Here is a 57671-nt window from a genome sequence, read left to right as displayed (position 1 = left end):
CGGACGCCGTCAGGTTCAACGTCGCGCCGGCCTGCACCACGAGGTGCTCCTGCAGCAGATACCAGCCGTCGGGTTGGCGGAGGAACGTCTGCGGCGCGAGCCCCAGCAGGTCCTTGACCGTGTACGGCTTCTTCCGCTGGGTGAGCACGAGCGTGTACGCCGAGCCGGTGGCGAGGCGGTACGGCGTGTTGAGCGCGGTCTTGCTCCAGCGCGCCAACGAGTCGACCGTACGGATCTCGGTCAGCCGGCGGTCCTCGTCCGCGACCAGAGCTGCCTCGCTCTCCGGGTCGCCGTTGTACGGCTTGGCCTTGATGACGCGCTCGTGGCTCGTCGACGTACCGCCCGACGTGATCGGGTCCTCGGACTCGCTGGAGTCCGGCGGCGGGGTCGAGGTCGCCTTGCTGGTCGGGGACTTCGTCGGCTTCGGCGACTTCTTCGCCTTGGGCGACGAGGAGGACTCCGGCGTCTTGTCCGTACGGATGGTCGCCGACGCTGCCTGGTTGACCAGCAGCCCGGCCAACAGCACGACGACGATCAGAGTGAAGGCACGCGAGACGCGGCGGCGGGTGGTCACGAGACGGGCTCCGTCTGCAGGTCCTTGGTCCGGCTGCGCCGGTGCAGCGACGCCGCGTTCTGCGACTCGCCACCGATGGTGTTCTCGGACCGCGTCAGCCAACCCTGCTTGTTCATCGTGACGAACGCGTACAGCTTGATCGGCAGCGCGATGAGGATGACCGTCATCGTCACGACCGGGAGCAGCAGGATCTCGAACGGGTGCTTGCGCAGGTGCGAGATGCCGCGGATGCCGCGCGCGATCATCAGCCAGGCGATCGCCAGCACGATGCTCTGCCAGGCCATCTCCAGCCGGCTGAACACCAGGTAGCCGATCGTGATGCCCATCGTCACCGGCGTGAGCAGGATCTGCAGCACGGTCACCTTCGTGACGAACGGGACGCGCCACAGCCAGCCCTTCCACAGGGCGGTGAGGTAGCAGCGGTAGGAGTTCCGGCTCCATCGCACACGCTGCTTGACGAACGCGGCGAACTTGCCCGGGAACATCGACAGCGCGCGGGCGTTCGACTGGTGCACGGTCTTGTAGCCGGAGGCCAGCACGAGCCAGGTCAGCCGTCCGTCGTCACCGGAGACACAGCGCCGGCCGAGGAAGAACTCGTTCTCCAGGTTGTCGAGCACGGGGAGCACGACGCTGCGCCGGTAGGCGCCCGTTCGCCCGGACACGCAGGCGACCGCGCCGGCCCGTCCCATCGCGGGGACGTAGTCGTAGTACCGCAGGTTCACCAACCAGTCGGCAATGCGTCGCCAAATGCTGGTGGATCGTTCGTACACATTCTGCTGAGTACTGACCGCACCGACCGACGGATCGGCGAACGGGTGTTGCACCGCCTTTAGCAGACCCGGCTGCCACATGGTGTCGGAATCGGTAAGAACGAGGACTTCTCCCATTGCTTCGCGAATTCCGACGCCGAGCGCCGAGCGCTTGCCGGCGTGCTTGTACATGATCACCTTGAGGGTCGGGTCCTGCAGCGCGGCCAGCTGCTCCCAGCACTCCTCGTCGGCGACGTCCAGCACGACGATGATCTCGGTCGGCTTCTGCGCGCGCCAGGTCTGCAGGCAGCGCAGCAGGATGTCCGGATCCTCGTGGTACGACGGGACGACGACCGAGGTGGTCGTCTCGAAGTTGTTCACCGTCGGATGCGCGAACCTCGACAGCGTGAACCTGTACAACCAGAGTGCCCAGACGACCACCCCCGCGACCGCGAGCGGGACAAGTGCCCGCCAGTGCGACAGATCCTCGCCGGAGAAGGAGATCGACGTGATCCACTCCACGATGTCGCTGAAGCCGAAGCCGTTGCTCGGCTGACTCATGAGCACGGTCATCGCGACCACGCCCTCTGGTGAGCGCGCTTGGGCATGCTCGCGCCCACGTTGGTCAAACTCACGGGATCCCCACCCCTACCGGCGTCGTGTGTGCGAGCGACCTCTCCCCGGGGCGCTCGCAGGCGAACGTGCCTGACTCGCGAGAGAATATCGTCGAGGCGTACCCCGAGTTCATGGATATCGACGGATTAACCAATGCTTAATCTGCGCGTAATCCGTGAAGCTGGACATTCTTCCGTGTGACACTTGGTCAGTGAACGTCGAGTCTCGCCCCTTGTGGCATTGTGTAGCCGCAATTGCCGCCACAGTGACATTGGCCGCTTGTAGCAGCTCGTCGGGTGAAGATTTGGGCGGGCCCTCAACGACAGCGACAGAGTCTGGCAGGTCAGTAGGCACGGCGAGCCCGACACTCCCATCGATGTCACCAAGCGGTTCGCCGTCCACAACGGGCACAGCCTCTCCTGCACCGAGTCCGACAGTGAACACCGCGTGCGCGAAAGGTCCGGGACGTACCATTCGCGACCTGCCCGACATCGTGGTGGCGGCGGTCACTGTTCCGTCCGTGACCGGGCCCGATGGCGCGACGCTGGTGCCCGGGTTCACGATCCCGTCGCAGGTGGTGGATGCCGGGTGCGTCGTTTCGTACGACGCTCCGGGCGGCTGCCTCGGCGCGGTGCGGATCAGTGCGGCATCGATCCCACCGGTGACGATCCCGGAAAGCGTGCTGCCGGCTTCGGGCTCGCAACCCGCGAAGACGTTCGCGGCGGTGTCCGTTGCCGGCGCGTCGGCGCCGGAGGCTTACACGCCGCAGGCGTGCCAGGTGGAGGACGACGGCGAGCTTCCCGCGGTGACCCGGAAGGGCGCGGTACGGAAGGGGATCGCCCGCAACGGCGCGGCTCGACCGGGCGGCAGCCAGTCGAGCGTGCGGGTGGAGACCGTACGGATCCCGCCGGTGCGGTTGCCGGACGTCGACGTCGATCCCGGCCGGCTGGAGTCGCGGAAGCTTGAAGGGCGGTCGGACGTCGACGTGCTCACTGGGGAGGGCACGGTGTCGTACGTCGCGCCGGGCAACGTGCTGTTCGACACGGACAAGTCGGAGATCCGGCGCGACGCGGAGGCGGCACTGCGGGACATCGCCGCGCAGATCAGGGCGAAGTCGCCGAACGCGCGGCTGCGGGTCGAGGGGCACACCGACGACCGCGGCGACGAGACGTACGGGCTCCGGCTGTCCGAACGGCGGGCTCGTTCGGTCGCCGACTGGCTGGTGAAGTCGGCGGGTTTCCCAGCGGATCGGATCACGACGAAGGGCTTCGGCGAGGCGGCGCCGGCGGTCCCGAACACCTCGGCGGCGAACCGGCAGAAGAACCGGCGCGTGGTGATCACCGTTCTGGGATCGTGACCACACTCCGTCACTGGTCGCGCACGGTGAGCGTTGAATCATTACAGGAGTGCCACGAGTTCTGGAAATTACTTACCATCCGCGCGCTGGATGATGCACCATGTGTGACATGGGACACAACCCCTGGGAGCTCCGAGACCCGGCCGCCACGCTGGACGGCATGGCGCGCCGGCATGAGCTCCGCCCTGGCCTCGTGGTCGTCGGCCTGGTCGAACACCCGGACACGATCCAGCAGCTGCTCGACACCACGATCGTTTACGAACAGTCGCCGGCACCGGGCGATGTCCGTGACTGCGCGAAGCTGATCCGGACCGCCGCCCGCCGCCTGTACGGGCCGCGCCTCACCGCGGGCCTGCCGCGGCACTCGTTCGTCACCGTCGTCATCCGCCAGGGCGCCCCGTCGCTCTGCGTCGACGACCGCCGCTGGCTCGCCGGCTGGCGCCTGTCCGACCACCGCCTCGACGTGTGGACGGGCGAGCTGATCCTGCTCACCGAACACGGCTGGTGCAGCTCGTCGACCCACCACGCCACCGGCGCCATGCCTTCCCTGGCCGTCGCCGCCTGACCCCACCCCCGCGCGCGCCGACTTGTTGGACAGTTCTCGGGATAGAAGCCGACGACTGTCCAACAACTCCAGCGGTGGCTAGCCGCGGCCGACGCCTTCGTGGAGGATGTCGAACTCGTTGCCCTCCGGGTCGGCGAACACCACCCAGCCCCTGCTGTCGCCGTCGATCCGCCGGCGGTCGGCGACGATGGTGGCGCCGAGGGCGAGGAGGCGCTCGACTTCCTCGTCGCGGGTCTTGCCCCGGTCGGGGCGCATGCACAGGTGCACGCGGTTCTTGACGGTCTTCCCCTCGGGCACGGTCTCGAAGTACAGCGTCACGCCGTTCTCCAGCTTGACCGTCGCGACCGGGTCACCCGGGTTGTCGTCGGAGGCCAGCGGTCGTCCCGTCACCGCGCTCCAGAACGAGGCGATCGCGTACGGATCGGCGCTGTCGAACGCGACGTTGTAGATGCTCGAGGTCATGCCGCCAGAAGCTACACGAGGACGCGCGGTCCCAGCGGGTCGTCGCTCGGCACCGTACCCAGCCGGTGGTGGGCGTCGGCCAGCGAACGGTCCGGCAACCACAGCACGAACGTGCTCCCCACTCCCACCGCCGAGTGCACGGCGACCGTACCGCCGTGGCTCTCGACGATCTGCCGCACGATCGCCAGCCCCAGGCCAGCCCGCCGCTCACCGGTGAGGCCGCTGCCGCCCGAGGGGCGACGGTCGGAACGGAAGAACCGGTCGAACACCAGCTCCTGGTCCTCCTCGGAGATCCCAGGACCCTCGTCCCGCAAGGCGATCCAGGCCCAGCCGGCCTTGCTGCCGACCGCGAGGACCAGCTGGGTCTCCCCCGGCGCCATCCGCACCGCGTTCGAGAGCAGGTTGTCGACCGCACGGCGTAACGCCTGCGGATCCCCGGCCGCCGTCGGTCCGGGCGACAGCCGCCGCACGAGTCGCAGGTCGCGCGACGCCGCGATCAGCGTGTACTCCTCCGCGGCCTCGTTCGCGATCTGCGCCAGGTCCATGTCGACGTCCACGAACGCGGGCGACGAACGCCGAGCGGAGGCGAGCAGATCCTCGACCAGGTTGGTCATCCGTGCGATCGCGCGACTCACGATCGACGACGCCTGCTGCCGCGCCTCGGGGGTCGCGTCGTCGTGCGCGAGGACCGCGTCGACGTTCGCCTGGATGATCGCGAGCGGATTCCGCAACTCGTGCGAGGCATCGTCGACCAGCTGCCGTTGGGAGGAGAACGCGCCCTCGAGCCGACCGAGCATGTCGTCGACGGTGTCGGACAGCCGGCGCAGTTCGTCCCACGGCCCTTGCAGGTTGATCCGCCGCGACAGGTCCGTCGCGGTGATCTCCTGCGCGGTCGCGGTGATGGTGCGGATGGGACGCAGCACCCGACCCGACAGCCACCAGCCGGTCACCAGGCTCGCGACGAGCAGTCCGCCGATCGCCGCGATCGAGTACGTGCCGAGCTTCTCCAGCGTCTGGTAGTTGACGAACGCTTCGACGTTCTCGATGTCAGCGGCCTGGAACGATTGGCCTTCGCCTTCCTTGACGTGCCATTGGCCGTCCTTCTTGTACGCCTTGCTCACCGTGAACGGTTCGAGCGGCTGCGGCGACGCGGTCGTGTTCGCGCGTACGGCGAGGTACACGCCACCAACCACCAACACGGCAAGGCCGAACAGCACCGCCGAGTACGTCACCGTAAGCCGGAAGCGGATGGTCTGCATCCACGGCGGCAACCAACGCAGTCTCATGTCTCCACCCGTAGCCGGTATCCACGGCCGATCACGGTCTCCAGCAAGGGGTCCTCGCCGTCGATCGTGAGCTTGCGGCGCAGCGTCCCCACTGTGACGCGCACGCTTTGAGTGAACGGATCGGCGTTCTCGTCCCACACGTGTTCCAGCAGCTCCTCCGCCGAGACCACGTGCCCGGGTCGCGACATCAGGTAACGCAGAACGCCGAACTCCTTCAGCGTCAGCGACAGCTCCCGCCCGTCCCGCGCCGCCGCGTGCCGCGCGCTGTCGAGGAGCAGCCCGCCCACCTCGAGCACCGCGGAGCCGGCGGTGACGTCGCGCCGCAGCAGCGCGCGGATGCGCGCGAGCAGCTCGACGAGCGCGAACGGCTTCGTCAGGTAGTCGTCCGCGCCCTCGTCCAGGCCGCGGACCCGATCGGCCAACGAGGCTCGAGCGGTCAGCATCAGCACGCGGAGGTCCCGTCCCGACGCGGCCTCGATCTCGCCGCGCCGTAACCTCCGGCAGATCTCCAGGCCAGTCATGTCCGGCAGCGTGATGTCGAGGATCAGCAGGTCGTACGCCGTGGTCGCCACCTTCTCGATCGCGTCGGCACCCGTGCCGGCCGCGTCCACGGCATAGCCAGCCCTGGCCAGACCAGTGCGCAGCGCACTGACCAAACCCTCTTCGTCTTCCACTACGAGCAGTCGCACATGCCTAAGGTAACGGCGCCGCGTCGGATCCCTGGCCTGGGCTTTCGTCGAACTTTCGATCTGGTTTCCGACCGTTTTCGCGCCTTCTTGATGTGGTGAGTGAGCTCCACCTCCCCCTCGGAAGGAATTCGACGATGGCACAACTCACCCGACGGACCCGCATCCTCCTCGCGGTCGGGCTGGCCGGCGCCGCTGGCGCCGTGGCCCTCGGCGGCGTGGCGTACGCGGTCAGCGGGACGGGCGACGGCTCCGGCGAGTCGGCGTACGTCCAGATCGAAGGCTCGACCGCCGGCGACACCGCTCCCGAGACCACGCCCGACACCACCCCGGACAACGGCACCGAGGGCACCCAGCCGCGCGATGACCGGGACTGCCCGGAGAAGGACGGCCAGGGCGGTAGCGGCCAGGGCGAAGAGACGCCGGCGCAGCCGGAGTCCCCGAACAGCTCCAACGCTGCGGGCCGGGCGTGACCGTCAATGACACGCGGCTCAGCTCCGCACCGGCTCCGGCCGGTGTGGAGCGGCCGCACCACCTCAGTCCCGACAAGCCCATCCCGGAGACAGCCTTGCTGGAACGCGCGCTGTTCGAGGTGAAGCGCGTCGTGGTCGGGCAGGACCATCTCGTCGAGCGCATGCTCGTCGGGCTGCTCGCCCGCGGCCACTGCCTGCTCGAGGGTGTTCCCGGCGTGGCGAAGACCCTGGCCGTACGGACGCTCGCCGAGGTCATCGGCGGGAAGTTCGCGCGGCTGCAGTTCACGCCGGACCTCGTGCCGGGCGACATCATGGGTACGCGGATCTGGCGGCCGTCGGCCGAGACGTTCGACATCGAGCTCGGCCCCGTGTTCGCCCACCTCGTACTCGCCGACGAGATCAACCGCGCGCCGGCGAAGGTGCAGTCGGCGCTGCTCGAGGCGATGGCGGAGCACCAGGTCAGCATCGGCGGCGTCACGAACCAGCTGCCCACGCCGTTCCTCGTGCTCGCCACGCAGAACCCGGTCGAGTCTGAGGGCGTGTACTCCCTGCCCGAGGCGCAGCGGGACCGGTTCCTGTTGAAGATCACGGTCGGCTACCCGACGCCGTTGGAGGAGCTCACGATCCTGCAGCGGATGAGTGTCCGGCCGCCGCACGCGCATGCGGTGCTGTCGCCGGAACTGGTGGCCGACCTGCAGAACGCGACCGACGAGGTCTTCGTGCACAACGCGGTCGCGGAGTACGTCGTGCGGCTCGTGCATGCGACGCGGGAGCCCGCGCTGTACGGGATCGGCGACCTCGCCGAGCTCGTGGAGTTCGGCGCTTCGCCTCGGGCCACCCTCGGTCTGGTTGCCGCGGGGCGGGCTTTGGCCTTGCTGCGTGGGCGAGACTACGTACTCCCGATCGACGTGGCGGACGTCGCGGTGGACGTGATGGCGCACCGGTTGGTGCTCACGTTCGACGCGCTGGCCGACGGCGTCGACCCGCGGTCGGTGGTCGAGCGGGTGCTCGCGTCGGTGGCCCAGCCGCGGATCGTTCCCTCGGACGAGCGGGACGGGTCGGCGGCATGAAGCACGAGCCGGCAAGCATCGTCGACAGGTCGAGGGCGCTCCGGTCACTCGAGCTGGCGGTTCGACGGCGGCTCGAGGGCTTCATGCACGGCGACTACACCGGGCTGCGTTCGGGGCCGGGTTCGGAGCCGAACGAGGCGCGGCCGTACCAACCCGGGCAGGACGACGTACGGCGGATGGACTGGAACGTGACGGCGCGCTCGTTGGAGCCGCACGTCCGGTCGCCGCTGTCCGAGCGGGAGCTCGAGACGTGGGCGCTCGTCGACGGGTCCGCGAGCATGGACTTCGGCACGGCGCTGGCGGAGAAGCGCGACCTCGCGGTCGCGATCGTCGCGGCGGTCGGCCTGCTCGCGGACCGGCCGGGCAACCGGCTCGGTGTGCGGGTCGCGTACGGGTCCGAGCTCGTCCGCATCCCCGCACGCACAGGCGGTGCGGCGATGCGGAACACGTTGCGTACGCTGCTCGCGCTGCCGCGCATCCCGCCAGCAGGACAGCCGGCGACCAACCTGGCGGCGGCGATCGGGCGGCTGCATCGCGACCATCCGCGGCCGGGCCTGCGGGTCATCGCCTCGGACTTCCTGGAGGCTCCGGGCGATGACCCGGAGGCGCCGTCGTGGGCGACTCCCCTGCGCCGGTTGGCCGCGCGGCACGAGGTGATCGCGGTCGAGGTCGTCGATCCGCGCGAGCTCGACCTGCCCGAGGTCGGCCTGTTGACGCTCGTCGACCCCGAGACCGGGCGGCGCCGCGAGGTGCAGACCAGCCGGCGCAAGGTCCGTTCGCTGTACGCGGCCGCGGCTCGCGCCCATCGGGAGCGCACAAAGGCGGCGTTCCGTTCTGCCGGTGCCGCCCATCTGTTGCTTCGTACCGATCGCGACTGGGTGCGCGACGTCGCCTCATTCGCCGCCGCTCGGCGGCGATCCGCCGCGCGACGGCCACCCGGAGGAAGGACCAACGTCCGATGACGTTTCAGCAACCCCTGTGGCTCTGGCTGCTGTTGGTCGCGGCCGCGCTCGCGGTCGCGTACGTGTTCGCGCAGCGACGCCGTTCTCGTTATGCGGTGCGGTTCGCGACTCTGCCGATGCTCGAACGGGTCGCCCCGACGCGGCCCGGCTGGCGGCGACACCTGCCGGCGTTCGCGTTCCTCGCGGCGCTTGTCGTTCTGACGTTGGCGATCGCTCGTCCGGTCGCCGAGGTGCGGGTGCCGCGGGAACGGGCGACGGTGATCGTGGCGTTCGACGTGTCGAACTCGATGATGGCGACGGATGTCTCGCCGAGCAGGCTGGAGGTCGCGAAGCAAGCCGCGGTTGACTTCGTGCAGAACATGCCGGAGAAGTTCAACGTCGGGCTGGTGTCGTTCGCCCGTACGGCGACGATTGTGACCCGGCCGACGACAGACCACGCGGCGACCGCGTCCGCGTTGCAGACGCTCTCGATCACGGAGAGCACGGCGATCGGCGAGGCTGTTTTCTCCAGCCTGGAAAGCATTTCGAGCCTCGACGCGCAGTCGGCCGAGGATCCGCCGCCCGCACGGATCATCCTGCTCTCCGACGGCGCGAACACCAGTGGCCGGCCCATCGAGGAGGCGGCTGCCGCGGCTCGGACGGCGAACGTGCCGGTGTCGACGATCGCGTTCGGCACGCCGGACGGCTCGATCGAGCTGGAAGGCCGTTCGTTGCCGGTGCCGGCCGACGAGGCTTCGCTGGAAGGTCTTGCCGCGGACACGGGCGGATCGTTCTACCAGGCAGCAAGTGGTGACGAGCTCTCCAGCGTGTACGCCGACCTCGAGTCGTCGATCGGTTGGACGACCGAGCCGCGCGAGATCACGTCGATCGTGGCCGGGGTGGCGTTGGCCGCCGCCGTACTTGCCGGGCTGTTCTCGCTGCTGTGGTTCGCCCGGCTGCCGTGAAATCCCATGGAGGAGATATGAGCCAGCACCTCGGAACACCGGTTCGCGGTCCGGACTTCCTCGCGCCGCCGCGGCACGCCGTTCCGCCTCCTTCCCCGACGCCGGAATGGCCGGCGCCCTCGACCCCCGCGGGCGTGGTTGATGCCCCGCCACGCTCGCGGCGGGCCTTTCTCGGAACGATCGCGCTGGCCGTTCTTGCCGGCGGGGTTGGCGGAGCGGCCTCAGCGGCGGTGCTCGGACGGGACGGGCAAGCTCCGGTTGACAGGGCGGTGGAGCTGCCGCAGGTCACCGCTCCACGTACCGCTCCTGGCTCCGTCGCCGACGCCGCCACCGCCGTGCTGCCGAGCGTGGTCTCGGTGCGGGCTCGCTCGTCGCGGGGTCAGGCGACGGGGTCGGGCTTCGTTCTGGACAGCGCGGGAAACGTGCTGACGAACGCCCATGTGGTGGAGAATGCCTCGTCGGTGAGCCTGGTGTTGGCCGACCAACGTACGGTCTCCGCCACCATCGTGGGCACGGACTCGGCGAACGACATCGCGGTGCTGCGCACGTCGGCGTCGAACCTGCGTCCGGCGACGCTGGGCCGGTCGTCCCAGCTGCGGGTCGGCGAGACGGTGTTGGCGGTCGGATCGCCCCTGGGCTTGGAAGGAACTGTCACCGCCGGCATCGTGAGTACGGTGTCGCGGCAGGCGTCGATCGGCGACAGCGGCCGACGGCAGACCGTGATCCAGACCGACGCGGCGATCAACCCCGGCAACTCCGGCGGGCCGTTGGTCAACTCCGCGGGGCAGGTCGTCGGTGTGAACACGGCGATCGCGACGCTGGGCCGGCAGTCCGGCGGGAACATCGGGATCGGCTTCGCGATCCCGATCGACCGGGCGACGTCGATCGCGGATGGCCTGATCGACTGAACGTGTGATGAGGCGCGCGTGGACCTCTCCCGCCGCGCGCGGTGTTACCGAACGGGCCCCTTCTCGCACCCCCTCGGCGAGACGGGGCCCGTTCCTTCGTTGCTCAGCGCTTGTTCTCCCACTGCTCGACGGCGTCCTCGAGCGACTTGGTGAAGTCGTCGAGCAGGTCGCGGAGCAGTTTCGCCTTGTGTAGCGCGTTCTTCACATCGGTCTTGTTGCGGATCTCGAAGTCGAGCTCGATCACGCGGTAGCAGTCGGCGAGTCGCAGGCTGCTGTCGACGTACCACGGGCTCTTCTTGTACTGCACCAGCTCGACGCGGGCGATCACGTGCGCACCTGTGTGATGACGCGGGCGGTTGAGGAAACGCCTGCGGTAAAGCAGTTTGCGAGTCGGCATCGCGGTGCTCCTGTCTACGTGGGTAGCTAGAGCACGGCGCACCTCCTCTTGATCGACGTCGAGCTCTGTGGCCTCTTGGGGTTCAGGATCTCAAGGGATGTTGGTGAATTGCGAGCCGTTTTCGGTGCGTGCGGATCTACCATCGAGGCAGGCTCTCGTGGGGGGAGTTGAGGTTCATGGGCATGCGATTCAACGCGCCTCCGGGCTGGCCCACGCCGCCCGCCGGGTGGCGTCCGCCGCCGGGCTGGTCGCCCGATCCGGCGTGGGGTCCGGCCCCGTACGGCTGGCCGTTCTGGCTCGACGATGGCTCCCTGCACCGCCGCCGGTACCGGGTCAATCTCGCCTTCGCGCTGGCCGCCGTGATGTTGATCGTGGGAGCGAACGTGGCGAACGGCAACCCCGCGCCCGCCGCGCCCATCGGGCCGCCGAACTGGTGGCAACAGGCCTGCGGGTAACTGTTTGTGCAAACGCCCACGCTCTGGGTGTTCGCGGTCCTACCATCGTGGCTCCACTCTTGTTGGGGGGAGTTCACCCGTTATGGCAATGCGTTTTGTCGTGCCTCCGAACTGGCCGCAACCACCGGAGGGCTGGATGCCACCGGAGGGCTGGGAGCCCGATCCGGCCTGGGGTCCGGCCCCGTACGGCTGGGACTTCTGGGTCGAGGACGAACGTCCACGCCGCCGCCGGCGTTCGGTCCTGATCGCGGCCGGAGCGGTGACCGGCGTGCTCGTCATCGCCGGAATCGCCAGTGGTGGTGGCGATCCGAGCTCCACGACGCCCGGCGCCGCACCGGCTCCTTCAGCATCGAGCGAGGTGGTCAGCTCGTCGCCGACTCCATCCGCGACTCCATCGTCGACACCGACGCCCACGCCGACGCCTTCGGTGAGCGTGACGCCGACCGTTCCGGTGCCACGACTGGCCGAGGTGCCGTCGCCGACGGCGACACCCAAGCCCAAGGCGAAGCCGAAGCCCAAGCCGGTGTATTACGTCAACTGCGCCGCGGTCCGTGCGGCCGGCAAGGCACCGTTGCACCGCGACGACCCCGGCTACCGCTCCAGCCTCGACGGCGACCACGACGGCGTGGCCTGCGAGCCCGCGCCGAAGAAGACGAAGAAGCCCAAGCCGAAGCCGCCGCCCGAGCCGGAACCCGACCCCGAGCCCGCGCCTGACACGGACCCCCGGTTCGGCACCTGCAAGGAAGCCAAGTCCCACGGCTACGGCCCCTATCGCGAAGGCCGCGACCCCGAATACCACTGGTATCGCGACGCCGACAGCGACGGCATCGTCTGCGAGTAGCCGACTTCCTCCGAACCACCCACCGGCCCCTCCCTGGCCACCTACCATCGGTGGCCACAGGGATGGGGAAATGGAGCCCTCTCATGCCCTCGTTCGATCCGCCCGACTCGGCGGATGATCCACCAGACGTCTCTGTCGATCGGCAGGTCAGCCGGCCCGACGGCCACCAGAGCAGGACCAAGGTCGCGCTCCGGACCGGCCCGATCCTGGCCGGAGTCGCCGCGCTGCTGACGACGATCGCTGTCGGTGTCGGCGCACAGGTCGCGTCGAGCGACGACCTCGATCCCAAGTTCCGCTCGTGCGCCGAGGCCAAGTCGCACGGCTATGGCAGCTACCGTGATGGCGAGGACGTCGAGTACGGCTGGTACCGCGACGCGGACGAGGACGGCATCGTCTGCGACTGATCGCATAGGGTTGCGCGCGGCCGGCAACGGGTGGAAGGAGGCCGTGCTGCTTCAGCGTGGAGCTCGCTCTGTCTCCCGGCGCGCCGTTGCCACCGTGATCGTTCTCGCCATCCCGCTCGGCCTGTTCGTTGCCGCGCGGCTGGAGATCTGGTTCGGCGGCAGCGTCTTCACCGCGTACGACACCGCGTCCTACCTGCCCGTCTCGTTCACCGGCCACGCACCACGACTGTGGGGCGCGCCGGCGTTCTATGCCCTGTTTCCCGATGACGTCGCGCGGACGTTCGGGCAGTGGCTGATCGGCACGATCGCCTGGGTCGCGCTCGCCGTGGCGCTCGCGATCGTGCTCCGTACCTTCGTCGCCCGCGTCCTCGCCACGACGACCGTGCTCGCGCTCGGACTCCTCCCCCAGGTCACCAACTGGGACTTCGCGATCCTCTCCGAGTCGCTCTCGATCTCCCTCGGCCTGCTCGTCCTCGCGCTCCTCCTTCTCTGGCTGCGGTTCGGCAAGCTCCCGCTGCTCGTCGCGCTGGTCGTGATCGCGTTCGCCTGGACGTTCGTCCGCCCGGAGCTCGTCCTCCTCGTCGGCGTGGTCGCGCTCGTCCTCGCCGTGCGCGCCGTACGGAAGCGCCAGCTCGCCACCGCGATCGCCGCCGGCCTGCTGATCGCCGGCATCGGCTGGTCCGTCGCGATCACCCCGACCGTCGGCAAGACGTTCGCCGGGTGGAGCGCCACCGGACTCACGCTGCGCGAGGAGACGCTGCTCTACCGTCTCCGCCTGCAGGTGCTGGCCGACCCGCGCGTCGAGAACGTCTTCCATACCAAGCTCGGTATGCCCGACTGCCCTGCCATGAAGCGGATCGTCGTCGCCGAGCAGGGCAAGAAGTGGGACATGCCCGGCTTCGCGGTCGCGTACCGCGCCTGCCCGGAACTGCGCCGCTGGGGCGCGGAGAACGCAGGGCGGTCGGGCCTGCGGTACGTGCTCGCCGCACCCGCGCTGTTCCTCGAGCAGACCTGGTCGACGATGCCACGCGCCCTCGTCGGGACCAGGTACGCCGACGTCGCGGCTCCCCTGCCGCTGTGGGCGGATCTCGTGTACTTCCCGCGGATCACCGTCATCGTCCCCGTCCTGCTGGGGAGTCTCAGCATCACGCTCCTCGCCGCGCTGGCCGCGGGCGCGTGGCGCAGACGCCGCCTGCTGCTCGGCACCGGACTGATTCTCACGGTCGCCGCGTCCGCCAGCGTGGTCGCCGGACTCCTTTACAGCACAGGCGAAAACGCTCGCTTCGGCATGCAGGAAGGGGTCGCGCTACGCCTCGCCGTTCTCGTCCTGCTCGCGACCGCTGTCGACAGTCTCCTCGGGCGGCGTCGGGAACTCCGCGCGGACACCGAGTAGCCGCACCTTCGTCTCCGGCTTCACCTCGAACTTGTCCAGCGCCGCGAGCGCGCCAGCCTCGATCTGCGCGGCTTCCGACGTCGGACCGGCCAGCGTCACGCTTCGGGTGTGGGTGAAGAACGGGGCGAACCGCACCTTCACGCCGACCCGCACCGCCGGCCGTCCCTCGGCGAGCACGTCGTCGGTGACCCGCCGCGACAGCGCGACGATCTCCGTACGCACTGCGTCCCAGTCGGTCAGGTTCTGCTGGAACGTCGTCTCCCGGCTGCGCGAACGCGCGACGTACGGCGTGCCGACCACCGGCGACGCGTCCTCGCCGCGCGCCATCCGCCGGTACCAAGGCCCCATCGTCGGACCGAGCCGGCCGGCGAGGGTATGCGCGTCGGTTCTCGACAGCTCGAGCACCGTCGTGACGCCGAGCTCGGTCAGCTTCTTCTGGGTCTTGGCGCCGATGCCCCAGATCGCGTTCGTCGGGAGGTCCGCCATGACCTCCCACCAGTTCTCGGCGGTCAGCCGGAAGATCCCGCCGGGCTTGCCGAAACCCGTCGCGAGCTTCGCGCGCAGCTTGTTGTCGCCGATGCCGACCGCGCAGGTGAGCTTCGTCCGTTCCAGCACCGCGTCCTTGATGTCGCGCGCGAACGCCTCCGGGTCGTCGGTCTCGACGCCCATGAACGCCTCGTCCCAGCCGAGCACCTCGACCACGGCCGGGAACTCGCGCAGCGTCGCCATCACCTCGGCGGACGCGGCGTCGTACGCGGGAGGGTCGCTCGGCAGGAAGATCGCGTCCGGGATCTTCTTCGCCGCCGTACGCATCGGCATGCCCGAGCCGACGCCGAACTCGCGCGCCTCGTACGAGGCCGTCGCCACCACCGCGCGCTTCGTCGGGTCGCCGTCGCCGCCGACGATCACCGGCTTGCCGCGCAGCTCCGGGCGCCGCAGCACCTCGACCGCCGCGATGAACTGGTCGAGGTCGACGTGCAGCACCCAGGTAGGCACGGCCCCTAGTCTGCCGCGCCCGCCTCGTGTCTGGTCGTCGAGTTCTCGCCGTCGGGCTGGTGCGGCAGCGGAACCGGCTCGACCGGGAGCGGGTTCTGGTCGGCCGACTCGTGCCGCGCGGCGGGTACGGACGGCCCGCGCCGGCGGTCGCCGAGAACGAGCAGCCCGGCGACGGCGACCGCGCCGAACGCGCCGATCGCGATCACCACCGCCATCGGCACCGCGGTGCCGTTGGCCATCACACCGATCAGCGGACCGGCGAACGCGCCGACCACGAACTGGATCGTCCCCACCAGCGCCGCCGCGGCGCCGGCCGACTCGGGGTGCCGGTTGAGTGCGAGCGCTCCCGCGTTCGGCAGCACCAGGCCGACGCTGGAGATCAGCACGAACAGCGGCACCGTCAACCCCGCCAGGCCGAACCATCCGGTCGCCGTCGTGATGAGCAGCGCCACGGCCGCGAGCGCCATGAACGGCACCGCGTGCAGCAGGATGCGGAACGGCGACACCGTCAACACCAGGCGCGCGTTCAACTGGCTCGCCGCGACGAGGCCGACCGAGTTGATGCCGAACATCAGCCCGAACAGCTGCGGCGAGAGCTGGTGCACCTCCTGGTACGCGAACGGCGAGCCGGACACGTACGCGAAGATCGCCACGAAGCCCAGCATCGACAACGCGGCATATCCGACATAGCGGCGGTCGCGCAGCAGCGAGCGGTACGAGCGGAGCGCGTCCGCGACGCCGCCCTGGTGACGCCGCTCGACCGGCAGGGTCTCCTTGACGAACACCGCGACGACCACGGTCATCAGCACCCCGAACCCGGCCAGCAGCCAGAACAGCCCGCGCCACCCGGTGACCAGCAACAGCTGGCCGCCGAGTGTCGGGGCGAGGATCGGCGCCAGCCCCATGACCAGGAGCAGCCGGGACAGCACGCGAGCGACGTACGGTCCCTCGACCAGGTCGCGGACCAGCGCCTGCGAGATCACCGTGCCGGCGGCAGCAGCGACACCCTGGATGAAACGACCTGCGGTGAGGATCTCGACGGTCGGCGCCAGTGCGCAGGCCACCGAGGCGAGCGCGTACAACGCCATGCCGGCCAGCAGCGGGCGTCGCCGCCCGATCGCGTCGGAGAGAGGTCCGATCACCGCCTGGCCCGACGCCAAGCCGACCAGGCACGCGGTGAGCGTGAGCTGCACCATCGGCTCGGTCGTCTCCAGGGAGGTGATCAGACCCGGGAACGCCGGCAGATACAGGTCGATGGACATCGGGCCGATCGCGATGATCGAGCCGAGCAGGAGGACGAGACCGGACAGCTGAGGCACGCCGGACGCACCGGCGGGAGTGCGCACAAAGACTCCGTGGCAGATCGAGAAGAGAACGCGGGACGCGTGGCGGCACTGCCACTAGCAAAGGAGCGCTGGGCTGGCACGAGCTATTCCGATGCCTAAGCTCGATGCCAGCGGTGATGTCTCTGCCAGACTAGCCGCCGATACGGACAAAGATCAGTTAGTCATCAGACGTTTACCTGAGAGGCCCGTTCGTCCATGAGCCCGAAAAGTCGCGGTCGCCGCGACTCCAAGCGTCCGTCGGATCGCCGCCGGGCGCAGCGCAGGTCACGTGAGGACACCATGCCAGGAGCTGAGAACGACCCCGGCGAGATGCTGCTCACCGCGGTCCTCGACCTCGCGCCGGACATCATGAAGACCGAGTCCGCACTCGGCGCGGAGTCGTACGTCTCCGGCCTGCTCGGCGCGCTCTGGAACACCGAAGCCGGGACGGACGACGAGGACTTCGAGACCAGAACTGGTCACGAGCTCGTCACCCGACTCAGCGAGGTCGCCGCACCGTACGCCGACCTGTTCCTCCGCGCGGCCTCCGCCGTCGGGCTCCCGCCCGTCGCCGACCAGGCCCGGGCGCACCTCGCGAACCCGCTGGTCGCAGCCCGAGCGTCCGACGTCAGCGACGCCCTTCCCTGGGCCGACCAGCTCGGCCAGGCCCGCTTCCAGTCCGCGGTCGAGCTCGAGCACGAGCTCGGCGACATCAGCCAGCTCGTCCTGAGCTTCGGCTACGCCGACGAGCCACCGCACGCGCTCTTCCTGCTCCTCGACCACACGATCGGTGGCCTCGTCACCGAGGCGTGGATCGTCGAGGACGGCACCGGTCTCGTCGAGCACCTCGCCAAGGAGGCCGAGGCGGACGAACGGATCACGCTCACCCGGCCCGATCCCGCGTACGTGCGGGCCCTCGTCGAGCCGATGTTCGAACTCACCGACGCGGTCGCCGACCCTCCCGTGCACGAGAAGTTCGCCGGCTTCCGCCTGATCGCTCAGGCCCGCGTCCGCTCCCTCCCGCCGGACGGCGTCGTCCCCGACGCGCCCACCTGGTCCGAGGACGACCAGCGCGAGCTCATCGACGACTTCCTCGCCTCACCCGAAGGCAAGGACCTGCCGCATGAGGCCGCGACCGACATCGCTCGCGAGCTGGTCGAGTTCGGCGTGACCGACCACGGCCGGGTGCTCCGCGTCAGCGCGCCCAAGCTCGAGCTGCTGTTGATGGGCTGGCTGCCTCGTACCGGACTGCTGAACCCCAAACACCTCCCTTCGTTGGACGTCGTCGTGCCTGCCTGGGTGCGATACGCCGCGCGCCGCACCGATCTCTCCTCTCTGTCACTGCGCGAGACCCTCGACGCGCTGCCCGGGCTCACGAGCGGCGCGGCAGAGGCCTTCCTCGACGAGTCCCGGTGGAGCCCGGAACGCATCGCGGTCGAGCGGCTGCTCAGTGACGTCGATCCCGAGACCGAAGACCTGGACGAGGTCTTCGCTCGACGCACGTTCGCGTTCGCTCGCATGCCCGACTCCGACTTCGACGCCTCGAACCAAGACCAGGTGGCGGCCCTGGTCGACGAGGAGCACCCGCCGGAGTATCTGGCGGCCCTTCCCGATGCCGTGGAGCACCGGTCACTTCATTCGATCATCAGTTCGAAGCTATGGCAAGGCGAGCCGAAGGGGCTGTGGACAACCGCGCAACGGCTGCTCGACGAGGGCATGGACCGCGAGGATGTGCTGCACGCGTTGATGTACGCGCACTCCAGGGCGGCCGACGCGGACGCGTACGAACGCGAGCTCGCGGCACTCCCCTCGTCCTGGGTGGCCGCCGCGGACTAGCTGCGGACTAGCCGGGTGCCGTGGTCGGGGCCACGTTCAAGCACCCGGCTCCGGAGCGCGCCAGCGCGACCATGTGGCTAGTGCCGATGTCGGCGGGCCTGCGTACCGTACGACCATGCCTGCCGTCGCCGAAGCCGTCTTCGTCCCCGCGGATCCACCGCGGACGGGCACGCTCGCGCTCTACGGCACGACCGAGGCGGACGACCACGTCGAGCTGGTCCGGTCGACCGGCACGCGGGTGAGCCGCGGGCAGGTCCCGGCCCGCAAGCTGAGCGTCGCCGAGGCGCTAAGAGAGCTCACGGACACGTTCCCCGCGCAGGTCACCGACTCGTTCCGCGCCTGGCAGGCCGCCGCCCTCGCCGGCATCCGCCTGGTCGCGCGCGGAAGGCTGCGTCCCGCGCAGTCGGCCAGCGGCTACGCGACCTGGCGCGTCGGCCCGCTCGACCAGTCCGACCAGTCCTGGCTGCGCGAGCTCGCGGCCGCGATGCCGCCGCAGGCATACGCGATCCCGATCAACGAAGACACCCCCGTGCGGATCGCCTCGCCGGAAGCCCTGGTCAGGCAGTTCTGGGACGCGATCGCCGACACCCTCGTCCGCACGCCCGCGGCCGAGCTGGCCGTGCCCGGCGCGTTCGCCACGCGCGCACCGGCGCCGGTCGAGGGCTCGACCGACTGGCTCGCCGAGATCATCCGGTCCGAACGAGCCGGCGCCCGCGTGGTCCTCCGCGTCGAGCCGCCCGAGGACGACGACGAGGACGAACGGCAGGCGTTCCGCGGCGCGCTCCAGCTGCGCAGTGTCGCCGACCCCAGCCTGCTCGTCGACGTCGCCGACCTGTGGAACGCGCCCGCCGCCGTCCTCACCCGCCTCGGTCAGGAGGCGGAGACCAATCTCCTGCTCGGGCTGCGGCGAGGGGCCCGAGCCTGGCCGCCGCTCGGTGCGGCGCTGGAGGCCGCGGCGCCGACCGGCATCGACCTCGGCGACGCCGATCTGGAGGACCTGCTCGCCGACGGCGCCGAGGCGCTGGAGTCCGCGGGGATCGAGGTGCTTTGGCCGACCGAGCTGTTCGGCGGCGGCCTCGCCGTCAAGGCCAAGGCGGTCGCCGCGCCTGCGAGCGCGGCTGAGCCCACGATCACGCTGTCCGACCTGCTCCAGTTCAAGTGGCAGCCGACCCTCGACGGCGAGCCGCTCACCGCCGCCGAGATCGCCACGCTCGCCGAGGCGAAGCGCCCGCTCGTCCGCCTGCGTGGCAGGTGGGTCCGGATGGACCCGGACGTCCTTGCCAAGCTGCGCCGCAAGAGGGAGCGGCGGCTCACCGCCGCCGAGGCGCTCGCCGCCGCGCTCACCGGCGAGGTCGAGGTGGACGGCGAAAACGTCGAGTTCGTCGCCGACGGCCCGGTCGCCGATCTCGCCGCCGCGCTGTCGAACGCCGCGAACGTCCAGCGCGAGCTCGCCCAGCCGCCAGAGCTGGAGGCCACGCTCCGCCCGTACCAGCTGCGCGGCCTCGGCTGGCTCGCCCACCTCACCGAGCTCGGCCTCGGCGGCTGCCTCGCCGACGACATGGGCCTCGGCAAGACGTTGCAGCTCATCGCGCTCCACCTGCATCTGCACAACGAGCGTCCCGACCGCGGCCCCACGCTGGTGATCTGCCCGACCACGCTGCTCGGCACCTGGCAGCGCGAGCTGGCCAAGTTCGCGCCGACCGTGCCGACGCGACGCTTCCACAGCGGGTCGCGCAGCCTGGACGATCTCGCGCCGAACGAGGTCGTGCTCACCACGTACGGCGTCGTCCGCCGCGACCATGAGACGCTCGCCGAGACCGCCTGGGGGCTGGTCGTCGCCGACGAGGCGCAGCACGCGAAGAACCCGCTCTCCCGGACCGCCCGCGCGCTCCGTTCGGTCCCCGCGCCGACGAGGGTCGCACTGACCGGTACGCCGGTGGAGAACAGGCTGTCCGAGCTGTGGTCGGTGCTCGACTGGACGACGCCCGGCATCCTCGGCTCGCTCGAGCGGTTCCGGACGAAGTTCGCCGTCCCGATCGAGCGCTACCACGACAAGGACGCGACCGGCCGGCTCGCCCGGATCACCCGGCCGTTCCTGCTCCGGCGGCGCAAGGTCGACCCGGGCATCGCGCCCGAGCTGCCGCCGAAGACCGAGAGCGACGTGATCGTTCCGCTCACGACGGAGCAGGCCACGCTGTACAAGGCGGTGGTCGCCGAGACGCTCGCGAAGATCGAGGAGGCCCAGGGCCTCGAGCGCCGCGGCCTGATCTTCAGCCTGCTCACGGCGCTGAAGCAGATCTGCAACCACCCCGCGCAGTACCTCAAGGAACGCGAGCCGCTACCCGGCCGGTCCGGCAAGCTGGCGGCGCTGGACGAGCTGCTCGACGTGATCCTGTCCGAGGGCGAGTCGGTGCTGGTGTTCAGCCAGTACGTCGAGCTCTGCAAGCTGCTGCAGGCACACCTGGAGTCGCGCGGCATCCCGACGTTGTTCCTGCACGGCGGCGTGTCGGTGAAGGAGCGCGACCGGATGGTCGCGGACTTCCAGGACGGCCGCGCGCCGGTGTTCCTGCTGTCGCTCAAGGCGGGCGGCGTCGGGCTGACGCTGACGAAGGCGACGCACGTCGTGCACTACGACCGCTGGTGGAATCCGGCCGTGGAGGACCAGGCCACCGACCGCGCGTACCGGATCGGTCAGGACCATCCCGTGCAGGTGCACCGACTGGTCACCGAGAACACGCTCGAGGACCGGATCGCTTCGTTGATCGCGGCCAAACGGGAGCTGGCCGACGCGGTCGTCGGGTCGGGCGAGGCGTGGCTGACGGAGCTGTCCGACAAGGAGCTGGCCGACCTCGTGCAGCTGGGGAAGGAACTGTGAGCCAGGAGCCATGGTGGGCGTCCCGCGAGGGCGACGACCACACACCGCCGCCGGCACGCGGGCAGGGGAGCCGGCGCTCGTTCGGGCAGACCTGGTGGAGCCGCGCGTGGATCGGCGCGCTCGAGCACAATGCCCGGTTGGATCCGAGCAGGCTCTCGCGCGGACGTAGCTACGCGCGGCGCGGGACGGTCGTGGAGCTCGCCGTCGAGCCGGGGTTGATCCGGGCCGAGGTGCAGGGCAGCCGGCCGAAGCCGTACGGCGTGACGGTGCGGGTTCGCGCTTTCACCGCGGAGGAGTGGGACCGGATCATCGACCTGATCGCCGCGCAGCTGGGGCGGACCGCGGCGTTGCTGGACGGCGAATTGCCGCCTGAGGTGGTCGAGGACGCGAAGGCCGCGGGCGTGGATCTGCTGCCGGTGGCTGGCGAGGTGCAGCCGCGGTGTTCGTGCCCGGACTGGGCGGATCCGTGCAAGCACGCGGCGGCGGTCTGTTACCTCGTGGCCGACGCGTTGGACGTGGATCCGTTCGCGCTGCTGCAGCTGCGCGGGCGATCTCGCGACGAGCTGCTCGCGGCGTTACGCGCTCGGCGAACGGGCGGTCTCGGTTCGGTTGCCGCTGGCGTTCAGCTCGAGGCCGAGCCGGTGGACGAGGGGGTGCCGGCTCGGGAGGCTTTCCGTTCGTACGTTCGCGCCGCGATCCCGACTCCGCTGCTCCCGCCGCACCGGCCGGGCCGGCCTCCCGTGCTGGGCATCGCACCACCGCCTGCCGCGGGCGTGGACGCCGAGGGCATCGCGGCGCTCGCCACCGATGCGGCCGGTCGCGCCTGGGAGCTCGCCACCGGCGCGGGCGACGGCGGGCTGCAGCTGACGCGCGAGCAGGACCTGGCCCGGCGCGCGGTCCCGCTCGTCGGCGGTCCGCGGCTGGTCGAGCTCGCCGCCCAGGCGGGGATCTCGCAACGCGACCTCACCGGCTGGGCGATCGCCTGGCGGCACGCCGGTCCTGGCGGTCTCGCCGCGCTGCTCGACGTCTGGAACCCCGAGCCCGCGGTGATGTCCGATCTCTCGGTCGCGGCCGCGTCCGCCCTGCCTGGGCAGGACATTCGGGTGGACGGCAACCGCCTCACCTGCGACCGCCGGCAGGCCCGCCTCGGGCGCGACGGGCGGTGGTACCCGTTCGCCAAGACGTTCGGCGGCTGGGATCTCACCGGACCGCCGGTCTCCCATCCCGCCGACGCCCTGCGCTCCTGAGCATTGTCGGTGGCCCCGTTGTAGGCTTCGTCGCACCTTCCAATCGAACGGAGATTCGAATGCGACGCAGTTTCTACAACCTGGCTCGGAACGCGATCCTCGAGCACGGCTGGTACGTCCAGTTCGTCGGCATGGGCGTCTGCGCGGATCCCTCCTGCGATGGCGGGCGCGACGACCCGGTCAGCGAGCCGCCGTTCGCGTACACGGTCGGGCTGACGCGCTATCGAGACCACCCGGAGGTCGTCATGTTCGGCTCCTGCATGGACTGCGGCGGCCACGCCCTCAACCTCGTCGGCGCCGCGGCCCGCGACGGCCGCGACGTGACCGACCCAGCCGTCCTCGACGACCTGTTCGGCCCCTGCGTCGCCCGGATGCTGCGGGTGGCCGACTCCTCCACCCACCTCCAGGTCGCGAACGGCATGTACAGAGCGGCCGGCGCCCCACCGATCCCGGCCCTCCAGCTGGTGACGTCGGAGGAGGGCAGGTTTCCCTGGGACACCGACTACCCGCGGGACCGCACCCACCAACCCCTCCTCGGCCGAGCAAGCTGAGGCCGAGACGGATGATCCGGGATGATTTCCGCCATGACTACAAGGATCGCCGTCAGGCTTCCGGCCGAACTCGTCCATGACGCGCGCGAAGCCGTCCGCACGGGGCAGGTCGCGAGCGTCTCGGCCTACATCGCGGACGCCATGATCGCTTGGAAGCGGGAGCGCGCTCTCGCTGGTCTGGTCGCCGACTTCAAATCGGAGTTCGGCGGGCCGAGCGCGGAGGACTACGCCTGGGCTGACGAGGTCCTGGCGACTTCGACACATCGATCCGAAGCTCGCAGTGTTCACCGTCTGAGCACGTGACAGCACCCCAGGTTGTCGGTGGGCTCGTCTAGCGTTTCTCGTACGACCCGAATCACCCGAGGAGGTGACGATGACCGCTCAGCAGATCGTGGCGCCGTTCGGGGCCGCGGCGTACGAGGCGTTGCGGCGGGCTGTCGCCGCCGCCAAGCGGGATGCTCCGCTCGCGCAGGTCACGCTGATCGTCTCCTCGGAGCTGGTCGGCGTCACCGCCCGGCGGGCGCTCGCGCGGGACAACGGGAGCGGGCGCCCCGGCATCGCCGGGCTCGCCGTTCTCACGCTCCGCAGGCTCGCCGAGCAGCTGGCCGGCGACAAGCTCGCAAGGGCTGGGCGCAGGCCGCTGACCGACCCGGTCCTCGCCACCGCCGTCCGCCGCGTGCTCACCGACGCGCCGGGCAGGTTCGACACCGTCGCCGAGCACTTCGGCACCGTGCGGGCCATCGCCAAGGCGCACCGCGAGCTCCGCACCCTCCCACCCCAGGCCGTCGACGACCTCGCGGTAACCGGCGGCCCGCTCGTCGCGGACGTCGTCCGCCTGCACCACGCGATCCGCGCGATCGTCCAGACCCGCTGGTTCGATCCGGTCGACCTCCTCGACGCGGCCACCGAGCAGGCGGGCGAGCGCGAGCTCGCGGGGTTCGGCACCATCGTCACGTTCCTCCCACGCGAGCTCGACCACCCCGAGCGCGAGCTGCTCGCCACCCTCGACGAACTCGTCGAGGTCCGCCCCGAGTCGGCCGAGGCGTTCGGCACCCGCGTGCTGCACGCTACCGACCCCGACGACGAGGTCCGCGCCGTCGTCCGCGAGGTCACCACCAGGCTGGCCAACACGCCAGGCCACCGGATCGCGATCCTGTACGGCACCGCCGACCCGTACGCCCGCCTGCTGCACGAGCACCTGGCCGCCGCCGACCTCCGCATCCACGGCAGGGCCGTCCGCCCGACCGCGGAGCGACCGCTCCCCCGCGCGCTGTTGCGGCTGCTCGCGCTCCCCGACCAGGACGTCCGCCGCGACCAGCTGATGGCCGTCCTCTCCGACGTCCCGGTCTGGTTCCGCGGCGCCAGGGTCGAGGCCAGCCTCGCCGAACGCACCTCCCGCCGGGCCGGCGTGGTCCGCGGCACCGACTGGCAACGCCTCGCCAACCTGGCCGCGGAGTACAGGGAGATCGTCGCCCTCGAACGAGAGGTACCCGAGCCGCGCGACTGGCTGATCGAACGCAACGTTGGCCTGGCCACCGCGGCCGACGACCTGCTCGCGTTCGTCACCGACCTCCGCGACCGGCTCGACGCCCTCCGCGAGCCCGGAACGTGGCGCGCCCTCTCCGCCGGCCTCGAGTCGCTCTGGCAGCACGTCCTCGGCGTCGACGAACGCACCACGTTCTCCGAGGAGCAACGCCGCGCCGCCGACAAGGTCTCGACGCTCATCTCCAGCCTGGCCAGCCTCGACGGCGTGGCCGGCGGCGCGACCCTCCAGGCCGCCCGCGAGCTACTCGAGCTCGAGCTCACCGACGACCTCGACCGGGTCGGCAAGATCGGCGTCGGCGTCCTCGTCGGCCCGATCAGCGACGGCCCCGGCCTGGACGTCGACCTGCTGATCGTCGTCGGTCTCGCCGAAGGCCTGCTGCCAGCGCGACAGCGCGAGGACCCGCTGCTGCCGGATCGAGCCCGCGAAGGCGGACGCGACCTGCCCACCGGGAAGCAACGCCTCGTCCAGCAACGCGACCAGCTGCACGCCGCACTGGCCGGCGCGGAAGAGTCGCTGCTCACGTTCCCGCGCGGCGACCTGCGCCGCGGCGGCGTGCGGGTGCCGTCGCGCTGGCTCCTGCCCACGCTGCGAAGGCTCGCCCACGACCCCGGACTGCAGGGCACCACCTGGCAACGAACGCCAAGCGAAGCCATCGTCGAGCTGCCCTCGCACGCGCACGCCGTCGAGACCCTCCGGCGCCCCGCCACCAGCCAGGAGTGGCGCCAACGCAGCGCCGTCGCCGCGGCGGCCAGAGGCGAGAAGATCGACGACAAGGTCGACGGCGTGCTGTTCCGCCGCTCGCTCGAGGCGGCCCGCGCAAGGCGGAGCGACGCGTTCACCAGGTTCGATGGCAACCTCCGCGAGGTCACCGGCCTCCCCGACCCGACCGAGCGCGCAGCCGTCTCACCGACCGCCCTCGAGTCCTGGACCACCTGCCCGCACGGCTACTTCCTCCAACAGGTGTTGAGGATCCGCCCCAACGACACCCCCGAAGAGCTCTTGCGGATCAGCGCCCTGCAACGCGGTTCGCTGGTACACGCGATCTACGAACGGTTCATTCAGGAGGCGATCGACAGCGGCGAGATCCCGGCCCCGAACGTTCCCTGGGACGAGGCCGCGAGGGCCCGCATGCGCACGATCGCGGCGGAGGAGTTCACCAACGTCGAACAACGCGGCGCCACCGGATCGCCGCTGCTCTGGGAGCAGGACCGGCAGGACATCCTCACCGACGTCCTGACGTTCCTCAGCCACGACGATCGGCGCCGCGCCGAGGGCGGCCTGACGCCGGTGGCGACCGAGCTCTGGTTCAACGAGATCCCCGTCGACCTGCCCGACGGTCGGACGATGCTGCTCAAGGGCACCGCCGACCGAGTCGACCGCGCAATCGGCGGCGGCCTCGTCGTCGCCGACTACAAGACCGGCGCGCTGGCGTCGTCGTACGACCGGCTCAGCGTCGACAACCCGATCGACCACGGCCACCGCCTCCAGCTGCCGATCTACGCGCTCGCGGCCCAACACAAGCTCGGCGAGACCGACGTCCCGGTCCACTCCGAGTACTGGTTCGCGACCAGGCGTGGCCGGTACGAGGTCTGCGGCTACCTCGTCTCCGACGCCGTGCTGGCCGAGCTCCGCGACGCGCTCACGGTGATCGTCGACGGCATCCGGACCGGCCTGTTCCCGCCCCGCCCGGTGAAGGACAGCGGCGGCTACCACTGCGTCTACTGCGATCCCGACGGCCTCGGCGACGCCCTCGCCGTGCGGACCTGGGAGCGCGTCCGGACCGCACCCGAGCTGGCCGCGTTCCAGGCCCTCGTCCATCCCGAAGGCGAGGGCGACGATGGCTGAGCAGCTGGCCGACCAGGCCGTCCGTGAACGCATCGCGACCGACCTCGGCTCGACGTTGTTCGTCGAGGCGGGTGCCGGGTCGGGCAAGACCACCGTGCTGGTCGAACGCATCGTCGCGCTGGTCGTCCACGCGGGCATCTCCGTCGAGCACATCGCCGCGGTGACGTTCACCGAGAAGGCCGCCGCCGAGCTCCGCGACCGGATCCGCGTCGGCTTGGAGGAGCTCGCCGGCGAGGAGGGCATCGTCGGCGCACGAGCCGAGGCGGCGCTGGACGATCTGGACGGCGCGGCGATCGGCACGCTGCACTCGTTCGCGGGTCGCATCCTCGCCGAGCATCCGATCGAGGCCGGGCTACCACCGCTGGTGCAGGTGGTCGACGAGGTCGGCGCTCAGGTCGGCTTCGAACGGCGCTGGCACGACCTGCGGGTCGCGCTGCTCGACGACGCCGAGCTGGCCCCGACGCTCCGACTCGTGCTTGCCGTCGGCATCGACCTCGAGCGCCATCTGCGCCCGCTTGCCCGCGACTTCGACGCCAACTGGGACCTGGTCGACGAGCACATCGTCCGCCTCGGCGAGCCGGGACCGGTGCCGGATCCGTCGCTGGCCGAGCTGCGCGAGCGTGCCGAGGCCGTGTTGGCCATGGGTGGGCGCCGCGCGGACGTCGACGACAAGCTGGCCCAACGCCTCACCCGGCTGCGCACCTGGATCGCCGACGTCGACGCCGCCGAGCAGAGCCTCGACCGGTTCGTGCTGCTGGGCGCCGTCCCCGACAGCGGCTACTACGGCGCGCGGCGCAACTGGCCCGGCACCGATCTCGCAATACTCCGAGAGGCGCTCGCCAACCTCAGGACAGCGGCGTTCGCCCAACGAGCCCACGTGCTCGACGCCGCGCTTCGCCGCGTCGCCTACCGGATCGCCGTCCACACCGTCCTGGCCGCGACCGAACGAAGGACGAGCGGTCGGCTCACGTTCCACGACCTGCTCGTGCTCGCGCGGACCGTGCTGCGCGACCCGGTCCACGGCGCCCGGGTGCGGACCACCCTGCAGGAGCGGTACCAGCGGATCCTGCTCGACGAGTTCCAGGACACCGACCCGATCCAGATCGAGCTCGCGGTGCGGATCGCCGCCGGCGCCGACGGGGACGCGGCCGACTGGCGCGAGGTCGCGGTGCCCGCGGGCGCGCTGTTCGTGGTCGGCGATCCGAAGCAGTCGATCTACCGGTTCCGCCGCGCCGACATCGGGGCGTTCCTCGCCGCCCGCACGCGGCTCGGCGGCGTGCTCGACCTGACCACGAACTTCCGCGCCACTCCCGACCTGCTGGGCTGGATCAACACCGTGTTCGGACAGCTGATCCAGCCGACGGCGGACAGCCAGCCGGAGTACGTCGGACTCGACCCGGATCCGAGTCGCCCGCCCTGGGACGGAGCCGGCCCGGCCGTGCTCGCCGTGGGGCCGGACCCGCACCCGGTCCAGACCAGCGCCGACAGGGTGCGCGAGCTGGAGGCGGCGGACGTCGCGAGCACGATCCTGCGCGCGGTCGCCGAGGGTTGGCAGGTCGACGACCGCGCCGACGGCAGCTGGCAGCGACGGCCCCTGCGGCTCGGTGACGTGACGATCCTGGTCCCGACGCGCACGTCGATCGGGGCGTTGGAGAGCGCGTTCGACCAAGCGGGCATTCCGTTCCGTACGGATGCGACCTCGCTGGTGTACTCCTCCCGCGAGGTGCGCGACCTGATGCTCGCGGCCCGCGCACTCGCAGATCCGACCGACCAGCTGGCGCTGGTGTCCACGCTGCGTTCGACGCTGTTCGGCTGCGGTGACGACGACCTGTGGCGGTGGAAGGAGGCCGGCGGCCGGTGGTCGATCTTCGCGCCGCCGCCGGAGGAGGTCCCGCCCGACGATCCGGTGCGCGAGTCGATGGCTTGGCTGCGTTCGGCCGCGTTGGCACGACCGCAGCTCGCGCCGGTCGAGCTGTTGGACCGGATCGTTCGGGACCGGCACCAGCTCGAGCTCGCGGTCGACGCCGACGGGCTGGGTCGGCCGCGGCATCGGGAGAGATGGCGGCGGATCAGGTACGTGCTCGACCAGGCGCGGGCCTGGTCGGAGGCCGAGCACGGGACGCTCCGTGAGTACCTCGCGTGGGCGGCGCGGCAGGCCGAGGAGTCGGCACGGGTGAGCGAGCCCGTGCTGCCGGAGTCCGACGAGGACGCCGTACGGATCATGACGATCCACGCCGCGAAGGGGCTGCAGTTCCCGATGGTGATCGTGTCGGGGCTGGGCGCGCGGTGGCCGAACACGACAGCGCGCGCGTTGTGGTCGACGAACGGCTACCAGCTGCGGGTGACCCGGTACACGGAGACGGCCGGGTACGCCGAGGCGGCCGCGGCCGAACGCGAGCTGGAACACGCCGAGGACCTGCGGTTGCTCTACGTCGCCTGCACGCGGGCCGAGTCGCGGCTGGTGGTCTCGTTGCACAGGTCCGCGCGGCGCTATCCCGCCCGGGATCAGGTGTCGCTTTCACTCGCCGAGCTGTTGGCGTCAGCGAGCGCGTCGACCGGGCAGCAGACCTGGACGTGCGCGGGCGACCTGTCGGCCGTGCCGCCGTTGCCGTCGGTGGTCGCGGCCGCACCCGTGCCGTTCCCGACCTGGACCGAGTGGCAGGTCGAGCACGCGCGGGCGGTCGCCCAGGCGACGCTGCCGGCGGCGGTGTCGGCGACAGACGTGGCGCACGGCCGGGCACCGGTCGAGCTGCCGTCGGTGGCGATCGCCGGCCTGGCCAAGCAGCCGCGCGACCTCGAGCTGCCGCCGTGGGCGAAGGGACGGTACGGCACCGCGGTCGGCCGGGCCGTACACGCCGTTCTACAGACCGTGTCGCTCGCGACCGGCGACGGCCTGGAGCCGATCGCCGAGTCGCTGTCCCAAGCCGAGGGAGTCGGCGAGCACAGCGCCGTCGTCGCGGCCATGTCCCGTTCGGCGTTGGCCTCGCCGGTGATCGGGCGAGCGGCGACACGGGAGCACTGGAAGGAGACGTACGTCGGCACGATCATCGACGACGTCCTGGTGGAGGGGTACGTCGACCTGCTCTACCGCGAGGACGACGGCCGCCTGGTGATCGTCGACTACAAGACCGACGCCGCCCCGACCGAGGAGACGGTGCGCGCGTACGCGACCCAGCTCAGCCTCTACGCCAGGGCGATCCACGACGCGACCGGCTCCCCCGCCGACTGCGTCCTGCTGTTCTGCTCCGTCGACGCCGGCGCTACCGAGCTGTGGCTGCCGCTATGAGCTCATCCTCGTGTGAGCACCACCAGGCGAGCCGAGCGCAGCGTGGCTCGAAGAGATGGTCGCAGGTCAGGTCGTTCCGGTCGTAGTGCGCGTCGAGCGGCCAGAACCCGCAGAGTAGGTTCCACCACCGAAGCTGCAACCCAGCAAGGAGATCCGACGAGTCGATCGGTGCCACGGCGCGGTACCCACCGATGAACGCCGCCATCCGTTTGAGATCGAAGGTCGTCTCCTGCCAGAACAGCAGCTCGGCGGCTCGAGCGACCTCCATCCCGCGGGGCGCGGCCTTCAGCCGATCCCAGTCCAGAACGGCACGCACGCTGCCCGCTTCCCACAGCACGTTGAAGTGGTTGAAGTCGCCATGGATCCACCCGCCACCGCCGATGTCGGGCTTGGGCGCCCGGTCACGGTACTTCGCGAGCAGCTCCAACCCTTCGATCAGACCGCGCTCAGCCAGACGATCGAAGGTGTCGGGCTCGTCCTTCGCTGCGATCAGCGCAAGGTACCGCTCGGCGTCCGCCACCGCGCCGCCGTGATCGCGCACCCTCACCTCAACCTGATCCGGCACGTCTGGCAGGACACGCTCGAGCTCGTGGTGCAGCACGCCGAGCAGCCCACCGAGCTCGACACACTCGGCGATCGCCAGCGTCGCGCCTTCGCGATGTTCACCCACCATCCACTGACTGGCTGCATACGAGAGTCCGTCCACCTCGACGACCGAGTCGCCTTCGCCGGTCCGGACCACCCGAGGCACGGGCAGGCCAGCTGCGGCGAGCTGGTCGATCGTGTCGTGCTGACGACGCGCCGGGTCGGGTTCGACGTCGCGGAGCTGCTTGATCGCGTACGTCCCGCTCGACGTCTCGACCCGCCAGTTGCGGTTCATCATCCCGTTCGGCAGGTACGCGACCGCGAGCACGTCGCCCAGCCCGAACGCCCCCGCCACTTCTCGCATCCGTCCCACGATAGGGCGTGCCTTGTCGCGCGCTGTCGGTGGCGAGTCGTACCGTCATCACATGACCGCCTCCTGCTTCGATGCCGCGAAGGAGCTCATCGTCGACGCCGACCTGGCGTCCTTCGAGCGCGGCGTGAAGTACGCCGAGGACGGGCACGTCACCGAGCTCGCCCGCGGTGGCGGTGTCGTCTTCGGGACTGTCGAAGGTTCGCACCGCTATCGGGTGCGGATCAGCAAGGACGACTGGTCGTGCGAGTGCCCGGTGGCAGTCGAAGACGGCCGCATCTGCAAGCACACCGTCGCGGTCGCGCTGCTGATCACCGGCGAGGAAGGCCCGCCGATCGCCGAGCGTGGTTCGGCGGTGCAGGAGTATCTGCGCACCCGCGGCCAGGACGACCTGATCGACCTCGTGCTCGAGGCCATGGACGACGCGCCGGCCTTCGCCACCCGGCTGTCCGACCGGGCCGCCCGCGCGGTCGGCGACCTCGGCGCGATCAGCGAGCAGCTCGAGGAGCTCGTTCGCCGGCCGCGCAAGCTCGACGCGCGGTCGACCGTGATCTACGGCCGGCAGCTGGGCGCCGCGTCCGATCTGCTCGAAGGGCTGATCGAGGCGGAGCGGCCGGAGGCGGTGGCGTTGATCCAACGGACGTTGGTGAAGGTAGTTCGCCTGCTGTCATCGGCCGACGACGCGTCCGGCGCGATCGGCTCGGCAGCGGTGCGGCTGCTCGAGCTGCACGCGCGGGCCTGCGCTGCCGTTCCGCCGAAGCCGTTGCAGCTGGTGCGGTGGCTGGTGAAGTTCAGCTTCGACGACCAGCAGTACTTCAGCATCGACATCGCCGACTACGCCGAGCCACTTGGCGAGCGCGGCATCGCGGCGTTCCGGCAGGAGGTCGAGGCGCGGATCCGCGAGGCTCCGACGTCGCTCGCCGCCCGCCGCGCCCAGCGCAACCTCGCGGCGCACAACAGCTAGGCCGCTGCCGCCGCGACGAGCTCCCGCTCGGTGATCTCGTTGTCGACGACCTCGATCAGCCACAGCCGTCCAGTGTCGCGGCGCCTCAGCGCGAAGACGCCGTTCAGTACGTGGTCGAACGTGAACCGCTCGAACACCGGCTCCTTGCTCTGCCGCGCGGCCGCCTCGGGGCCGAGGAACGTGTCGACCAGGTAGCGCAGCCACTCGGCCGGCTGGCAGAAGCTCTCCCGCCCGTTGAAGCACATCCGCCGCCCATTGTCACTCGGCACCCAGTCACAGGCGAGGCTCGGCTCCCCCGGCCACGGCCGATTGATGGCGGCCAGATCGTCGTACGTCTCGACCGCGTCAGGCCCGAGCACGACATAGGGCCCCTGCGGCCTGAACCACCGCCGCGTCCGAGCGAACGCCGTCAGATACTGAACCTCGGCTTCGTTGAGCCAAGGCCGGATCTCGACCTCACCGAGCACCTCTGTCGGATACCTCATCACGCACTCCTTCGGGTACCGCTTCCCACCCAAAGGATGCGCCTCCCGACCACCAAGCCGTCGGAAGTTATCCACAGACCGCGGCGACGGCCTCCTTGATGGGCACGTCGCCGCCGGTGAGGCCCAACACGAGGCCGGCGGTGCGGGGCTCGTCCAGCAACGCGACGAGGACGGCTGCGACGTCGTCGCGGGTCACCTGGCCGCGGTCGACGTTCGGAGCGAGCGTCACACGGCCCGTTCCGGCGTCGTTGGTGAGGCCGCCGGGGCGCAGGATCGTCAGGTCCAGCTTCTCCTTCAACAGCGCCTCCTCGGCGGCGAGCTTCGCGCGCAGGTACGCCAGGAACACCTCGTCCACGCCCGAGGGGACAGCGCCGTCGCGGACGGAGTCGACGCCGATCGACGAGACCAACAGGTAGCGCGAGATGCCCGACAACCCGGCCGACTCGGCGAGCAGGACCGCGGCGCCGCGGTCGACGGTGTCCTTCCGCGCCGCACCGCTCCCCGGCCCGGCACCGGCCGCGAACACGACCGCGTCGCATTCCTCGATCGCCTCCGCCAGCGGATCCATCACCGGCTGCTCGAGGTCCAGCACCACGCCCTCGACGCCGGCCTCCGCCAGGTCGGGCACGTGGTCCGGGTTCCGTACCAGCCCCACCACCGAGTCGCCGCGCGCGGCGAGCAGCCGCCCCAGCCGCAGGCCGATCTGCCCGTGCGCTCCGGCAATCGCGATCCTCATCAGTAGCTCCCTTGCACCGTGGACGTCCACCCCGACGGTAGCCTGACGCCCGTGCTGCGGACCGTGGAGGCGACTCGATACGTCACCCCGTTGCGCGAAGGCGGCTCCCTCCCCGGCCTGGTCGAGGCCGACGACCTCGGTACGTACGTCGTAAAGTTCCGTGGCGCTGGCCAAGGACTCAAGGCCCTCGTCGCCGAGGTCATCGCCGGCGAGCTCGGACGAAGGCTCGGCATCGCGATCCCCGAGCTCGTCGTCGTCCACCTCGATCCACAGATCGGCCGCCACGAACCCGATCCCGAGGTCCAAGACGTCCTGCACGCCAGCGCCGGCACCAACCTCGGCATGGACTTCCTGCCCCGAGCGCTCGGGTACGAGGGCGTCTCCTGGAAGCCCGCTCCCGAGACCGCCGCGCGTATCCTCTGGTTCGACGGCCTGGTGACGAACGTCGACCGCAGCTGGCGCAACCCCAACCTGCTCGTCTGGCACCGCGAGCTCTACTGCATCGACCACGGCGCGACGCTGCTGTTCCAACACACCTGGCCCACACCCGAGCAGTCCGCCAACCGTCCGTACGACTATGTCAACCACGCCTTGACAGCGTTCACGGACGGCCTCGCAGCTGCCGACGCCGACCTCGCGCCCCAGGTCACCGACGAGCTGCTCCACGACGTCGTCGCGCACGTTCCCGACGAGTGGATCGACGAAGCCACCACCAAACAGGCGTACGTCGACCACCTCGCCGCACGCGCGAAATCCCCACGCAGCTGGGTGAAAACGCCATGACCAGAGCTGTCTTCGACTACGCCCTGCTGCGCGCCGTTCCCAGGATCGAACGCGGCGAGACCGTCAACGTCGGCGTCGTCGTCTACTGCCAGCAGCACGACTTCCTCGAGGCCGCCGTCCACGTCGACGTCGCCCGGCTCACCTGCCTCGACGCCGAGGCCGACGTCGAGGCGGTACGCGAGGCGCTCGACGCGATCTGCGCCGTCTGCCGCGGCAACGCCGACGCCGGCCCGGCCGGCGCGCTGCCGCGAGGCGAACGGTTCCGCTGGCTCACCGCGCCGCGCAGCACGATCGTCCAACCCGGCCCCGTCCACGCCGGCCTCACCGACGACCCCAAAGCCGAGGTCGACCGGCTCCTGCACCAACTCGTCCGTTAGGCCGGAGGCCGGCGGCTAGCGTCGGCCTAAGGCCAGGGGTTCAGCTCGACGAGCTCCCCGTCGATGTCGCCGTGGCGCCGTCCCGCCAGCCAGGCGACCAGATCGCTGAGGTGACCGCGCAGCTCCACCTCGCGGCCGCCGCCGAGCAGGAACGCGCGTTCGCCGTCGACCGGCGACAGCATCAGCTCGATCCCCTCCGGCACCCGCGGCGTCAGGAACTCCACCAGGTGCGCGCAGAACTCCGGCGACCATTGCGAAGGCTCGTACCCCAGGTGCGCGTCGACCGCGTGCACCTCGGCCTCGCGCCACCGGCACCACACCGTGTCCAGCAGCACGCCGTCGCGATACCGAACGGGTCGTGCCCAGTCGTCCGGACCGGCCTTCGCCCACGCCTGCTCCAACAACGCGTCGGACTCCACCACCGCCCGTACCAGCTCCGCGGCAGGCCGCCCGGCACCCGCCTCGATCGCGGCGGCACGCGCCGGCCGACCGCCCTCGTACACCTCGACCTGCTCGCCCCGCAGGGCGAAGTCGGTGACCCGCGCGAACGCGGTCGCGAGGTTCGCGACGTGGGTGAGAACGTGTCCGCGCGACCAGTCCGGCAACGCGGACGGTTCGCGCGCCTGCGCGTCGGTGAGCCCGTCGACGAGCTTGTGCAGGCGGAGGTGACTGGCTCGGACGAGGTCGACAAGGGTCGCGGCATCGATGTCGGTCATATGTGAGATCGTCGCATCGACTGGAGGGAGACGTTCATGCGCGTCGGCGTCATGTACCGCTGTGTCAGGCCGCCCGAGGAGTTGCGCGACTTCGCGAGGCGGGTCGAGGAGCTGGGGTACGACGAGCTGTGGGTGGTCGAGGACTGCTTCTTCGCCGGCGCGATCTCGACCGCCGCGGTCGCGGCCTCGGTGACCGAACGGATCACGATCGGCATCGGCATCCTGCCCGCCGTGCTGCGCAACCCGGCGCTCGCCGCGATGGAGCTGGCGAACCTCGAGCGCCTCTTCCCCGGCCGGTTCATCCCGGGCTTCGGCCACGGCGTCACGGACTGGATGCGGCAGATCGGCGCGTTGCCGCCGTCACAGCTCGCCGCGCTGCGCGAGACGATCGATGTCGTCCGGCGGCTGCTCGCGGGCGAGACGGTGACGACCGACGGCAAGTACGTGCACTTCGACAACGTGAAGCTGGACTACCCGCCCGCCGCCGTGCCGCCGATCGTCTCGGGCGTACGCAGCGAGAAGTCGCTCAAGCTGTCCGGTGAGGTCGCCAACGGGACGCTGCTCGCGGAGCTGGCGACGCCGACGTACCAACGGTGGGCGCGCGGCCACATCGACGCCGGCCGGGCGGCGGCGGGACGTACGGACGAGCACCAGCTGATCACGTTCGCGCACTTCGACCTCGACCCGGCACGGACGAACGCCCGCCTCGAGACGGCGACGAGCCTCTCGTACCGGTCGCCGTTCCAGCTCGACGACGAGGCGCTGGCCGACCGGGTGCGCGCGCTCGTCGAGTCGACCGGCGGTCCGGCGGAGCTGGCCGAGGCGCTGCCGGACGAGGCGCTCGCCCAGCTCGCGATCGCGGGCTCGGCGGACGACTGCGTCACCGGCATCCTGGCGCTGGTCGAGTCGGGATCGGACTCGGTGGTGTTCGTGCCGCCGAAGGACCCCGACCTCGCGCTCGTCCAGCTCGACCGCGCGGCTACCGAGGTGCTACCCAACGTCCGTTGACGATTCCAGGGCGGACGACGTCGGCGGAGATGCCGAACAGGATCTCGCCGTCCTTGGTGCGGTCGTGGGCGAGCGCCTTGAGGGCGGGCAGGTCGTGCCCGCCTCGGGCTGGGTGGCGGTCGACGACGGCGCATCTGGCGAGCGGACCGCGTACGCGCAGGACGGCGTCGCCGAGCCGAACCTGCTGCCAGCGGTCCTCGGCGAACGGCTCGTCGTCGCCGGTGTCGACGACGAACGTCGCCCGGAACCTCGCGCCATCGTCCACCACCCGTCCCACCCGACGCGCCAGCTCGGCGAGGGACGCGGTGGTGACGATCGAGACGGAGCCAGCCCAGATGATCTCGCCGGGTGTAGTGCGGCAGAGCACGACGGGGCGTCCGGCGTACGCGCTCAGCAGCTCCGCCCACGGACCGCGCACCTCCCGCAGCCGCGCGGTTCGTCCCCAGTAGTCGGCGGTGAGCTCGCTGCCGACCTCAACCTCGCCGGTCACGGTCCCGATCGGCGTGCGAATCGTCAGGACGGGATCGGTCCACTCCGCCCGGCAGGCCATCAGCGCGTCGTCCTCGACCGTGCGCAGCACGCGGTGAGTGGCGGGGTCGACCAGACAGAACACCCGATCCCCCACTGGCCCGTCCAACGCCAGCTCGACGCTGTCCAACGCGAGATGTGCCATGCCCTTGAGGGGAGTGAGCCCGACCCTGACGACCCGCACTTGGTGACTCCTCACGCGACAAGGGTGCGACGATGCCCAGTGTTCTTGGTGTGGATGCCTGTCCGCAGGGGTGGGTGGGCATCGAGCTCGACGCGGACGGCCGGTTCGTGCAGGCGATCATCGCGCCGACGATCGCCGACCTCGTCGGCGCGCAGCAGGTGGTGGCGATCGAGATCTGGGTCTAGACGCGGCGAGGGCCTGGCCAACCGGCCAGGCCCTCGCCTCACTCGACAATCGGCTCTACGAGCACCCGCTCGTGCTGCCGCAGCCTTCGCAGACGAAGCAGCTTCCGGCGGGGCGCATCTTGGTGCCACAGGTGAAGCACAGCGGGGCGTCGGCGGTGGTGCCGGTGATGGCTTCCAGCAGCTCGGTCGACGTGTGGGCCTGCGTCGGCGCCGGCTTGGCAGCGGCAGCGGGCGTCTCGTCAACCTGCGATTGCTTCAGCGACGACGCGTCGCCGGTGTCCTCGGGTACGGACTCGACCACGGGCTCATAGGAGCCCGTCTCGAGCTGCCGCTGCCGCTCGTCCGCCGAGTAGATTCCCAGCGCCGAGCGCTGCTCGAAGGACAGGTAGTCCAGCGCCAGGCGGCGGAAGATGTAGTCCATGATCGACTGCGACATCCGCACGTCCGGGTCGTCGGTCATGCCGGCCGGCTCGAATCGCAGGTTGGTGAACTTCTGGACGAACGTCTCCAGCGGAACGCCGTACTGCAAGGCGATCGAGATCGCGATCGAGAACGCGTCCATCACCCCGGCGAGCGTCGAACCCTGCTTGCCCAGCTTGAGGAACACCTCGCCGAGGCCGTCGTCGGGGTACGAGCCCGCCGTCATGTAGCCCTCGGCACCGCCGACCGTGAACGAGGTCGTCCGGGACGGACGCGACTTCGGCAGCCGCTTCCGGTCGGGCCGGTACTCGACCACGACCTCCTTCTCCGCCGCCGAAGACTCCGACGAAGAGGCCTTCTTCGCCCGAGCGTCCGACAGCGGCTGGCCGACCTTGCAGTTGTCGCGGTAGATCGCCAGCGCCTTCAGCCCGAGCTTCCAACCTTGGTAGTAGATCTCCTCGACTTCCTCGACCGTCGCCGTCTCCGGCATGTTCACGGTCTTCGAGATCGCACCGGAGATGAACGGCTGCACCGCGGCCATCATCTTCACGTGCCCCATCGGCCGGATCGAACGCTGGCCCATCGCGCAGTCGAACACCTCGTAGTGCTCCTGCTTGAGCCCCGGCGCGTCGACCACGTGGCCGTGCTCGGAGATGTACTCGACGATCGCCTCGACCTGCTCCTCCTGGTAGCCCATCCGGCGGAGCGCACGCGGCACGGTGTTGTTGACGATCTGCATCGAGCCGCCGCCGACGAGCTTCTTGAACTTCACCAGCGCGAGGTCCGGCTCGATGCCCGTCGTGTCGCAGTCCATCATCAGGCCGATGGTGCCGGTCGGCGCGAGCACCGAAGCCTGCGCGTTGCGCCAGCCGTACTTCTCGCCGGTCTCCAGCGCCGCCGCCCACGCCTTCGAGGCCGCGTCGAGCACGGTCTCGTCCAGCGTCTCGACCGGCTGGATCGCGTCGTTCGCCGCCGCGTGCTTGCGCATCACGCGCTTGTGCGGCTCGGCGTTGCGGGCGTAGCCGTCGTACGGGCCGACGATCGCGGCCAGCTCGGCAGAGCGCTTGTACGCGGTGCCGTTCATCAGCGACGTGATCGCCGCCGCCATCGCGCGGCCGCCCTCGGAGTCGTACCCGTGCCCGGTCGCCATCAGCAGCGCGCCGAGGTTGGCGTAGCCGATGCCGAGCTGCCGGTACGCGCGGGTGGTCTCGCCGATCGCCTCGGTCGGGAAGTCCGCGAAGCAGATCGAGATGTCCATCGCGGTGATGATCAGCTCGACGGCCTTGGCGAACTTGTCGGTGTCGAACGTGTCGTCGTCGCGCAGGAACTTCAACAGGTTGAGCGAAGCCAGGTTGCAGGAGGAGTTGTCCAGGTGCATGTACTCGCTGCACGGGTTGGACGCGGTGATCCGCCCGGTCTCCGGCGTGGTGTGCCAGTCGTTGATCGTGTCGTCGTACTGGATGCCCGGGTCGGCACAACCCCACGCGGCCAGCGCGATCTTGCGGAACAGCTCCTTCGCGTCGACCTTGTCCAGCACCTCGCCGGTGGCGCGAGCACGCAGGCCGAACGCGTTGCCGTCCTCGTACGCGCGCATGAACTCGTCGGAGACGCGCACCGAGTTGTTCGCATTCTGGTACTGGACGCTGACGATGTCCTTGCCGCCGAGGTCCATGTCGAAGCCGGCGTCGCGCAGCGCGCGGATCTTGTCCTCCTCGCGCGCCTTGGTCTCGATGAACTCCTCGATGTCGGGGTGGTCGACGTCGAGGATCACCATCTTCGCCGCGCGCCGGGTGGCACCGCCGGACTTGATCGTCCCGGCGGACGCGTCCGCGCCGCGCATGAACGAGACCGGGCCAGACGCCGTGCCGCCGGACGACAGCAGCTCACGGCTGGACCGGATGCGGGAGAGGTTGACCCCGGCACCGGAGCCGCCCTTGAAGATCAGGCCCTCTTCCCGGTACCAGTTGAGGATCGAGTCCATCGAATCGTCGGTGGCGAGGATGAAGCAGGCGCTCACCTGCTGCGGCGACGGCGTGCCGACGTTGAACCAGACCGGCGAGTTGAAGCTGAACACCTGGTGCAGCAGCATCCAGGTGAGCTCGTGCTCGAACGTCTCCGCGGCGGCGGGGCTGGCGAAGTAGTTGTACTCCTCACCGGCGCGCCGGTACGTCTTCACGACCCGGTCGATGAGCTGCTTGAGGCTCCACTCCCGCTGCTCAGTGCCGACCGCACCGCGGAAGTACTTCGTGGTGACGATCGTGGAGGCGTTCACCGACCAGAAGTCGGGGAACTCCACTCCACTCTGCTGGAACACCGTCTCGCCCGTCTTCCAGTTCTGCTGGAGGACGTCCCGGCGCTCCCAGGTCACCTCGTCGTAGGGATGAACGCCTGGAGTGGTGAAGATCCGGCCGATCTTCAGGCCCTTGGTCGCCGAGCGCCCCTTGGCGCCCCCGCGAGGCCCGCTCACCGTCTCCGTCATGTCTGGACTCCCTGCCTCTGATCCTTGTGTGGCTGGTGTCCCTGGGCCAGGCACTTCCCCTTGCTGGCCCAGGGACACGTCGTGGGGTGGGCAGACCTCGGCGGCTGCCCGTGGGTGGTGCGCTATGTCGGACGTGCCTCGTTCTGCGCCGCCTGCGTACGGGGCTCGGGCTCGGGCACGGTGTCTTCGTTCTCCGCACGCAGCAAGGCGATCTCGGTCTCGAAGTCGTCCAGGCTGCCGAAGCTCCGGTAGACGCTGGCGAAGCGCATGTACGCCACCTCGTCGAGCTCGCGGAGCGGACCCAGGATCGCGAGGCCGACCTCTTGCGAGGGCACCTCGGCGAGCCCGGTGGAACGGATGTCCTCCTCGACCCGCTGGGCCAGCAGGGCGAGCTTGTCCTCGCCGACCGGCCGGCCCTTGCAGGCCTTGCGGACGCCGGAGGCGACCTTGTCCCGGCTGAACGGCTCGGTGACGCCGCAGCGCTTCACGACCGCGAGCGTGACCTGCTCGACCGTGGTGAAGCGGCGTTCGCATTCCGGGCACTGCCGGCGACGCCGGATCGCCGTGCCGTCGTCGGCGGTGCGGCTGTCCACGACGCGGCTGTCAGGGTGGCGGCAGAACGGGCAGTGCACGGGCGACGCACCTCCTCGGCGGTTACTCTGCGTGTCATCGCGGGAGGGAGTCGCGGTGGGACCGCGGTGCCTGTGGGGCTCTCGCCTGGGGGTAATCCTGTGGATCACCTGGGGAGAACCTGTGCACTTGTGCGTTCCGCCTGTGAACTACCTGTGGATGACTTACAGCCGTGTAACTACTAGATGTAGGGGTAATCTACGTCGCCGAACACCAGCATGCAAGCTTCCGCGTGTCGTTTCGCGGATCGTGTCATCGGCGCAGGTCAGGCCGCCTGGGCCGGCGTTTTGGGGTGGTTTGCGGGAGCCGATTCGGTGACGGAGCGTGTTTCACCTGGCGGATTCTTTGCCGCCGACCGCCCGGACCACGCGCTGCTCGGAGGAGGACCAGGCGAGCACGGTGCCGCTGGAGATGTCCACCGTCCGGAGGCCGAGCACCTGCCCGGAGTCGACGTCCACGATCAGCTCCTCGCGGGTCCCGTTCGGCATCCCGTACCCGATCGCGACGCCCGAGCGACCGGCGAGATCGGCACGCTCGGTGAGCTCGCGGACGCCGGGCAGGAGCGCCGCGGCGCGGAAGAGCGCGGCCCGTTGCGCCGGCTCCAGCAGGACACCGGCCTCGCTGAGCAGATCGCCGATCCGGGTGAACGTGCGTTGGTCGACGGACGGCTTGGCCGACCCTCGCGGCGGCGGACCGTACGCGGTCTCCACCTCTTCGCGCAGCCGCGCGACCACCTGGTGCGGGTCGGTCGGGATCGCCGCCAGGTAGGCGCGCACGGGAAGCTCTGCGCGGTTCGGCGTGGTGGTCGAGCGCTGCTGGACGGTCTGGTACGTCGAGCCGTACGCACTCAGCCGGGCCGCGTCGTCCGCCGTCAGCGGTCGGGCGTGGAGCCCCGTCGTGGTGTCGATCCGGACGGCGCGCAGCGTGTCGGCCGGCGCCCAGGTCTCGATCAGGCTCTCCGACTCGTACCGAGCCTCGCCGTCCTTGCCGAACACCGAATTGACGGCGAGCTGCCGCGTGCGTGCGTAGACAAAGCCGTCGCCCGGAAGCGCGGTCGGCGCGCTGCCGGCCGCCCGCGCGGCGACCAGCTCGAGCGTGGCGCGGGCGTCGTCCGCCGGCACGGAGGCCGATCGCGTCAGCACGACCAGCGCGAGGACGGCGAACGCGACCGCGGCCGAGACGAGCGTCGGCCAACGCCACGGTGCCGGCGAGCGTCGCTGGGGGGTGAGGACGCGGCGGCGAATGCGTGCGAGCGCCTCGGGCGGCGGCTCATCGGCCGCGTCGTAGTACGCGCGCAGCCGCTCGTCGAGATCGGTCATGACTCACCTCCGTGCGCCGCCTGCAGTCGCTGGCGAGCGCGGTGCAACCGGGACATCACGGTGCCGGCGGGGATGCCGAGTGCCTCGGCGATCTCGGCGTAGCTCAGCCCGGCCGCGAACAGGAACAGCACGTCGCGGTGCCGCGCGGACATCCGGGCCAGCTCGGCGGCGATCGTGCGTACGCCTGCCTCGGCATCGGCTCGTTGGACCGCGCGCTCCGCCATGGGTGCCTCGGGGACGGGCGCGGGCAGCCGGGCGACCAGCCGCTGGTAGCGGGTCTCGGCGGCCCGGTGCCGGCGGATCACGTTCGTCGCGATGCCGAACAGCCACGGCAGCGCGCTCGCGCGGGTGTGGTCGAACCGGTCGCGTCGTTCGTACGCGATGAGGAACGTGTCCGCGACCGCGTCCTCGACCGCCGCGGGCCCGACGCGGCGCACGCAGTACTGGTAGAGCACGTGGGCGTGCCGGTCGAAGAGCACGCCGAACTCGGCCGCGCCGGCGCCCATCAGCTCGGCGTCGGTCAGCACGGCCACCGCGTCGTCGGCGGTGCGTTCCACATCGGTTCTTCGGCGCAGGCTCGCAACCTATTCCGTCTAGCCATATGGTCGCGCTGGCGCGCTCCGGAGCCGGGTGCTTGAAGTGGCCCCGACCACGGCACCCGGCTAGCCATATGGTCGCGCTGGCGCGCTCCGGAGCCGGGTGCTTGAAGTGACCCCGACCACGGCACCCGGCTAGCCATATGGTCGCGCTGGCGCGCTCCGGAGCCGGGTGCTTGAAGTGACCCCGACCACGGCACCCGGCTAGACTCCGAACGCGCGCAGGATCGTCTGCTCGACGCGGTTGCCGGCGGTGTCGACCGCTCGCGCTCGCAGCGAGACGTAGCCGGACGGCGGCGTGCGTACGTCGACCCGCCAGCCGGCCAGCGTTCGCCGCACCGAGACCTGTTGCCAGGTGCGCCCGTCGTCGGCCGACGTCCACACGCTCAGCTGCTTCGCTCGGACCGAGACTCCTCCGCGTTCGACGTACGCGGGAATCGAGATCCGGCGGTCGGCGCGGACTCGGTTGAGGACGTCGACCTTCGGGTCGAAGCGAACCGTCACCAGCGGAAGGGACTCGCCTTCGTTCGCTGCCGACGAACGGAACGTCCAGTCCGCCTTGACGGTCCGCGAGAGCGGCCACCAGTCGGTCTCCCGGATCGCCTCGGCGATCAGCCGGTAGGTCGACTCCCCCGCCTGGACAGGGATGCGCGCCCGCGACGGCCTCGGCACGCGTTGGACGAGAGCGCCGTCGCGGTAGAGCGCGATCGATCCCTCGTCGCCGATCTCGGGGAGCGCCTCGCGTGGACGCCCGGCGGCGTCGCCGAACATCGGAAACGCGAGGTCGAGCGCGCCGTCCTTGCGCCAGGCCCACGGTCGTCTTCCGTACGTGCGGTCCTCCGTGGCGCCGCGGAACGTGGGACCCGCGACCGCCTTGTTCCAGGCGACGCTGTGCGTCCGGCCGCGGACCAGCCGTTCGGTGGTGGACGCGCAGCCCGTGCCCGGCCCGCAGGCGGACAGCCTCCACGTGCCAGGCGTGAAGTACTCGAGGCGAGTTGTCGGCGCGACGGTGGGCTCGGACGTAAAGAGGAACACGTCGCCGCCGGCGATCGTGGTCACGGCGGAGACCTCGCGCAACGGGTGGGCGGCGTCACCGTGGTACGTCGTACGTACGGCCGCCAGGTCGCGGGTGCGCGGTCGCAGCACCCGGGCCTTGCTCAGGTCGGTGTCGCCGCCGTACGCGAGCTCGTACCGGCGGGTCGGGCGTCGATCGAGGACGACCGACACGGTTCGTTCGGCCGCCTTGACCCGTGCCAGGAACCGCCGGCCGGTCACGGTGTTGCCTTCGAGAGTCGGCAACGCGGGAGCTTCCTCCGCCTCGGCGGCGGCGATCCAGTCGCCGCTCGCCGGGCTCACCACGACGTAAGCGAGTTTGGCCCCGGCGGCCTTGATGTTCGCGGTCCGGCGGAACGCCTCGGCATAGGTGGTACCGCTGGGGAGCTCGATCGCGACGAGCTTGCCGCGCGCGTCGACGCGGGCCAGGTCCGCAGTGGTGCCGCCCCCTGCGTAGACGGCGGTGAAGGTGCCACGCAGCTGGGGTACGGGTGAGTTGAGGAAGCCGTACGCGGCGACCTCGAAGCCATCCGCTCCGAGCAGGTGGAGCTCGAGCTGGGGCTCTGCGGCGCGGCGGATCTGGGAGTAGGCGAACGTGGGCGAACCGGCGCCTGGGACCGTCGCGGCGTAGGTCGGGTGGTACCGCGGGTCGAACTCTTCGTACGTGCCGACAGTCTCGCCGGCGATGCGGGCGTAGCGATGGAAGCTGTACGCGCCGCCGCGAGCGGCCGGGTCGTCCGAGCTCAGGCCGACAGGCTTACCGAGGCGCGCGTCGAGGGTGAGCGTGGTGTCGCCATTGATGCGCAGGTCGGGGTGGGAGATGAAGCTGTACGACGGCTCGAGCCCAGGGCGCGGGGTGCGGATGGTCGCATGGACGGCGTACCGGCCCTGCCGGAGGACGATCCGGCCTGGATCGCCTCGGTAGATGAAATCGGGATCGTCGAGCTTGAAGATGTCGATGGACGGCACCGTCGCTGCCGGTGCGGGCTGGCCGGCGCGGTCAAGGAGCCGAACGGTCAGCGTGAACCGTTCCGGGAAGATCTGTGGCGCCGCGGCGGCACTGCCGGCCGGGGCGAGCAGGGCGCCGATCAGGAGCACGGGCAGAACGAGGCCTCGAAGCGTCATGCCCGTTCTTCGTCGACCAGCTCGATTCGATTCCGTGGGTGAGGCCGAGGAGGCAGGCGTTCGAACCTCGGCGACTCAGCGGCCGGTCTAGCGAGACAGCGGGACGCGCAACTCGGTGCCGGCTTCGACGGCGCCGGCGTCCTTGATCCCGTTCAGCCGCATGATCTGGTCGACGGTCGCGCGGACGTCCTCCGAGGGCGCGGCGCGCTTGGCGATCTGCCAGAGCGTCTGGCCCGGCTCGACCATCACCGTGGCGGTCCGCTCCGGCACGGACGCGTCGGCGGCGGGGGCGATCTTCAGTGCCGCGAGGCCGGCGAGGGCGATCAGCACCGCGGCGACGACCGCAACGCCGAGAGCCAGCACGAGCCGGCCGCGCCTGGTCAGCTGGACGGGGCGCTCGGAGAAGTCGAGCGTCCGCTCCTCCGGCGCGAGAGCGCAGGAACGTACCCGTTCCGGGGCTGGCAACCGCACCACCGTCGGCCGCACATTGCGCCTGCGGGCCGGCCGCGTCGTCGTGGTGACACCCATTCCTACCGCCTCCTTGCTCGAACTATTGTTCGATCGAACGCCTGTACGAAGTTGTACACCAACCCACCGACAAGCCCAAGGAGCGATCGAATATTTGTTCGAGCGTGTCGCGCGACACGCCAGTTCGAACAGATGTTTGAAAGTGTCCAAGTCAGGGCCTAACGTGACCACCAACGCCCCACTCGCCCAGCCTCGAGCCGGCCTCACCGCCGGCCACTCGCCCGAAGGAGATCGCCATGCCGAAGGGGAAGCGCGCGGGCCAGGACAGCCAGACCGCCGCGGTACGAGAGCTTCCTGACGGCCCGCCGGACGCTTCCGGCCTCACGCCGCGGCAGCGCCGCATCCTCGAGGTCATCCGGGAGTCCGTCGACAAGCGCGGCTATCCGCCGGCGATGCGGGAGATCGGCGACCTGGTCGGCCTGACCTCGTCCTCGTCGGTCGCCCACCAGCTCAAGGTCCTGCAGGAGAAGGGATTCCTGCGCCGCGACCCGAACAGGCCGCGCGCGCTCGAAGTGCTCGCTCCGCACGACCAGCCCCGCCGTTCGGTCGGCGCGGCCAGCGACGCGACGTACGACGAGACCGGCCTCGGCGAGCTGCGCCCGACCCCGACGTACGTGCCGGTGGTCGGCCGGATCGCCGCCGGTGGCCCGATCCTCGCCGAGCAGGCGATCGAGGAGGTCATGCCGCTGCCGCGGGACCTGGTCGGCGACGGCGAGCTGTTCATGCTCAAGGTGCGCGGCGACTCGATGGTGGACGTGGCGATCTGCGACGACGACTGGGTGGTCGTTCGGCAACAGCAGAACGCCGAACAGGGCGAGATCGTGGCGGCGATGCTCGACGGCGAAGCGACCGTGAAGACGTTCCGCCGGCGCGACGGCCACGTCTGGCTGCTGCCGCACAACCCCGCGTACGAGCCGATCAACGGCGACGACGCGGTGATCCTCGGCAAGGTCGTGGCGGTCCTCCGCCGCGTCTGAGCCACTCGGATTCCCCGACAGCAACCGCGCCCCGGAGTTTCCGTGGCGCGGTTGTTGTTTGTGCGCCTAAGCCTCAATACAGAGAGCGACGAGATCTTGACAATTCGTAGATAGCTGCGAACTATGTGTATTACGTCCGATCTGAGTGAGTAAGACCATTCGGATCGAATGTGTGGTTTTAGGGCTTCACTACGGGGCGCAGTGGAGCAGCCTCCTCCATGGGCTGCTCTGCTCGGAAGGAAAGGAGATCGCTTCGCGCGATCACCGGGTCCAGGGAATGGGAGGGGCCCGTGGTCTGGCAGATCTTCCAAGCGTGGAGGTGTCTTAGCACCATGGCGAAAATCCATACCCGGATCGCGGCCGTCATTCTCGGAATCGCGATGCCTGTCGCCGCGGCCATTCCGGCCTCGGCGGCAATCACGGCCGGAGATTCCGACCGCGACAGCAGGAGCATCGAGCGGATCGACCGCCTCGAGCGGATGTTGAACCTGGACAAGGGCGAGCTGCGTGAGAAGCTCGCGAAGGTCGACACATCGAACCTCGACCCGGCGCAGCTCAAGAAGCTGAACAGACTGTCCGACCGGGCCGTCGACGAGAGCGACCGGATCGACCGCAAGCGCACCGCGATGATGCGCTTCGGGGCACCCGCTGCCGACAGCAACGCCGAAGCCGACCTGCCGGTGCCGGGGCTTCCCGACACCAGCCTGTTGACCGGTCTGTTGCAGCAGATCCTGGACCTGGTCAAGGGCCTGCTCGCCTCACTCGGCCTCAGCCTGCCGGACCTTCCGGTACCGCTGCCGGCCCAAGCCAGCGACGCCGAAGCCGAAGGGCTTCCCGGGGTGCCGGGGCTGCCCGACACCAGCGTCCTGACCGGCCTGCTGAAGCAGATCCTGGACCTGGTCAAGGGCCTGCTCGAATCGCTCGGCCTCGGCCTGCCGGACCTTCCGGTACCGCTGCCGGCGAGCGAAGAAGACGCCGCGGGGCTGCCCGGCGGCCTGGACACCAGCTTCCTGACCGATCTGATCGACCAGGTGCTGAGTGTCGTGATGGATCTTCTGTCTGGCCTGGGCCTGGGTGGTTCCGTACCGGACCTGCCCGTCCCGCTCCCGGAGTGACCGCTTAACCGCGAGCCCTCAAGGAAAATGGTCGCCCAGGTACCCGCCCGACCCCGGCAGGTGTACCTGGGCGACCCGTATCTATGGGTCCGCACCGGTCGGCGGCTTGACGCGTCGCCTCGTCGACGTGGGGCATCGACGAAGCAACGCGGCCGCCGACGCTCTTGCGACCGGTTTAGCCAGGTCAGCTCGCCTCGGACGCCGCGGTGTCGCGCAACCGACGCAACGCACCGAGCGCGATCTCGCGGTCGTGGGTGAACCACATCGGCGGTAACGAACCCTTGAGGAAGTTGCCGTACCGGGCAGTCACCAGGCGCGGATCCAGCACCGCCACGACGCCCTTGTCGGAGGAACGGCGGATCAGCCGCCCCACTCCCTGCGCCAGCAGCAGGCCGGCGTGCGTCGCCGCCACTGACATGAAGCCGTTGCCGCCGGCCTCGTCCACCGAACGTTGCCGCGCCGACATCAGCGGGTCGTCCGGCCGCGGGAACGGGATCCGGTCGATCACCACCAGCTGACACGTGTCCCCCGGCACGTCCAACCCCTGCCACAGCGACAACGTCCCGAACAGCGACGTCGCCGGGTCCTTCACGAAAGCCTTCTGCAGCTCCGGCAACTGCCCCTCCCCCTGGCACAGCACGGTGACGCCGAGCTTGTCGCGGACGGCGCTCGCCGCCTCCTCCGCCGCCCGGCGGGACGAGAACAGCCCCAACGTCCGTCCGCCGGCTGCCTCGATCAGCGCGCACAGCTCGTCCAGCACCTTCTCCGAGATCCCACCCCGACCCGGCGGCGGCAGCTTGCGCGCGACGTACAGGATCGCCTGCTTGCCGTAGTCGAACGGCGAGCCCACATCCAAAGCCCGCCAGGGCAACGGCTCGACCACGTCGCCGTCGACCTTCTCCACCGGCGCCTTCTTCGCGGGTGCGTCGCCCTCGGGAACGAGGTCGACCGGCCGCAGCCCGACCGAGCGCGCCGTCGAGTCGAAGTCCCCGCCGACGGTGAGCGTCGCCGAGGTCAGGATCGCCGTACGGTTCGCGAACAGCCCGCTCCGCAACAGCCCCGCCACCGACAGCGGCGCCACCCGGAGCTCTGGCCCGCCTCGTTCGCGCTCGGCGATCCAGACGACGTCGTACGCCGAGATCGTCGCGATGCGTTCGGCGACGTCGCGGATCTGGTCGACGAGCACCTTCGCCTGCCGGCGCGCGGCCTCGCGTTCGGGCTGGTCCTTGATCTCCTCCGGGAACGCCGAGAACGCCGTCCGCGCGCCGTCGCGCACCAACGCCACCGCCTCGGCCAGCGCGGGCGCCAACGTCTCGACCCGGCCCGGCTCGGCGACCGCGAGCGCCATCCGTAGCGCCTCGCCGGCCTCGTCCAGCGGCTCGGCCTCACCGTCGTCGCAGAACGCGCGGGCTCGCCGCGCGGCTCGTTCGACCACGCCCGGCGACAGCTCCGCCGACGCCGACGCCGTCACCCGCGCGGCCAGCTCGTGCGCCTCGTCGATCACCACGACGTCGTAGTCGGGCAGGATGTGGAAGTTCTCCAGCGCGTCGATCGCGAGCAGCGTGTGGTTGGTGACGAGGACGTCGGCCGACATCGCTCGGGTCTTCGCTCGTTCGGCGAAACATTCCAGCCCATAAGGACATTTGTCCGCGCCGATGCACTCGCGCGCGCTCACCGCGACCTGGTACCAGGCCCGGTCCTGGTGCGACGGCGCGTGGTCGCGGTCGCCGGCGCCACCGTTCGACGACTCCTTCTTGGCCCACTCGCGCAGCTCGAGCACCGACCGCCCCAACGGGCCGGTCGGCTGTGCCTGGATCAGCTCGCCCTGGTCGTCGGGCACGCCGTCGCGTACGCGCTGCAGGCAGGCGTAGTTGCCGCGACCCTTGTAGATCGCGTACGACGGCCGCCGCGCCAGCTTCTTCTCCACCGCGTCGGCGAGCATCGGCAGGTCTCGGTCGACGAGCTGCGCCTGCAGCGCCAGCGTCGCCGTCGCGATCACGACCGGCCGTTCGCTCTTCTCCACGCGGGCGAACGCCGGCACGAGGTACGCGAGCGACTTGCCCGTGCCCGTACCCGCCTGCACCACCAGGTGCTCCTGCTCGGTCATCGCCCGGGCGACCGCGTCGGCCATCGCTACCTGGCCCGGTCGCTCGCTCCCGCCCAGCTCCTCCACAGCGGCCGCCAGAATCTCCTTCACGCGCGCCGAAGCGCTCTCATCGTGGTCGGCCATCCGGCGAGATTACCCCGACAGCGGCGGCAAGCTGACGCGGCGCACGGAGCCCGTGGATAACCGGATGTCTGTCCACAAGCCATCCACAGGGGATCACCAGCGAACCTGTCGAGAAATCCATTTCCCGCAACCGCGAGAATTCGTCGGTGGGCTCATCTAGATTGTGCGAATCCTCGTCCTGGTGCGCATCTGGAGGTACTTCCATGTTGCCGCGTTCCAAGCTTCGCCTCGTCGCGCTGAGCGTCCTGCTCGTCGGCGCGAGCGTCCCCGCCGCCGATGCGGCCGTTCCCCAGGAAGTCAAGACACTGACCCCAGCCGCCGCCTCGAACGGGAGCACGACGGTCTCCCCCGCCGAGCAGCTCGCGAAGCTCACCGGTCCCGGCTCGACGAGCGCGACCGACACGAACTGGTCGGTCAAAGCGACCGATCTGGGCATCTTGTGGGACAACGGCCGCGGCCAGGTGTTCGCGGCGTTCGGTGACACGTACGGCGCCGGCTGGACGGGGCCTGGCGGCGGTGTCGGTGACCAGGCGACCATCGACTGGCGCTGCCAGGTGCTCGGCCGCAGCTCGGACAGGAACCTCGCCGACGGCATGGCGTTCGACGACTTCGTGGTCGACCGGCCGGGACACGCGAAGGAGCTGTTCGACTGCCCGAAGCAGCCGGGCATCGTGCACACGACGATCCCGACCGCGGGCGTGACGATCGGCAAGCGCAGCTACCTGCACTACATGTCGGTCAACTACTGGGGTCCGCCCGGACGCTGGTTCACCAACGAGGGCGCGATCGCGTACTCGGACAACAACGGGCAGACCTGGAAGATCGCGCGCGACGCCAAGTGGGTGAACACGCCGGGGCGGTGGGACAACCCGTTCCAGCAGGCCGCGTTCGTGCACAAGGGCGACTACGTGTACCTGTTCGGCACGCCGAACGGGCGCGGTGGCTCGGCGCACGTCGCGAGGGTGCGCCCTGGCAAAGTGCTGGAGAAGTCTTCGTACGAGTACTGGACCGGCACGCGCTGGTCGAAGGGCTCGGAGTGGATCGCGACGCCGATCGTCGTGCCGAACGTCGGCGAGCTGTCGGTGCAGTACAACGCGTACCTCAAGCGCTGGATCATGCTGTACATCGACGACGCGCGCGGGCTGAACGGGCAGCCGGACATCGTGTTCCGGGAGGCTACGTCGCCGCAGGGGCCGTGGAGCGGGGAGCAGGTGGTGGCTTCGGGGCAGCAGTTCACGGCGTTGTACGGCTCGTTCATTCACCCGTGGAGCAAGGGGAACCAGCTCTACTTCGCGATGTCGCAGTGGCTGCCGTACAACGCGTTCCTGATGCGGACGACGTTGACGAAGTCCTCCGGGCCTTTGTCACTGCTGTCGGAGCCGTCGTTCGAGGGGCAACTTTCCGGCGAGAAGGCCCCGTGGGTGACCGGGCCGGGATCGGGTCTCGACTTCGACGCGGGTGGCGCGCGGACGGGGAAGAACAACGCGTGGGCCAACACCTCGTCGGGTTGGAGTGATGTCAAGCAGCAGTTCGCGGTCCAGCCGCACCGGAAGTACCGGTTGACGGGCTGGGTGCGGACGTCGGCGAACAACAACAACGCCTACTTCGGCGTGCGCCTGGTCGGCGGCGGGGTCTGGAAGGAGACGAAGTTCGAGCGGCACGACGCGTACACGCAGCTGACGGTCGACTTCGACAGCGGACCGCACACCGTCTTCGAGGTCTTCGCCGGCAAGTGGGCGAACGGCGGCGAGACGTGGATCCAGCTGGACGACGTGAACGTGGTCGAGACCGGCCCCTCAGCCACCGCTTCCAGCGCCCCGGCCGCCCCGCGGACCGCGATGCGCTGAGCTGCCGTTTCGAATGAGGGCGTCCCTCTGTCGAATAGATCGATAGAGGGACGCCCTCATGCGAAACCTAGGCGGGCTTGATGTTGGCGTTGCGGTGGAACACGTTGCCCGGGTCGTACGTGCGCTTGATGCTGGCCAGCCGGTCGTACTTGGCCGCACCGTAGGAGACTCGCACCCGGTCCTCGTCGGCGTCGATCAGCGCGTTCACGTAGATGCCGACGCCGAGGCCACGCGGGTGGAGCGCCTCCCAGAACTCACGGACCCAGTCGTGCTCCGCGACCAGTGCCTCGGCGGTCGGGCACACGCCGACAACGAACACGTTGTACCGGGGCGACCGTCCACCGCTGAACGCCGTCTCGTCCTCGCCCACCTCCGAGTAGGCCTCGTCGAGCCGGTAGACCAGCATCACCGACAGCGGCGAGGTCTTGCGCGGTACGTACTCGGTGATCACCTCGATCGCGTCGTCGGTGAACTCCTCGAGATAGACCGCCTTGTCGTAGCAGTGGGATCCCCACGCGTTGGCCTGGTCCAGCATCTGTTGCAGCGCCAGGTACGGCAGGGGCGTGACGTGCTCGAACAGCGGCGGCACCTTCTCGCGTAGCCGCGTCAGCGCCACTTCGTGTTGTGCGTTCGACCCGAAGCCCACCACGACCAGCGCGTAGCCGGGCTGGAAGTGGTACTGCTCGGGGACGAACGGCGCCGGTGGGGCGTTCAGTGCGGCGATCACGACGTTGATCTCGCGGGGCAGGGTGGGGATGACGTCGCGGGCGAGCCGCAGCGCGTCCGGCCCTTGGTCCAGGCCCCAGAAGAGCATCCCGTACTGGACGAGTGGGCCGACCTCGTGGAGCCGGAACTCGAACTCGGTGACGACGCCGAAGTTGCCGCCTCCACCTCTTATCGCCCAGTAGAGCTCGGGATTCTCGTTCGCGTCGGCGCGCAGGATCCGGCCGTCCGCGGTGACGACCTCGGCCGAGAGGACGTTGTCGATGCTCAGACCGGCTTGGCGGGTCAGCCAGCCCATCCCGCCGCCCAACGTGAGGCCGCCGACGCCGGTGTGGCTCACCATGCCAGTGGTCGTGGCCAAACCGTACGCCTGCGCGGCTTTGTCCACGTCGCCCAATAGCGCGCCCCCGCCGACCCTCGCCCGCTTCGCTTCGGGATCGACGCTGACCTCGTTGAGCATGCTGAGATCGATGACCAGGCCGTCGTCGACCACCGACGCGCCACCCATGCTGTGCCCTCCCCCACGCACAGCGATCTCGAGCCCGTGCTCGACGGCGCCCATCACCGCCGCGCTGACATCGTCGGCGCTTTGGCACCGCGCGATCGCGGCCGGCTTACGGTCGATCGCGGCGTTCCAGACCTTTCGGGCCTCGTCGTAGCCCGGGTCGTTCGGGCCGATGACCGGCCCCTTCATCGTCGCTCGGAGAGTTCCGAGGATGTCACTGGCGAGCTGGGTCATGAGGTTCCCCCCTCATGCGATGAATAGTGAGAACAGCGTAGGCGCGTGCCTTAAAGCAGCCTTAGAGCACGGGACTACCTGGGGCGGCTGTCGCCGGGATGTGGTGGGATTCAACGCATGACCTACGACGCCGTTCCGTTGATTCCGCGCTCGGTTCTGTTCGGGAACCCGACGTACGCGATGCCGACCATCTCGCCGGATGGGCGGTGGCTCGCGTTCCTCGCGCCGGAGGAGGGGGTGCTGAACGTCTGGGTCGGCCCGATCGACGCACCAGACCAGGCGCGCGCGGTCACGCATGATCGCGGGCAGGGCATTCGCGTGTACGGCTTCACGCACGACGACAAGCACCTCTACTACCTGCAGGACGCCGACGGGGACGAGAACTGGCGGCTGCATCTGCTCGACCTCGAGAGCGGCGAGGAGCGCTGCCCCACCCCGTTCGACGGCGTACAGGTCCGCGTGCTCGGGCACAACCGGTGGAACCCCACCGTGATGATCCTCGGCATCAACAAGGACACCCCCGAGCTGCACGACCTCTACCGGCTCGACCTGGCGACCGACGAACTGGAGAAGGTCGTCGAGAACACCCCCGGCTTCGTCACCTGGCTGCTCGACACCAACCTCGACGTCCGCGGCGGCGCGTCGATGAACGAGGACGGCGGCATCACGTACTACCGGATCTCGCCGCAGACCAACGAGCCCGAGGCCTGGCTCGAGGTGCCGTCCGACGACGCGGTCACGACCGACACGATCGGCTTCTCCCGCGACGGCAGCACGCTCTACCTCGTCTCCTCGATCGGAGCGAACGCCGCGAGGCTGGTCGCGATCGACCTGGCGAGCGGCACCGAGACCGTGCTCGCCGACGATCCCGCGTACGACGTCGACGGGGTCGAGCTCGACCCGATGACGCGTGTGCCGCAGGGCGTGGTGTTCGCCAAGGACCGGTCCGAGCGGGTCTTCCTGGACCCGAGCTACTCCGCCGCGATGGCGCAGGTCGAGGCGGCGATCGGCATCGACGGCGACCTCACCGTCAACCGCACCGAGCGGACCGACCAGTTCTGGCTGATCGCGGTCGACGTGTCCGACGGGTCCGGCCGGTACTACGTGTTCGACAAGGTCACCGGCAAGGCCACCTTCCTGTTCGGGCAGCGCCCCGAGCTCGACGGCTACCAGCTCGCGGTGATGGAGCCGTTCTCGTTCAACGCGCGCGACGGACTCGAGGTGCACGGGTACGTGACGTACCCGCCGAACGTCGACCCGCAAGCGCTGCCCGCGGTGGTCAACGTGCACGGCGGCCCGTGGCACCGCGACGAGTGGGGCTACCACTCCGAGGCACAGTGGCTCGCCAACCGCGGCTACGCCTGCGTGCAGGTCAACTTCCGCGGCTCGACCGGGTACGGGAAGGCGTTCGGCAACGCGGGCGACAAGGAGTGGGGCGCCGCGATGCACACCGACCTGCTCGACGCGGTCGACCACCTCGCGTCGCTGGGACGGATCGACGCGAGCCGGGTCGCGATCTACGGCGGCTCGTACGGCGGGTACGCGGCCCTCGCCGGCGCGGCCTTCACTCCGGGCGTTTTCCGTTGTGCCGTTGACATGTGCGGCCCGTCCAACCTGCTCACGCTGCTCGCGTCGCTGCCGACGTACTGGAAGCCGATGATCGCGATGATGTACGGCAAGATCGGCGACCCGGAGACCGAGAAGGACTTCCTCTGGGAGCGCTCGCCGCTGTCGCGCGTGGACGACATCGCGATCCCCGTGCTCGTCGCCCAGGGCGCGAACGATCCGCGGGTGAAGCAGGCGGAGGCGGAGCAGATCGTCGACGCGTTGAAGGCGAAGGGCCTGCCGCACGAGTACCTGGTGTTCCCGGACGAGGGCCACGGCCTCGCCCGCCCGGAGAACAGGGAGATCTACTACGCGGCGGTGGAGCGCTTCCTCGCCGAGCACCTCGGCGGCGGCCGGTCGCAGAGCGACGCCTGACCGACTTGTTGGACGGATCTCGGCCTAGAAGGCGAGATCTGTCCAACAACTCGAAGCGTCGTTACCGCTCCGGCGCGGCCCGGTGCAGGTGGTGCGTCTGCTGGGCTTGGGCGGCGGCCTCGAGCTCGAGGCTGTGCGCGAGCAGCGCCGGGTAGTCGGTGGCGATCCCGTGCAGCAACGTCTCGACGACGTGGGAGATCTCGTTCACCTCGGTCGAGGCGTGCCCGAACAGCACGCGGTAGTGGACGAACGCGCCGATCAGGTCCAACGTCAGCCCGGCGTCGAGATCGGCGCGCAGGTCGCCGCGCGCGATCGCGCGGGTGATCGTACGAGCGACGGCTGAGCGCGGCGGGTCGAACAGCACGCACATGAACTCGTCGTGGAGCTCCGGCGTGCCCGCGCAGTCCGCGTACAGCGGCCCGAGGACGTCCGGCGGCATCCGGCGGAACGAGCCGATGAAGACGCTCAGGCACTCGCCGAGATCGCAGATCGTGCAGCCGGTGTCGGGCGTGTCGATCTCGCCGAGCTCTCGCGCGAGCGCGGCCAGCACCAGGCGTTCGCGCCCGGCCCAGCGGCGGTAGATCGCCGGCTTGGTCGTCCCCGCCTGCCGCGCGACCTCCTCGAGCGTGAGCCGCCGGTACCCGGTCTCGGCGAGGACGGCCAGCGTCGCGTCGAGGACGGCGGCATCGATCCGCACGTCGCGAGGACGGCCACTGGCCTGACGTGGTTGCACGGTCCAAGTCTACTCGTTAAGTTATGTTACGACTCGTAACGTAATTCCGAGAGGACCTCCGATATGTCTTCGACCGTCGCACCACCGGTCCTTACGGGTACGCCGCGGCGCTGGCTGGGCCTCGCAGTGCTGGCCCTTCCGATCCTGCTGCTCGCCCTCGACAACAGCGTGCTGTTCCTCGCCGGCCCGCAGCTCGCGGCCGACCTCCGCCCCAGCGGCCCGCAGCTGCTGTGGATCCTGGACGTGTACGGCTTCCTCATCGCCGGGTTCCTCGTCACGATGGGCGGCCTCGCCGACCGCATCGGCGCCCGCCGGCTGATCCTCGTCGGCGCGGTCGCGTTCGGCGCGCTCTCGATCCTCGGGGCGTACTCGACCTCCGCCGAGATGCTCATCGTCTCCCGCGCACTCCTCGGGGTGGCCGCCGCGACGCTGATGCCGGCGTCGCTCGTCCTCGTGCGCCAGCTGTTCACCGACCCGAGGGAACGCGGCCTCGCGTTCGGCATCTGGACCGCCTGTTTCTCCGGCGGAACGGTGCTCGGGCCGGTCGTCGGCGGCGCGCTGCTGGAGTCGTTCTGGTGGGGTTCGGTCTTCCTGCTCGGCGTTCCGGTGATGGTGCTGCTGCTCGTACTCGGTCCGATCGTGCTGCCGGAGGTACGGAACGCCAACACCACAAGCCGAATCGACCTCGTCAGCGTCGCGCTCTCGCTCGGCACGGTGCTGCCCGCGATCTACGGACTGAAGCAGCTCGCCGAGGAAGGCCCGCGACCGATCGCGCTGCTCGCGATCGCGGCCGGGCTGATTCTCGGCTGGCGGTTCGTCCGTCGTCAACGTCGCCTTGACAACCCGTTGTTGGACGTCCGGCTCTTCGCCTCGCGTTCGTTCTGCGCCGCACTCGGCATGCTGCTCGTCGCGATGATGGTGCTCGCCGGCGGGTACCTGTACATCGCGCAGTACCTCCAACTCGTCGACGGACTCTCGCCGCTGCGCGCCGGACTGTGGATGATGCCCGCCGCGCTGAGCGAGATGGCGGTCGCCGTGCTGGCTCCGCTGCTCGCACGGCGGCTGCGGCCGGCATACGTCGCCGCGGCGGGGCTCGCCGTGACCGCGGTCGGGTTGGCGGTAATCGCCGGGGTGGGTGGCGGTACCGGGCTCGGCTTCCTCATCGCCGGTGCCGTCCTGGTGCACATCGGCGCCGCGCCGACGATGGTGCTGAGCACCGACATCGTGGTCGCGTCGGCGCCACCGGAGAAGGCGGGCTCGGCCGGCTCGATGCTCGAGACCAGCGGCGAGTTCGGCGTCGCGGTGGGCATCGCGGCGCTCGGCGCGCTCGGGACGTTCGTCTACCGGGATCGGCTCGTCGACACGATGCCGGCCGGCCTCGACGAGCAGGCGGCCGAGGCCAGCCAGGACACGTTGGCGAGCGCGACCGAGGTCGCCGAACGGCTGCCCGCCGACACCGGACCGGCCCTGCTCGACGCCGCGCGCGAGGCGTTCGTCGACGGCATGCAGACCGTCGCCGGCATCACCGCCGTCGTCGTTGCCGCCCTCGCCGTCGTCGCCGTCGTCCTGCTGCGCCGCATCGAGCCCACCAACCAACGGCAGGAACCATGAGGTCGTACCGCTGGCCGGCATGGGTGCTAGGCCTAAAGGCACCCTAAAGATCGGCGGGTGGCAGGCGTTGGCATGGCGCGATATCCGTGCAAACCGGGCGCCATTTCACGCACCTTGATGTCATGATCTAGAGCATGCGGGGGTTGATCGGACGGGACGCCGAGCTGGCCGTGTGCGAACGGCTGCTCGCCGACGTTCCGCAGCGGCCGGTCGCGCTTGTGGTCGACGGTCCCATCGGGATCGGGAAGACCGCCCTCCTCAACGCAGCCGCGGAGTTGGCGAGGGAACGCGGGTATCAGGTGCTCCGCTGCCAGCCGACCGAGCTCGAGACCACGCTCACGTACGCCGCCGTCGCCGACCTGCTCGAGCCAGTCGTAGGACTCGCGAGCGACCTCCCCACCCCGCAGCGCCAGGCCGTTGAGATCGCACTGCTCCGGCACGACGAGCCGGACCAGGTCGCCGACGAGCGCGCCCTCTGCTTCGCGACCAGAGGGCTGCTCGGCCGTTCCAGCGATCCCACCGTCCTGGTCATCGACAACGTCCGCTGGCTGGACGCCCCGTCCGTACGCGTCCTCAGGTTCGCCCTGAGACGCATCACCGACGCCCCGCTCGTCGTCATCGCGGCAAGGCGCCCCGACGACTTCGACCCGCGCCACTCCCACGGCCCCAGCGAGGCCCTCGACATCGAACGCATCCTCCCGCCCGAGGCCGTGCACCGCATCACGGTCGGCGGCATGCGTACGGGCGCGCTCCACCACCTGCTCAGAGATCAGCTCGGCCTCTCGCTCCCCCGCCAGCTGCTCGCCTCCGTGGCGACCGCGTCCGACGGCAACCCGCTGTTCACCCTCGAGCTCGGCCGCGCGATCTCCGCGCTCCCCAAGCTCCCCGCGCCGAGCCGCGAGCTGCCCGTACCGTCGAGCCTCACCGGCCTGATCGCCGACCGCCTCTCCGGCCTGGACCTCGAGACCACGCAGGCCCTCCGGCTGGCCGCCCTCGC

50 protein-coding genes (2 of these 50 only partly in view) are annotated in these 57671 nt (G+C 70.2%); 28 read left to right on the top strand and 22 right to left on the bottom strand.

The annotated features are described in order from the left end of the window. Positions 1-574 carry the 5' end (the start) of a right-handed parallel beta-helix repeat-containing protein gene (locus tag JOD67_RS41950; protein WP_205118872.1) on the bottom strand. The gene continues 1469 nt to the left of window position 1, outside the view, so the window shows 574 of its 2043 coding nt (coding positions 1-574); it begins with the start codon at positions 572-574; its stop codon lies off the left edge, out of view. Beyond that, positions 571-1896, bottom strand: a complete 1326-nt coding sequence (locus tag JOD67_RS18575; RefSeq protein WP_239553905.1) for a glycosyltransferase — start codon at positions 1894-1896, stop codon at positions 571-573. The genes JOD67_RS41950 and JOD67_RS18575 overlap by 4 nt, the downstream gene beginning before the upstream one ends. Before the next feature lie 562 nt (positions 1897-2458). On the opposite strand from JOD67_RS18575, the gene JOD67_RS18570 reads away from it, so the two are divergent. Together JOD67_RS18570 and JOD67_RS18565 are read left to right on the top strand one after the other, a co-directional pair. Further along, positions 2459-3295 (top strand): OmpA family protein, encoded by an 837-nt coding sequence (locus JOD67_RS18570; protein WP_205118871.1) that lies wholly within the window; start codon positions 2459-2461, stop codon positions 3293-3295. A 109-nt stretch (positions 3296-3404) separates the two neighbouring features. Continuing rightward, positions 3405-3860, top strand: a complete 456-nt coding sequence (locus tag JOD67_RS18565) for a hypothetical protein (RefSeq protein ID WP_205118870.1) — start codon at positions 3405-3407, stop codon at positions 3858-3860. Between the two features lie 78 nt (positions 3861-3938). Here JOD67_RS18565 and JOD67_RS18560 read toward each other — a convergent pair whose 3' ends face one another. Genes JOD67_RS18560 through JOD67_RS18550 form a run of 3 tightly spaced genes read right to left on the bottom strand, consistent with a single transcriptional unit; the run spans position 3939 to position 6297 of the window. Beyond that, a complete protein-coding gene (locus tag JOD67_RS18560) occupies positions 3939-4322 on the bottom strand; it encodes a VOC family protein (RefSeq protein ID WP_205118869.1) in 384 nt (127 codons plus the stop codon). An 11-nt stretch (positions 4323-4333) separates the two neighbouring features. Continuing rightward, positions 4334-5608 carry a sensor histidine kinase gene (locus JOD67_RS18555; RefSeq protein WP_205118868.1) on the bottom strand — a complete coding sequence of 425 codons (1275 nt, stop codon included), beginning with the start codon at positions 5606-5608 and terminating at the stop codon, positions 4334-4336. After that, complete coding sequence (locus JOD67_RS18550) at positions 5605-6297, bottom strand: response regulator transcription factor (RefSeq protein WP_205118867.1); 693 nt, start codon at positions 6295-6297, stop codon at positions 5605-5607. The genes JOD67_RS18555 and JOD67_RS18550 overlap by 4 nt, the downstream gene beginning before the upstream one ends. A 134-nt stretch (positions 6298-6431) precedes the next feature. Between JOD67_RS18550 and JOD67_RS18545 the strand changes: the two genes are divergently transcribed. From JOD67_RS18545 to JOD67_RS18525, 5 genes are read left to right on the top strand one after another with little or no spacing between them, the layout of a single operon-like run. After that, a complete protein-coding gene (locus JOD67_RS18545) occupies positions 6432-6767 on the top strand; it encodes a hypothetical protein (RefSeq protein ID WP_205118866.1) in 336 nt (111 codons plus the stop codon). A gap of 44 nt (positions 6768-6811) precedes the next feature. Next, a complete protein-coding gene (locus JOD67_RS18540) occupies positions 6812-7837 on the top strand; it encodes an AAA family ATPase (protein ID WP_307782744.1) in 1026 nt (341 codons plus the stop codon). Continuing rightward, positions 7834-8799, top strand: a complete 966-nt coding sequence (locus JOD67_RS18535; protein WP_205118864.1) for a DUF58 domain-containing protein — start codon at positions 7834-7836, stop codon at positions 8797-8799. The genes JOD67_RS18540 and JOD67_RS18535 overlap by 4 nt, the downstream gene beginning before the upstream one ends. Then, positions 8796-9743, top strand: a complete 948-nt coding sequence (locus JOD67_RS18530; RefSeq protein WP_205118863.1) for a VWA domain-containing protein — start codon at positions 8796-8798, stop codon at positions 9741-9743. Before JOD67_RS18535 ends, JOD67_RS18530 begins: the two co-directional genes overlap by 4 nt. A 17-nt stretch (positions 9744-9760) precedes the next feature. After that, positions 9761-10651 (top strand): S1C family serine protease, encoded by an 891-nt coding sequence (locus JOD67_RS18525; protein WP_205118862.1) that lies wholly within the window; start codon positions 9761-9763, stop codon positions 10649-10651. A gap of 103 nt (positions 10652-10754) precedes the next feature. On the opposite strand, the gene JOD67_RS18520 is transcribed toward JOD67_RS18525, so the two are convergent. Beyond that, on the bottom strand, positions 10755-11048 hold the full coding sequence (locus JOD67_RS18520; protein ID WP_205118861.1) for a hypothetical protein: 294 nt from the start codon (positions 11046-11048) through the stop codon (positions 10755-10757). Positions 11049-11230: 182 nt separating this feature from the next. On the opposite strand from JOD67_RS18520, the gene JOD67_RS18515 reads away from it, so the two are divergent. From JOD67_RS18515 to JOD67_RS18500, 4 genes are all read left to right on the top strand, one after another. Further along, the gene (locus JOD67_RS18515; RefSeq protein ID WP_205118860.1) at positions 11231-11503 is read left to right on the top strand and encodes a hypothetical protein; all 273 of its coding nucleotides are present in this window, start codon (positions 11231-11233) and stop codon (positions 11501-11503) included. Between the two features lie 100 nt (positions 11504-11603). Next, positions 11604-12344 (top strand): excalibur calcium-binding domain-containing protein, encoded by a 741-nt coding sequence (locus tag JOD67_RS18510; protein WP_307782442.1) that lies wholly within the window; start codon positions 11604-11606, stop codon positions 12342-12344. 83 nt (positions 12345-12427) lie between these two features. Next, on the top strand, positions 12428-12748 hold the full coding sequence (locus tag JOD67_RS18505) for an excalibur calcium-binding domain-containing protein (RefSeq protein ID WP_205118858.1): 321 nt from the start codon (positions 12428-12430) through the stop codon (positions 12746-12748). Positions 12749-12842: 94 nt separating this feature from the next. Next, on the top strand, positions 12843-14141 hold the full coding sequence (locus tag JOD67_RS18500; RefSeq protein WP_205118857.1) for a hypothetical protein: 1299 nt from the start codon (positions 12843-12845) through the stop codon (positions 14139-14141). On the opposite strand, the gene JOD67_RS18495 is transcribed toward JOD67_RS18500, so the two are convergent. Continuing rightward, entirely contained in the window at positions 14055-15137 is a 1083-nt protein-coding gene (locus JOD67_RS18495) for a DNA polymerase IV (protein WP_205118856.1), read from the bottom strand. The genes JOD67_RS18500 and JOD67_RS18495 overlap by 87 nt on opposite strands. A 5-nt stretch (positions 15138-15142) precedes the next feature. After that, positions 15143-16483 carry a multidrug effflux MFS transporter gene (locus tag JOD67_RS18490; RefSeq protein ID WP_205118855.1) on the bottom strand — a complete coding sequence of 447 codons (1341 nt, stop codon included), beginning with the start codon at positions 16481-16483 and terminating at the stop codon, positions 15143-15145. 279 nt (positions 16484-16762) lie between these two features. On the opposite strand from JOD67_RS18490, the gene JOD67_RS18485 reads away from it, so the two are divergent. From JOD67_RS18485 to JOD67_RS18460, 6 genes are all read left to right on the top strand, one after another. Continuing rightward, positions 16763-18298 carry a hypothetical protein gene (locus tag JOD67_RS18485; protein WP_205118854.1) on the top strand — a complete coding sequence of 512 codons (1536 nt, stop codon included), beginning with the start codon at positions 16763-16765 and terminating at the stop codon, positions 18296-18298. A gap of 115 nt (positions 18299-18413) precedes the next feature. Continuing rightward, a complete protein-coding gene (locus tag JOD67_RS18480) occupies positions 18414-21173 on the top strand; it encodes an SCO1167/SCO6262 family helicase (protein WP_205118853.1) in 2760 nt (919 codons plus the stop codon). Continuing rightward, the gene (locus tag JOD67_RS18475) at positions 21170-22420 is read left to right on the top strand and encodes an SWIM zinc finger family protein (protein WP_307782441.1); all 1251 of its coding nucleotides are present in this window, start codon (positions 21170-21172) and stop codon (positions 22418-22420) included. The genes JOD67_RS18480 and JOD67_RS18475 overlap by 4 nt, the downstream gene beginning before the upstream one ends. Positions 22421-22479: 59 nt before the next feature. Then, a complete protein-coding gene (locus JOD67_RS18470; protein WP_205118852.1) occupies positions 22480-22971 on the top strand; it encodes a DUF4262 domain-containing protein in 492 nt (163 codons plus the stop codon). 373 nt (positions 22972-23344) lie between these two features. Then, the gene (locus tag JOD67_RS18465; protein ID WP_205118851.1) at positions 23345-26362 is read left to right on the top strand and encodes a PD-(D/E)XK nuclease family protein; all 3018 of its coding nucleotides are present in this window, start codon (positions 23345-23347) and stop codon (positions 26360-26362) included. Beyond that, positions 26355-29648, top strand: coding sequence for a UvrD-helicase domain-containing protein (locus JOD67_RS18460; RefSeq protein WP_205118850.1), 3294 nt, complete (start codon positions 26355-26357; stop codon positions 29646-29648). The genes JOD67_RS18465 and JOD67_RS18460 overlap by 8 nt, the downstream gene beginning before the upstream one ends. Here JOD67_RS18460 and JOD67_RS18455 read toward each other — a convergent pair. Next, positions 29623-30597, bottom strand: a complete 975-nt coding sequence (locus tag JOD67_RS18455) for a phosphotransferase (protein ID WP_205118849.1) — start codon at positions 30595-30597, stop codon at positions 29623-29625. The two genes, JOD67_RS18460 and JOD67_RS18455, sit on opposite strands and share 26 nt — an antisense overlap. Before the next feature lie 61 nt (positions 30598-30658). Here JOD67_RS18455 and JOD67_RS18450 point away from each other — a divergent pair, with 61 nt between their 5' ends. Then, a complete protein-coding gene (locus tag JOD67_RS18450) occupies positions 30659-31567 on the top strand; it encodes an SWIM zinc finger family protein (protein WP_205118848.1) in 909 nt (302 codons plus the stop codon). Here JOD67_RS18450 and JOD67_RS18445 read toward each other — a convergent pair. Continuing rightward, on the bottom strand, positions 31564-32052 hold the full coding sequence (locus tag JOD67_RS18445; RefSeq protein ID WP_205118847.1) for a hypothetical protein: 489 nt from the start codon (positions 32050-32052) through the stop codon (positions 31564-31566). The genes JOD67_RS18450 and JOD67_RS18445 overlap by 4 nt on opposite strands. Positions 32053-32119: 67 nt before the next feature. After that, entirely contained in the window at positions 32120-32788 is a 669-nt protein-coding gene (locus JOD67_RS18440) for an SDR family oxidoreductase (RefSeq protein WP_205118846.1), read from the bottom strand. Positions 32789-32839: 51 nt separating this feature from the next. Between JOD67_RS18440 and JOD67_RS18435 the strand changes: the two genes are divergently transcribed. Together JOD67_RS18435 and JOD67_RS18430 are read left to right on the top strand one after the other, a co-directional pair. After that, positions 32840-33571, top strand: coding sequence for a HipA family kinase (locus JOD67_RS18435; protein ID WP_205118845.1), 732 nt, complete (start codon positions 32840-32842; stop codon positions 33569-33571). Next, entirely contained in the window at positions 33568-33948 is a 381-nt protein-coding gene (locus JOD67_RS18430) for a DUF3037 domain-containing protein (RefSeq protein WP_205118844.1), read from the top strand. The genes JOD67_RS18435 and JOD67_RS18430 overlap by 4 nt, the downstream gene beginning before the upstream one ends. 26 nt (positions 33949-33974) lie before the next feature. On the opposite strand, the gene JOD67_RS18425 is transcribed toward JOD67_RS18430, so the two are convergent. Continuing rightward, the gene (locus tag JOD67_RS18425; protein WP_205118843.1) at positions 33975-34664 is read right to left on the bottom strand and encodes a maleylpyruvate isomerase family mycothiol-dependent enzyme; all 690 of its coding nucleotides are present in this window, start codon (positions 34662-34664) and stop codon (positions 33975-33977) included. Between the two features lie 36 nt (positions 34665-34700). Here JOD67_RS18425 and JOD67_RS18420 point away from each other — a divergent pair, with 36 nt between their 5' ends. Then, complete coding sequence (locus JOD67_RS18420; protein WP_205118842.1) at positions 34701-35672, top strand: LLM class flavin-dependent oxidoreductase; 972 nt, start codon at positions 34701-34703, stop codon at positions 35670-35672. On the opposite strand, the gene JOD67_RS18415 is transcribed toward JOD67_RS18420, so the two are convergent. Further along, entirely contained in the window at positions 35644-36384 is a 741-nt protein-coding gene (locus tag JOD67_RS18415; protein WP_205118841.1) for an MOSC domain-containing protein, read from the bottom strand. The two genes, JOD67_RS18420 and JOD67_RS18415, sit on opposite strands and share 29 nt — an antisense overlap. A 32-nt stretch (positions 36385-36416) precedes the next feature. Between JOD67_RS18415 and JOD67_RS18410 the strand changes: the two genes are divergently transcribed. Next, complete coding sequence (locus JOD67_RS18410; RefSeq protein ID WP_205118840.1) at positions 36417-36569, top strand: hypothetical protein; 153 nt, start codon at positions 36417-36419, stop codon at positions 36567-36569. 55 nt (positions 36570-36624) lie between these two features. Here JOD67_RS18410 and JOD67_RS18405 read toward each other — a convergent pair whose 3' ends face one another. The 6 genes from JOD67_RS18405 to JOD67_RS18380 form a co-directional block, all read right to left on the bottom strand. Continuing rightward, complete coding sequence (locus JOD67_RS18405; protein ID WP_205118839.1) at positions 36625-39468, bottom strand: vitamin B12-dependent ribonucleotide reductase; 2844 nt, start codon at positions 39466-39468, stop codon at positions 36625-36627. A 122-nt stretch (positions 39469-39590) separates the two neighbouring features. Beyond that, the gene (gene nrdR, locus JOD67_RS18400) at positions 39591-40100 is read right to left on the bottom strand and encodes a transcriptional regulator NrdR (protein ID WP_205118838.1); all 510 of its coding nucleotides are present in this window, start codon (positions 40098-40100) and stop codon (positions 39591-39593) included. Between the two features lie 327 nt (positions 40101-40427). Continuing rightward, positions 40428-41417: a CU044_5270 family protein gene (locus JOD67_RS18395; protein ID WP_205118837.1), complete on the bottom strand. Its 990-nt coding sequence runs from the start codon at positions 41415-41417 to the stop codon at positions 40428-40430. Beyond that, the gene (locus JOD67_RS18390) at positions 41414-41974 is read right to left on the bottom strand and encodes an RNA polymerase sigma factor (protein ID WP_205118836.1); all 561 of its coding nucleotides are present in this window, start codon (positions 41972-41974) and stop codon (positions 41414-41416) included. Before JOD67_RS18390 ends, JOD67_RS18395 begins: the two co-directional genes overlap by 4 nt. A 243-nt stretch (positions 41975-42217) precedes the next feature. After that, positions 42218-44191: a protease-associated domain-containing protein gene (locus JOD67_RS18385; protein WP_205118835.1), complete on the bottom strand. Its 1974-nt coding sequence runs from the start codon at positions 44189-44191 to the stop codon at positions 42218-42220. An 87-nt stretch (positions 44192-44278) separates the two neighbouring features. Then, positions 44279-44719 (bottom strand): LysM peptidoglycan-binding domain-containing protein, encoded by a 441-nt coding sequence (locus JOD67_RS18380; protein ID WP_205118834.1) that lies wholly within the window; start codon positions 44717-44719, stop codon positions 44279-44281. Between the two features lie 236 nt (positions 44720-44955). Here JOD67_RS18380 and lexA point away from each other — a divergent pair, with 236 nt between their 5' ends. Together lexA and JOD67_RS18370 are read left to right on the top strand one after the other, a co-directional pair. Further along, positions 44956-45696 carry a transcriptional repressor LexA gene (lexA, locus tag JOD67_RS18375; protein ID WP_205118833.1) on the top strand — a complete coding sequence of 247 codons (741 nt, stop codon included), beginning with the start codon at positions 44956-44958 and terminating at the stop codon, positions 45694-45696. A gap of 290 nt (positions 45697-45986) precedes the next feature. Then, positions 45987-46811: a hypothetical protein gene (locus tag JOD67_RS18370; protein WP_205118832.1), complete on the top strand. Its 825-nt coding sequence runs from the start codon at positions 45987-45989 to the stop codon at positions 46809-46811. A gap of 184 nt (positions 46812-46995) precedes the next feature. On the opposite strand, the gene JOD67_RS18365 is transcribed toward JOD67_RS18370, so the two are convergent. Further along, positions 46996-49041 carry an ATP-dependent DNA helicase gene (locus JOD67_RS18365; protein ID WP_205118831.1) on the bottom strand — a complete coding sequence of 682 codons (2046 nt, stop codon included), beginning with the start codon at positions 49039-49041 and terminating at the stop codon, positions 46996-46998. 203 nt (positions 49042-49244) lie between these two features. Here JOD67_RS18365 and JOD67_RS18360 point away from each other — a divergent pair, with 203 nt between their 5' ends. Next, entirely contained in the window at positions 49245-50888 is a 1644-nt protein-coding gene (locus JOD67_RS18360) for a glycoside hydrolase family 183 protein (RefSeq protein WP_205118830.1), read from the top strand. A gap of 67 nt (positions 50889-50955) precedes the next feature. Here the strand turns inward: JOD67_RS18360 and JOD67_RS18355 are convergent, their stop codons facing one another. Continuing rightward, the gene (locus JOD67_RS18355) at positions 50956-52350 is read right to left on the bottom strand and encodes an FAD-binding oxidoreductase (RefSeq protein WP_205118829.1); all 1395 of its coding nucleotides are present in this window, start codon (positions 52348-52350) and stop codon (positions 50956-50958) included. Positions 52351-52467: 117 nt separating this feature from the next. On the opposite strand from JOD67_RS18355, the gene JOD67_RS18350 reads away from it, so the two are divergent. Next, positions 52468-54330 carry a S9 family peptidase gene (locus tag JOD67_RS18350; protein WP_205118828.1) on the top strand — a complete coding sequence of 621 codons (1863 nt, stop codon included), beginning with the start codon at positions 52468-52470 and terminating at the stop codon, positions 54328-54330. A 61-nt stretch (positions 54331-54391) separates the two neighbouring features. Here JOD67_RS18350 and JOD67_RS18345 read toward each other — a convergent pair whose 3' ends face one another. Beyond that, positions 54392-55063 (bottom strand): TetR/AcrR family transcriptional regulator, encoded by a 672-nt coding sequence (locus JOD67_RS18345; RefSeq protein ID WP_205118827.1) that lies wholly within the window; start codon positions 55061-55063, stop codon positions 54392-54394. A gap of 63 nt (positions 55064-55126) precedes the next feature. Here JOD67_RS18345 and JOD67_RS18340 point away from each other — a divergent pair, with 63 nt between their 5' ends. Both JOD67_RS18340 and JOD67_RS18335 read left to right on the top strand, forming a co-directional pair. Further along, positions 55127-56674, top strand: a complete 1548-nt coding sequence (locus JOD67_RS18340) for an MFS transporter (protein WP_205118826.1) — start codon at positions 55127-55129, stop codon at positions 56672-56674. Between the two features lie 134 nt (positions 56675-56808). After that, a protein-coding gene (locus JOD67_RS18335; protein ID WP_205118825.1) for a helix-turn-helix transcriptional regulator crosses the window boundary here: on the top strand, positions 56809-57671 show its beginning. 1891 nt of this gene lie beyond the right edge of the window; 863 of the gene's 2754 nt are visible here — the first part of the coding sequence; its start codon is at positions 56809-56811; the stop codon falls past the right edge of the window.

The organism is Tenggerimyces flavus, assembly GCF_016907715.1.
Taxonomy (GTDB): Bacteria; Actinomycetota; Actinomycetes; order Propionibacteriales; family Actinopolymorphaceae; genus Tenggerimyces; species Tenggerimyces flavus.
The sequence above is the reverse complement of the archived record's forward strand: the minus strand, read 5'-3'. Positions and strand labels throughout refer to the sequence as shown.

What these genes read in the sequence shown, in the direction of transcription:
- JOD67_RS18545 (WP_205118866.1), top strand. Translation starts at nt 6,432, where the DNA reads ATGGCACAACTCACCCGACGGACCCGCATCCTCCTCGCGGTCGGGCTG.
- JOD67_RS18485 (WP_205118854.1), top strand. Translation starts at nt 16,763, where the DNA reads ATGCCAGGAGCTGAGAACGACCCCGGCGAGATGCTGCTCACCGCGGTC.
- JOD67_RS18535 (WP_205118864.1), top strand. Translation starts at nt 7,834, where the DNA reads ATGAAGCACGAGCCGGCAAGCATCGTCGACAGGTCGAGGGCGCTCCGG.
- JOD67_RS18480 (WP_205118853.1), top strand. Translation starts at nt 18,414, where the DNA reads ATGCCTGCCGTCGCCGAAGCCGTCTTCGTCCCCGCGGATCCACCGCGG.
- JOD67_RS18380 (WP_205118834.1), bottom strand. Translation starts at nt 44,719, where the DNA reads ATGGGTGTCACCACGACGACGCGGCCGGCCCGCAGGCGCAATGTGCGG.
- lexA (WP_205118833.1), top strand. Translation starts at nt 44,956, where the DNA reads ATGCCGAAGGGGAAGCGCGCGGGCCAGGACAGCCAGACCGCCGCGGTA.
- JOD67_RS18560 (WP_205118869.1), bottom strand. Translation starts at nt 4,322, where the DNA reads ATGACCTCGAGCATCTACAACGTCGCGTTCGACAGCGCCGATCCGTAC.
- JOD67_RS18465 (WP_205118851.1), top strand. Translation starts at nt 23,345, where the DNA reads ATGACCGCTCAGCAGATCGTGGCGCCGTTCGGGGCCGCGGCGTACGAG.
- JOD67_RS18385 (WP_205118835.1), bottom strand. Translation starts at nt 44,191, where the DNA reads ATGACGCTTCGAGGCCTCGTTCTGCCCGTGCTCCTGATCGGCGCCCTG.
- JOD67_RS18470 (WP_205118852.1), top strand. Translation starts at nt 22,480, where the DNA reads ATGCGACGCAGTTTCTACAACCTGGCTCGGAACGCGATCCTCGAGCAC.
- JOD67_RS18365 (WP_205118831.1), bottom strand. Translation starts at nt 49,041, where the DNA reads ATGGCCGACCACGATGAGAGCGCTTCGGCGCGCGTGAAGGAGATTCTG.
- JOD67_RS18430 (WP_205118844.1), top strand. Translation starts at nt 33,568, where the DNA reads ATGACCAGAGCTGTCTTCGACTACGCCCTGCTGCGCGCCGTTCCCAGG.
- JOD67_RS18530 (WP_205118863.1), top strand. Translation starts at nt 8,796, where the DNA reads ATGACGTTTCAGCAACCCCTGTGGCTCTGGCTGCTGTTGGTCGCGGCC.
- JOD67_RS18450 (WP_205118848.1), top strand. Translation starts at nt 30,659, where the DNA reads ATGACCGCCTCCTGCTTCGATGCCGCGAAGGAGCTCATCGTCGACGCC.
- JOD67_RS18565 (WP_205118870.1), top strand. Translation starts at nt 3,405, where the DNA reads ATGGGACACAACCCCTGGGAGCTCCGAGACCCGGCCGCCACGCTGGAC.
- JOD67_RS18575 (WP_239553905.1), bottom strand. Translation starts at nt 1,896, where the DNA reads ATGACCGTGCTCATGAGTCAGCCGAGCAACGGCTTCGGCTTCAGCGAC.
- JOD67_RS18505 (WP_205118858.1), top strand. Translation starts at nt 12,428, where the DNA reads ATGCCCTCGTTCGATCCGCCCGACTCGGCGGATGATCCACCAGACGTC.
- JOD67_RS18395 (WP_205118837.1), bottom strand. Translation starts at nt 41,417, where the DNA reads ATGACCGATCTCGACGAGCGGCTGCGCGCGTACTACGACGCGGCCGAT.
- JOD67_RS18460 (WP_205118850.1), top strand. Translation starts at nt 26,355, where the DNA reads ATGGCTGAGCAGCTGGCCGACCAGGCCGTCCGTGAACGCATCGCGACC.
- JOD67_RS18520 (WP_205118861.1), bottom strand. Translation starts at nt 11,048, where the DNA reads ATGCCGACTCGCAAACTGCTTTACCGCAGGCGTTTCCTCAACCGCCCG.
- JOD67_RS18455 (WP_205118849.1), bottom strand. Translation starts at nt 30,597, where the DNA reads ATGCGAGAAGTGGCGGGGGCGTTCGGGCTGGGCGACGTGCTCGCGGTC.
- JOD67_RS18525 (WP_205118862.1), top strand. Translation starts at nt 9,761, where the DNA reads ATGAGCCAGCACCTCGGAACACCGGTTCGCGGTCCGGACTTCCTCGCG.
- JOD67_RS18355 (WP_205118829.1), bottom strand. Translation starts at nt 52,350, where the DNA reads ATGACCCAGCTCGCCAGTGACATCCTCGGAACTCTCCGAGCGACGATG.
- JOD67_RS18410 (WP_205118840.1), top strand. Translation starts at nt 36,417, where the DNA reads ATGCCCAGTGTTCTTGGTGTGGATGCCTGTCCGCAGGGGTGGGTGGGC.
- JOD67_RS18555 (WP_205118868.1), bottom strand. Translation starts at nt 5,608, where the DNA reads ATGAGACTGCGTTGGTTGCCGCCGTGGATGCAGACCATCCGCTTCCGG.
- JOD67_RS18425 (WP_205118843.1), bottom strand. Translation starts at nt 34,664, where the DNA reads ATGACCGACATCGATGCCGCGACCCTTGTCGACCTCGTCCGAGCCAGT.
- JOD67_RS18340 (WP_205118826.1), top strand. Translation starts at nt 55,127, where the DNA reads ATGTCTTCGACCGTCGCACCACCGGTCCTTACGGGTACGCCGCGGCGC.
- JOD67_RS18360 (WP_205118830.1), top strand. Translation starts at nt 49,245, where the DNA reads ATGTTGCCGCGTTCCAAGCTTCGCCTCGTCGCGCTGAGCGTCCTGCTC.
- JOD67_RS18420 (WP_205118842.1), top strand. Translation starts at nt 34,701, where the DNA reads ATGCGCGTCGGCGTCATGTACCGCTGTGTCAGGCCGCCCGAGGAGTTG.
- JOD67_RS18445 (WP_205118847.1), bottom strand. Translation starts at nt 32,052, where the DNA reads ATGAGGTATCCGACAGAGGTGCTCGGTGAGGTCGAGATCCGGCCTTGG.
- JOD67_RS18405 (WP_205118839.1), bottom strand. Translation starts at nt 39,468, where the DNA reads ATGACGGAGACGGTGAGCGGGCCTCGCGGGGGCGCCAAGGGGCGCTCG.
- JOD67_RS18440 (WP_205118846.1), bottom strand. Translation starts at nt 32,788, where the DNA reads ATGAGGATCGCGATTGCCGGAGCGCACGGGCAGATCGGCCTGCGGCTG.
- JOD67_RS18515 (WP_205118860.1), top strand. Translation starts at nt 11,231, where the DNA reads ATGCGATTCAACGCGCCTCCGGGCTGGCCCACGCCGCCCGCCGGGTGG.
- JOD67_RS18350 (WP_205118828.1), top strand. Translation starts at nt 52,468, where the DNA reads ATGACCTACGACGCCGTTCCGTTGATTCCGCGCTCGGTTCTGTTCGGG.